This is a genomic window from Arenibacter amylolyticus (assembly GCF_002150785.1).
Lineage (GTDB): Bacteria > Bacteroidota > Bacteroidia > Flavobacteriales > Flavobacteriaceae > Arenibacter > Arenibacter amylolyticus.
The window spans coordinates 1-53331 of sequence record NZ_MTAZ01000053.1 but is presented as its reverse complement, the minus strand read 5'-3'; the positions used below and the strand labels follow the sequence as shown (position 1 = coordinate 53331).

Annotated in this window: 43 protein-coding genes; 15 read left to right on the top strand and 28 right to left on the bottom strand. The window is 40.4% G+C overall.

Features of this window, described 5'->3' with window-relative positions:
* The first annotated feature begins 237 nt into the window (after nt 1-237).
* The gene (locus BV214_RS15210; RefSeq protein ID WP_086478364.1) at nt 238-840 is read left to right on the top strand and encodes a DUF2179 domain-containing protein; all 603 of its coding nucleotides are present in this window, start codon (nt 238-240) and stop codon (nt 838-840) included.
* 42 nt (nt 841-882) lie between these two features.
* Here BV214_RS15210 and BV214_RS15205 read toward each other — a convergent pair whose 3' ends face one another.
* The 9 genes from BV214_RS15205 to BV214_RS15165 form a co-directional block, all read right to left on the bottom strand.
* On the bottom strand, nt 883-1674 hold the full coding sequence (locus BV214_RS15205) for a CPBP family intramembrane glutamic endopeptidase (protein WP_086478363.1): 792 nt from the start codon (nt 1672-1674) through the stop codon (nt 883-885).
* A 333-nt stretch (nt 1675-2007) separates the two neighbouring features.
* The gene (locus tag BV214_RS15200) at nt 2008-3096 is read right to left on the bottom strand and encodes a Gfo/Idh/MocA family protein (RefSeq protein ID WP_086478362.1); all 1089 of its coding nucleotides are present in this window, start codon (nt 3094-3096) and stop codon (nt 2008-2010) included.
* A 146-nt stretch (nt 3097-3242) separates the two neighbouring features.
* Nucleotides 3243-3830 (bottom strand): superoxide dismutase family protein, encoded by a 588-nt coding sequence (locus BV214_RS15195; protein ID WP_086478361.1) that lies wholly within the window; start codon nt 3828-3830, stop codon nt 3243-3245.
* Nucleotides 3831-3935: 105 nt separating this feature from the next.
* Nucleotides 3936-5150, bottom strand: a complete 1215-nt coding sequence (locus BV214_RS15190) for a bifunctional alpha/beta hydrolase/OsmC family protein (protein ID WP_086478360.1) — start codon at nt 5148-5150, stop codon at nt 3936-3938.
* A 13-nt stretch (nt 5151-5163) separates the two neighbouring features.
* Nucleotides 5164-5838 carry a DUF2490 domain-containing protein gene (locus tag BV214_RS15185; RefSeq protein ID WP_086478359.1) on the bottom strand — a complete coding sequence of 225 codons (675 nt, stop codon included), beginning with the start codon at nt 5836-5838 and terminating at the stop codon, nt 5164-5166.
* A gap of 27 nt (nt 5839-5865) precedes the next feature.
* On the bottom strand, nt 5866-6600 hold the full coding sequence (locus tag BV214_RS15180; protein WP_086478358.1) for an NYN domain-containing protein: 735 nt from the start codon (nt 6598-6600) through the stop codon (nt 5866-5868).
* Nucleotides 6601-6753: 153 nt separating this feature from the next.
* Nucleotides 6754-8376: a M1 family metallopeptidase gene (locus BV214_RS15175; protein WP_086478357.1), complete on the bottom strand. Its 1623-nt coding sequence runs from the start codon at nt 8374-8376 to the stop codon at nt 6754-6756.
* A 371-nt stretch (nt 8377-8747) separates the two neighbouring features.
* Nucleotides 8748-10079: a M28 family metallopeptidase gene (locus BV214_RS15170; RefSeq protein WP_086478356.1), complete on the bottom strand. Its 1332-nt coding sequence runs from the start codon at nt 10077-10079 to the stop codon at nt 8748-8750.
* Nucleotides 10080-10186: 107 nt separating this feature from the next.
* Complete coding sequence (locus BV214_RS15165; protein ID WP_086478355.1) at nt 10187-12400, bottom strand: bifunctional alpha,alpha-trehalose-phosphate synthase (UDP-forming)/trehalose-phosphatase; 2214 nt, start codon at nt 12398-12400, stop codon at nt 10187-10189.
* Between the two features lie 103 nt (nt 12401-12503).
* Between BV214_RS15165 and BV214_RS15160 the strand changes: the two genes are divergently transcribed.
* On the top strand, nt 12504-14315 hold the full coding sequence (locus BV214_RS15160; RefSeq protein ID WP_086478368.1) for a glycoside hydrolase family 15 protein: 1812 nt from the start codon (nt 12504-12506) through the stop codon (nt 14313-14315).
* Nucleotides 14316-14436: 121 nt separating this feature from the next.
* Complete coding sequence (locus BV214_RS15155; protein WP_086478354.1) at nt 14437-16482, top strand: dipeptidyl-peptidase 3 family protein; 2046 nt, start codon at nt 14437-14439, stop codon at nt 16480-16482.
* 94 nt (nt 16483-16576) lie between these two features.
* On the opposite strand, the gene BV214_RS15150 is transcribed toward BV214_RS15155, so the two are convergent.
* The 6 genes from BV214_RS15150 to BV214_RS15125 form a co-directional block, all read right to left on the bottom strand.
* A complete protein-coding gene (locus tag BV214_RS15150) occupies nt 16577-18382 on the bottom strand; it encodes an acyl-CoA dehydrogenase family protein (protein ID WP_086478353.1) in 1806 nt (601 codons plus the stop codon).
* Nucleotides 18383-18487: 105 nt separating this feature from the next.
* Entirely contained in the window at nt 18488-19678 is a 1191-nt protein-coding gene (locus BV214_RS15145) for an acetyl-CoA C-acyltransferase (protein ID WP_086478352.1), read from the bottom strand.
* A 74-nt stretch (nt 19679-19752) separates the two neighbouring features.
* Complete coding sequence (locus BV214_RS15140; protein ID WP_086478351.1) at nt 19753-20079, bottom strand: four helix bundle protein; 327 nt, start codon at nt 20077-20079, stop codon at nt 19753-19755.
* 43 nt (nt 20080-20122) lie between these two features.
* Entirely contained in the window at nt 20123-22528 is a 2406-nt protein-coding gene (locus BV214_RS15135; RefSeq protein ID WP_086478350.1) for a 3-hydroxyacyl-CoA dehydrogenase/enoyl-CoA hydratase family protein, read from the bottom strand.
* 11 nt (nt 22529-22539) lie between these two features.
* Nucleotides 22540-22992 (bottom strand): MarR family winged helix-turn-helix transcriptional regulator, encoded by a 453-nt coding sequence (locus BV214_RS15130; RefSeq protein ID WP_086478349.1) that lies wholly within the window; start codon nt 22990-22992, stop codon nt 22540-22542.
* Nucleotides 22993-23126: 134 nt separating this feature from the next.
* On the bottom strand, nt 23127-24899 hold the full coding sequence (locus tag BV214_RS15125) for an AMP-dependent synthetase/ligase (protein ID WP_086478348.1): 1773 nt from the start codon (nt 24897-24899) through the stop codon (nt 23127-23129).
* Nucleotides 24900-25371: 472 nt separating this feature from the next.
* On the opposite strand from BV214_RS15125, the gene BV214_RS15120 reads away from it, so the two are divergent.
* A complete protein-coding gene (locus tag BV214_RS15120) occupies nt 25372-26478 on the top strand; it encodes a glycoside hydrolase family 10 protein (protein ID WP_086478347.1) in 1107 nt (368 codons plus the stop codon).
* A gap of 154 nt (nt 26479-26632) precedes the next feature.
* Here BV214_RS15120 and BV214_RS15115 read toward each other — a convergent pair whose 3' ends face one another.
* From BV214_RS15115 to BV214_RS15100, 4 genes are all read right to left on the bottom strand, one after another.
* Nucleotides 26633-27349, bottom strand: coding sequence for an AAA family ATPase (locus BV214_RS15115; RefSeq protein WP_086478367.1), 717 nt, complete (start codon nt 27347-27349; stop codon nt 26633-26635).
* A gap of 141 nt (nt 27350-27490) precedes the next feature.
* Nucleotides 27491-28306: a class I SAM-dependent methyltransferase gene (locus tag BV214_RS15110; RefSeq protein ID WP_086478346.1), complete on the bottom strand. Its 816-nt coding sequence runs from the start codon at nt 28304-28306 to the stop codon at nt 27491-27493.
* A gap of 267 nt (nt 28307-28573) precedes the next feature.
* Nucleotides 28574-32242 (bottom strand): phosphoribosylformylglycinamidine synthase, encoded by a 3669-nt coding sequence (purL, locus tag BV214_RS15105; protein ID WP_086478345.1) that lies wholly within the window; start codon nt 32240-32242, stop codon nt 28574-28576.
* Between the two features lie 278 nt (nt 32243-32520).
* On the bottom strand, nt 32521-33387 hold the full coding sequence (locus BV214_RS15100; protein WP_086478366.1) for a cation diffusion facilitator family transporter: 867 nt from the start codon (nt 33385-33387) through the stop codon (nt 32521-32523).
* Between the two features lie 155 nt (nt 33388-33542).
* On the opposite strand from BV214_RS15100, the gene BV214_RS15095 reads away from it, so the two are divergent.
* Complete coding sequence (locus BV214_RS15095; protein ID WP_086478344.1) at nt 33543-35351, top strand: acyl-CoA dehydrogenase; 1809 nt, start codon at nt 33543-33545, stop codon at nt 35349-35351.
* Between the two features lie 106 nt (nt 35352-35457).
* Nucleotides 35458-35904, top strand: coding sequence for a hypothetical protein (locus BV214_RS15090; RefSeq protein WP_086478343.1), 447 nt, complete (start codon nt 35458-35460; stop codon nt 35902-35904).
* A 91-nt stretch (nt 35905-35995) separates the two neighbouring features.
* On the opposite strand, the gene BV214_RS15085 is transcribed toward BV214_RS15090, so the two are convergent.
* Nucleotides 35996-37213: an RsmB/NOP family class I SAM-dependent RNA methyltransferase gene (locus BV214_RS15085; RefSeq protein ID WP_086478342.1), complete on the bottom strand. Its 1218-nt coding sequence runs from the start codon at nt 37211-37213 to the stop codon at nt 35996-35998.
* Between the two features lie 72 nt (nt 37214-37285).
* Between BV214_RS15085 and BV214_RS15080 the strand changes: the two genes are divergently transcribed.
* Nucleotides 37286-38317, top strand: a complete 1032-nt coding sequence (locus tag BV214_RS15080) for a WD40/YVTN/BNR-like repeat-containing protein (RefSeq protein WP_086478341.1) — start codon at nt 37286-37288, stop codon at nt 38315-38317.
* Between the two features lie 78 nt (nt 38318-38395).
* On the opposite strand, the gene BV214_RS15075 is transcribed toward BV214_RS15080, so the two are convergent.
* The 3 genes from BV214_RS15075 to BV214_RS15065 are packed head-to-tail and all read right to left on the bottom strand — an operon-like array spanning nt 38396 to nt 39935.
* Complete coding sequence (locus BV214_RS15075) at nt 38396-38863, bottom strand: hypothetical protein (RefSeq protein ID WP_140157775.1); 468 nt, start codon at nt 38861-38863, stop codon at nt 38396-38398.
* A complete protein-coding gene (locus tag BV214_RS15070) occupies nt 38853-39359 on the bottom strand; it encodes a hypothetical protein (RefSeq protein ID WP_086478339.1) in 507 nt (168 codons plus the stop codon). The genes BV214_RS15075 and BV214_RS15070 overlap by 11 nt, the downstream gene beginning before the upstream one ends.
* Before the next feature lie 33 nt (nt 39360-39392).
* Nucleotides 39393-39935 (bottom strand): RNA polymerase sigma factor, encoded by a 543-nt coding sequence (locus BV214_RS15065; protein ID WP_086478365.1) that lies wholly within the window; start codon nt 39933-39935, stop codon nt 39393-39395.
* Nucleotides 39936-40170: 235 nt separating this feature from the next.
* Between BV214_RS15065 and ung the strand changes: the two genes are divergently transcribed.
* Nucleotides 40171-40836 carry a uracil-DNA glycosylase gene (gene ung / locus BV214_RS15060; protein ID WP_086478338.1) on the top strand — a complete coding sequence of 222 codons (666 nt, stop codon included), beginning with the start codon at nt 40171-40173 and terminating at the stop codon, nt 40834-40836.
* A 58-nt stretch (nt 40837-40894) separates the two neighbouring features.
* On the opposite strand, the gene BV214_RS15055 is transcribed toward ung, so the two are convergent.
* The 5 genes from BV214_RS15055 to BV214_RS15035 form a co-directional block, all read right to left on the bottom strand.
* Nucleotides 40895-41743 (bottom strand): substrate-binding domain-containing protein, encoded by an 849-nt coding sequence (locus BV214_RS15055; RefSeq protein WP_086478337.1) that lies wholly within the window; start codon nt 41741-41743, stop codon nt 40895-40897.
* A 101-nt stretch (nt 41744-41844) separates the two neighbouring features.
* Nucleotides 41845-42717, bottom strand: a complete 873-nt coding sequence (locus tag BV214_RS15050) for a nucleoside phosphorylase (RefSeq protein WP_086478336.1) — start codon at nt 42715-42717, stop codon at nt 41845-41847.
* A gap of 1 nt (nt 42718) precedes the next feature.
* Complete coding sequence (locus BV214_RS15045) at nt 42719-43651, bottom strand: DUF1835 domain-containing protein (RefSeq protein WP_086478335.1); 933 nt, start codon at nt 43649-43651, stop codon at nt 42719-42721.
* Nucleotides 43652-43725: 74 nt separating this feature from the next.
* Complete coding sequence (locus tag BV214_RS15040; RefSeq protein WP_086478334.1) at nt 43726-44055, bottom strand: translation initiation factor; 330 nt, start codon at nt 44053-44055, stop codon at nt 43726-43728.
* A gap of 77 nt (nt 44056-44132) precedes the next feature.
* Nucleotides 44133-45083: an isopenicillin N synthase family dioxygenase gene (locus BV214_RS15035; RefSeq protein ID WP_086478333.1), complete on the bottom strand. Its 951-nt coding sequence runs from the start codon at nt 45081-45083 to the stop codon at nt 44133-44135.
* 125 nt (nt 45084-45208) lie between these two features.
* Between BV214_RS15035 and BV214_RS15030 the strand changes: the two genes are divergently transcribed.
* From BV214_RS15030 to BV214_RS15000, 7 genes are all read left to right on the top strand, one after another.
* Nucleotides 45209-47185, top strand: coding sequence for an alpha-ketoacid dehydrogenase subunit alpha/beta (locus BV214_RS15030; protein ID WP_086478332.1), 1977 nt, complete (start codon nt 45209-45211; stop codon nt 47183-47185).
* A gap of 24 nt (nt 47186-47209) precedes the next feature.
* Nucleotides 47210-48307, top strand: coding sequence for a sensor histidine kinase (locus BV214_RS15025; protein WP_086478331.1), 1098 nt, complete (start codon nt 47210-47212; stop codon nt 48305-48307).
* Nucleotides 48308-48310: 3 nt separating this feature from the next.
* Nucleotides 48311-49645: a sigma-54-dependent transcriptional regulator gene (locus BV214_RS15020; protein ID WP_086478330.1), complete on the top strand. Its 1335-nt coding sequence runs from the start codon at nt 48311-48313 to the stop codon at nt 49643-49645.
* A gap of 360 nt (nt 49646-50005) precedes the next feature.
* Entirely contained in the window at nt 50006-51289 is a 1284-nt protein-coding gene (locus BV214_RS15015; RefSeq protein WP_086478329.1) for a Glu/Leu/Phe/Val family dehydrogenase, read from the top strand.
* Nucleotides 51290-51311: 22 nt separating this feature from the next.
* A complete protein-coding gene (locus BV214_RS15010; RefSeq protein WP_086478328.1) occupies nt 51312-51731 on the top strand; it encodes a GreA/GreB family elongation factor in 420 nt (139 codons plus the stop codon).
* A 327-nt stretch (nt 51732-52058) separates the two neighbouring features.
* Nucleotides 52059-52550, top strand: a complete 492-nt coding sequence (locus tag BV214_RS15005; protein ID WP_086478327.1) for a lipocalin-like domain-containing protein — start codon at nt 52059-52061, stop codon at nt 52548-52550.
* Nucleotides 52550-53242: an OmpA family protein gene (locus BV214_RS15000; protein ID WP_086478326.1), complete on the top strand. Its 693-nt coding sequence runs from the start codon at nt 52550-52552 to the stop codon at nt 53240-53242. The genes BV214_RS15005 and BV214_RS15000 overlap by 1 nt, the downstream gene beginning before the upstream one ends.
* The last annotated feature ends 89 nt before the right edge of the window (nt 53243-53331 follow it).

The following is a 53331-nucleotide window of genomic DNA, read 5'->3' as shown; positions in this document are numbered from 1 at the left end:
AGAGGACAGGTAGCCAAATAATGGCTACCTTCCTACTCGATTTTACTAAATTGGATAGGTGACCCTTTTAGAAAACAGAGGTTTATAGAGGTCTAGTAAATAACAATAACGACATATAAGAAGTTTATTGTTTTTTATTATGTCGTGTAAACCGAATCAATATCTTTGCAAATTGGGCCGTTGATAACGAGATTGTTAGGGCGATAAGAGCCCGTTTTAGAATGACTTTTTAAAATTATGGAAGAATTTTTTTACAATACTTTTGGTGTAAGTGAGGGGGTGCTCAACTATGTAATCATTCCTATTTTAATATTTGTGGCAAGAATAGGGGATGTTTCCATTTCTACTATCCGAATCATATTTGTTATGAGTGGAAAAAGAAATATAGCTCCCTTTCTTGGCTTTTTTGAAGCCTTGATATGGCTGTTGGCCATTGGGCAAATTATAAGCAATATAGATAACGTTTTCTCCTATTTAGCCTATGCTAGCGGATTTGCGACAGGCACCTATGTGGGGATGTATTTAGAAGAACGACTAGCCTTAGGGAGGGTAGTTCTTAGGTTAATTACCAAGCAGCCTGTAGATGAGCTATTGGAATACCTTAACCAGAACAAATTGAGGTACTCCATGATAGATGCCAAAGGGAAAACTGGGAAAGTAAACGTGGTATTCCTAGTTGTAAAAAGAGATCTACTCGATAATTTATTAGAGGCTGTCAATAAATTCCATCCCAATGCATTCTATACTATTGAAGGGGTGAAAATGGTAAAAGAAGCGGATATTTCAGAGGAGGTTCCTAAGGGAATAGGCTTTAGGTGGATGCAACTGAAACGAAAGTAAGCGAGGACCACAGAGTGAACCACCTTTCAAATTAGAGAGTAATTAAAGGAGGTTGTCCTCGGGTTTCCACCAAATACTGGATGTATTAACCGCTAATTTTTCATTCTTCCTTTTCTTGTAAAGAATTGTTAGAAGTATGGTGAGGGCTATTGTGACTAGGCGAAATATGTTAGAATAGGTGTCGCCAAAGGCATTATCGCTAACCGAAAACAACTCCCAAGAAAAATTCATGAAGAGGTGTAAAAAGATGGGGACCCATATATTAACCCCCCATTCTACATATACCCATGCAAAAAGGATAGCTCCAAAAAATGTTACTAAAAATATTCCTATGAGTTCCCCAAGCTCATTACTCTGGTACAAATGGATAAGCCCAAACAACAGTGCTCCTAAAAATACGGCAGGTATAAAACCTAATTTACTGTGTCTAAATAACTGCCCAAACAAAAATCCCCTAAAATATAACTCTTCAAATAATGCTGCAGATATCAGTGAAATTAGTATGGTATTGATGGATATATCATGATTAAACTCAAATGCAAAAGCAAAGCCAATAAACATGGGAAGGGTCACTATGATAGCAAAGACCATCCCTTTCCAAAAGGATTTATTAAGGCCTAGATTTTGGATTATGCTCCATCGGGGTTGAATTAGTTGTGTGCCTATAAATATTGGAAGTCCCATGAGGCTATATGCAAGAAAATGACTTATTCCAATCTGGTGAATCTCATTGTTTAACCATGCTCTTAAATCGTGAAACCATAAACTATCGAGTAAATAATAGATCCCGAAAAATAAAAATGTAATTGTAGTTACCTGTAAGGTCCTGCTCATAATTTTTGAATTAATGTTAAGCTGGCAATTCAAAAAAAACTAAACGACTTCGCATCTAAAATCTAAATATTTTTATAAAGCTGAGATAGATAGCGCATTAAAGTGCCGTATCTTGGATGTCATCTTGGGAATCTGGTTACATAAATTTATTAACTATTATTGGAAGTCTATACCTCGCAAGTTGTTATAGGATTAAAGAATCTACTTTAAATCAACTAGTTAAGAAAATATAGGGTAATCTAAAATCTGGTTGTATAGCTGAACTACCCTGATGAAGAACATGGCTATTCAAGACCTGAAATTTTGGAGTAATACGCCCTAAAATCTTAATTACTAAATCTTTATGGCACATTGTTGTTGAGCCGATTTGTAAACAGCTTCCACTACATTAATATCACGCAACCCCTCTTCCCCTGGCACCAACATATCTGTGTTGTTTAAAATAGCAAGTGCATCATTATCCATTTGCTTTGCCTGTTGGTTTGGTATGGGATAGTTTATGAGGGTGCCGTTAGACATACTTCCGTTGTTGCCACGATAACTGGAATGAGGTTCCATTTTTAACCATCCTTTTTCGTAGACCACATGTAAATGGTTCATATTGATTCCAAAGCTGGTTTGGCATGCTGCCAAGGCCCCACTTGGAAATGTAAGTTGAAACATCATGGTTTCTTCCACTTCCTTATAAATTTCAGGTCGGGTAGTGGAAGCTTGTGCTACCACGGATATTGGCTCCTCTCCAGTGGCTAATCTAGCCGCTTGTAAGGCATATACCCCCATATCACCCATGGCACCACCACCCATTTCCTTGCTTTGTTTCCAATGATCCGCTCTCCCATCAAAATAACCCGCAGCTGCGTTAATCATTTTAATTTTTCCAAAGGGACGCTCTTTACCTACCTTCATATATGCCTGAATATTTGGATCGTGCTGGCAACGGTAGCCGATAGCCAATTTCACCTTATTATCCTTACAGGCTTTAATCATGGCCTCGCAGGCTGACACCGTGGGTGCCATTGGTTTTTCGCACCACACATGCTTCCCTGCATTGGCAGCCCTAATAGTGTATTCTGCATGCATGGAAGGGGGAAGTACCACATATACCACATCTATATCCGGATTGTTGGCAATGCTATCAAAATTAGTGTAGTTATAAATATTTTGATCTTTGATGCCGTATTTGGCTTTCCATATTGGAATTTTTTCTGGGCTTCCCGTCACAATACCCCTTAACTCACAGTGCTTGGTAAGTAGAAGGGCAGGGGCCAGGAGATCCCTGCTATAATAACCCAAACCTACCAGGGCAATGCCTAGCTTTTTGTTAGATTTTCTAGTGGCCGATAATAATATGTTTGGGGAGAATGCAGCTGTAGCGGTAATTATTCCCGTATTCTGGATAAAAATGCGTCTTTTATTTTCCATGGTTCCCTGTTTTCTCTAGGAATTTACGATAAGATTTCCAATAAATCAATTCAGGAAATCTTTGTCTAGGCTAAGGGGTCATTAATAATTAACCATAAAAAAAGGCTGCCCGATGGGACAGCCTTCCAATAATCACTTAAAGGAAATTACTTTATTATTCCTGCGCAACTTACTCTTCCTCCTGCAGCGCCGGTAGGTTGAGTCTCAAAATCATCTACACCTTCGTGTACAATTACTGCTTTTCCGATTAGGTTTTTGGTTTCATCCTCACAGCCTAAACACCATTCATCCGTAGAAAAATCCAAGGTAGCCGTTCCATCGGCATCCGCAGTGATATTTCCAATATCCCCACGGTGGTAGCCTTCGGGATCTCCCCATTTTCCGTGTTTTGCATGGGTAGGGTTCCAGTGTCCGCCAGTAGACGTACCGTCCTCGGCAGAGCAGTCTGCTTTCTCGTGAATATGGATGGCATGCTCTCCTGGAGTTAATCCTGTGATAGTAGCCTCCATTCTAACGGTTCCATTTTCTTCGGTAAAAGTTACTTCGCCTTTAACATCGCTTCCGCTTTTTGGCTCCATAGAGAATTTAAGGACCTTCACTTCCTCATTCTCTGTTACTTTTTCCATTTTGGATTCAATTTCATCCATCGCTTCCTTGCCTTCTTTTTTTGTTTCCTTGCAACTATAGCTCGCAAACAATAATAAACTCAAGGATAAGATTTGTATTTTCTTCATAGGTTTTTAGTTTTAAAATTTAAAAACATAAAGTTAAGAATAATTTTAGGGGGCATCAACCTAAAATTAAAAAATGATTTTATTACGTTTTAAGCGCGACTTCCCTTACGAAAGAAGTTTGGTGTTTATATGGACCTTATTTTCCAGGGTTCGATGAACGGGACATTTATCGGCAATCTCCAAGATTTTTGCAATCTGGGGCGCTGCCAAGGTACCCGCTAATCGTATTTCCCTTTCAAAAGTATCTATTTTGGCGTCTTTGGACTCACAGTTTTCACAATCTTCCATATGAACCTTTTTATAAGAGGTATGTACTTCCACATTTTCTAAGGGCCATTTTTTCCTTTTAGCATACATCTGAATGGTCATTGCCGTACAAGCAGATAGTCCAGCCGAAACATATTCGTACGGTGAGGGCCCAAAATTGTTCCCCCCAAAGGAAACAGGTTCATCGGCAGTAAAATAATGGTTGCCAATTTTCATTGCGGTTGTAAATCCGTCTTCCTTATTTAGACTTGCTACCACCTCATGTTTGGTATCTACAGGTTTGGTTTGGGGAATTTCCAAATAGCGTTGGGCCCAGGCTGCAATTAAATTCCCGGTATAATGACCGTCTTCCTCATTGCTCAATAGATGATCGGCTCCGTCTAAGCTTACAAAACTCTTAGGGTGATGAGCTGCTAGGTATATTTCCTCCGCATTTTTAATTCCCACGACTGAATCTTGTGGGGAATGCAATACTAGGAGTGCTGTTCTGTTGCTTTTTATACGCTCTTTTAAGGTGTGGGATTGAATATCTTTTAAAAACTGATTTTTTATGGTAAAACTACGCCCTCCAATATTTACCTCAGCATCACCAGTGTCTTTTATAGTTTCCAATTGGTCTTTAAAGATATGGGTAACATGTTTGGGATCTGAAGGAGATCCTATAGTGGCAATAGCCTTAATAGAACTTATTTCCTGGGATGCTAAAATTGCAGCAGCTCCCCCCAAGGAATGGCCAATAATCACTGATGGGGAAGCGTGATGTTCTTTTAAGTAATTGGTGGCTTCCAACAGATCGGCTACATTACCGGAGAAATTGGTATCGCCAAACTCGCCCTCACTTTCGCCTAAACCAGTAAAATCGAACCGCAGCACTCCAAAACCTTTGGAGGTTAGGGCGCGACTAATATTTCGGATAGCGGAAAAGTTTTTATTACAGGTGAAACAGTGGGCAAAAAGAACAAAATTATGGGGGTGTTGATCGGCCGGCATAGCGAGACGGCCTACCAGTGTTTCCCCATGGATGTTGGTAAAAGAAATTTTCTGAAGATTCATAGCGTTACTTTTTTTAAAATACTCCTATTAGATTGGGACTAAAGGTAACTCCTATCACTAACCTCTCATGGTTATAATTGGAGAAATGGGTCTTTAAAAAACCAGTTTCCAGACTCAGGTTGTGGGTTATATGTATCCCAAGACCTGCGTAGAGTCGGTTCTGATCAAAAATATTCCCTTGTAAATTCAGTAGTACCTCTTCGGATAAGTTCACAAAAAATACATCGGTAAGGGGAAGGGTTAGTTGCAATTGATACCTACCTCGGTGTTGCACCTCTGTGCGATCCCCAAAATCAAAAAACCGTTGTTCAAGTCCGTACCTGTGCTGAAGAAGCACTTCCCAGATCTTATTTTTCAGTATAAACTGCTCCGATATTCGATGTTCCCTAATATTAGATTCTCCTGGAATCTCCTCAAAACTATCGTCTATAACCCGATGTGTGTATCCCACAAAAACATGGGCATTGTCGGAAAATTTGTAATCTATTCCGGACCGCAGTACGCTTTGGTTAAAGTTTTTCCCCTGCTCGTAATAGCGTAGCTGTACTTCGGTAAGTAGGCTAACTTTCTCTGACAGCAGGCTGTTGCCCACATATTTATACCAGGAGCCCAACTTTTGTTCGCCGCCTTCTTGAGCACTAAGGTTTAAAGCTTGGAGCAATAGGCATAGGCCTATAATCTTCCTCATACTTAAATTCATAGTGTTTAGCATCGCCTATTTATTCCGAACATAAATTAGTTTAAATCGCCCCTTTACATTTTCCCGTTGGTCTACCTCAAATTGCTTGATAGATTTAATTAGAGGGGTCAGTTTTTGAAATCCGTAATTCCTAGAGTCGAAATTGGGTTGCTTTTTTTGTAAAAGGCTGCCCACGTCCCCTAAAAATGCCCAACCATCGTCATCAGCCACATCAGAAATGGTAGCGGCAATTAATTTGATTTCTTTGGCGGTGATCTTATCTACGTCAGATTTCTTGCTTTTTCTGCGATCTTCAGATTCAGAACTGCTCTCTTCTGCCTGATTCTTCAGAATCTCAATATAAATGAAACGGTCACAGGCCACAATGAATGGATTAGGGGTTTTTCTCTCCCCAATTCCAATTACATTCATCCCAGCCTCCCTTAATCTAGTTGCCAATCGCGTAAAGTCACTGTCGCTAGAAACAATGCAAAAACCACTTACTTTATTGCTGTAAAGGATGTCCATTGCATCGATGATCATTGCAGAGTCCGTAGCGTTCTTCCCTGTAGTATAGGCATATTGCTGAATAGGGGTAATGGCATTTTCCAACAATAGCTTTTTCCATTTTGATAGTTTGGGATTGGTCCAATCCCCATAAATTCGTTTTATAGTAGGATTGCCGTATTTGGCAATTTCCTCCATCATTTCCTTTACATACGCAGACGGAATATTGTCGCCATCGATTAATACAGCCAGATTTACATCCATATTTTGGGTGATTTTTAAGATACTTGTTAAAGTTAATAAATGATTTCTTGTTTACAGGTGATTTTTACCTTCCTGTCTAATTCAACGCTTTCATTAATTTTAAACAATAAATAGCGAAATTGTTTTGTCTAAGTGGACTTAATCAGTGATTCCTTACATTTTTGTTGACTTAACAAAAAAGTTTGGATCAACCGCTACAGTCATTACTTCCTTGTCAAAGGATTTTGTTTTCCATTCAGCGGTGGGAAAGATCCAGGTTTCTTGGGCATCCACAGTAATTTTTATTGGCATATCAAAACCATCCACTATATCCGTATACCTAAATTGAATGTCCTTAGCTGTTACCTTGTACTGCAGCTGTGGGATTTTTGTGGTTCGCAGGTACTGGTCAAAAAATTTACCTAGGTCTATACCAGTATGGGTGCTAAGATAATTTTCAATTTGCGCCGTGGTCACGGTCTGATGATAAAAATCCCTGTTTAATCCTCTTAAAATGGTCCTCCATTTTTCATCATCCTCCAACAATTGTCGCAGTGTATGTAGCATATTAGCGCCTTTATAGTACATATCCCCAGAACCGCTTTTGTTTACATTGTAAGGGCCTATGATGGGAATATCATTGGCAATACCGCTTCTTGTTCCTACCACATATTCTGCCCCTGCTTTTTTGCCAAAATGGTAGTCTAGATACAAACTCTCAGAATAAGCGGTAAAACTTTCATGGATCCACATATCTGCGATATCCTTATAGGTAATATTGTTGGCAAACCATTCGTGTCCCGACTCGTGGACCAAGATAAAATCGAACTTTAGGCCCCATCCTGTACCAGACAGGTCACGACCTAAATAGCCATTCTTAAATTCGTTTCCATAGGTGACCGAACTCTGGTGTTCCATACCTAAATACGGAGCCTGTACCAGTTTGTACCCATCTTCATAAAAAGGGTAGGGGCCAAACCAATGTTCAAAGGCCCTAAGCGTCATTGGCGCCTGTATAAATTGCTTTTTAGCTTTTTCCAAGTTCCCCGCCAATACATAATAATCCAGGTTTAAAGTGCCATTCTCCCCCTCGTAGGTCTCACCAAAATGCACATAGTCGCCAATATTAACATTTACACCATAATTGTTAATCGGATTCTTCACATACCAATGGTAAGTGGTGGTTTTCTCGTGTTCTTCTACTTGCTTCAATTGCCCGTTAGAAATATTCATCAATCCTTTGGGAACAGTAACGCTGATGGCCATGCTGTCTACCTCATCATACATATGGTCCTTATTAGGCCACCATACGCTAGCACCCAGCCCTTGACAGGAAGACCCTATAAAATGCTTCCCATTGGCGTCTTTTTTCCAAGAGAATCCACCATCCCAAGGGGCATTCTCCGCTTCCTTAGGGTGTCCAGAATAATAAACGGTTAGTTCATTCACCGCCCCCTTATGTTGCCGTTTTTTTAATTGGATAAAATGTGCATTCCCATTGGAACGAACATGTAAGCGTTTCCCATCTTGTTCTACCTTTTCTATTTTTAATGGGGCTTGTAAGTCTATTTGTAGCTCTTGGGATTCGTTTAATACCGTATAACGTACTAGATTGCTTCCCGAAATAAATTTCTCATCTGGTTTCACTTCTAATTTTAAGTGGTAAAAGTCTACATCCCACCACGCCCTTTGCGGGGTAATACTGCCGCGTAGGGTATCTTGTTCGGTAAATACTGGGTCTTGTCCAAAGACATTTAAAAAAACACTTAAAAGTAATAGGGTGAAAAGTTTGTGCATATTGTATTAGATGATTGTACTGTTAGCAGTTGTATTATTAACTCATAATGGACAAAGTAAAGTCCTTTCCCACAAATTTATTGTTTTATTTTTATACAAAAACAATATCTACAAGCTGTTTTGGCTAAAGTCTTCCACAGGGAGCTATTGGTGAATCCCTAGGATTAACCCATTTGGTGGTTAGATTTGTAGTAGGTGGAAGGAATACCTCAGGTATTTTGGAGGCCGATGTACTAGGTAATTGAACTATTGCCCAATGTAAAATCTATTCACATAGTCTTTAGACCGCGCTTGGCAAAGCTTAAACATAACAAGACTTTATCCTAGTTATTACTAACCTATATTACAAACGGTATTTAATGTCCAATTTGTTATCTAATAATCTTGTTCGGAAAAACCACCACACTTTCTAGGTCGTTTTCTCCAACGGCCGACACTCCAAAATAATAATTATCAATAACTACTCCTTCCAGTGTATAATTAGTAACATCGCCTACATATCGGCTATGGTCCCAGGTTGGGGAGGTGGTATCTCTCCAGTAAATTTTATAACCCTTAGCATTTTTCACCGGACTCCATTGTAATATGGCCGAGGGGGCCACTATCCCGCCTATTCCCACTTCTTGAGGGGCGGGAGGGGCCCAAGCCAGAGACGCAAGATTAATGGCGTTTACAGCTGTTAATTTTCTGGCATAATTAAAATTGACGTGTTCTAGGACATCTCCATAGGCAATACCATTCTCTACTCTAATATCCTGATGTTGTTGGGTGTAATTTTCATGGGCCTCCATAATCCGTATACCGGCGTAGCCTTCATCGTTAAAAGGCCTATGGTGTCCGCCGCGTCCAAAACGATCCAGTCTGTAAATCATCATCGGATTCATTTCTGGCATGTAGGTTTGCACATTTTTATGTACATAGCGTGCCAATTGCCTACTTATCCCATCTACCTCGCCTCCATAAAACCTACGTCGCCTGCGTTCCTCTTCTGTTTCTGTGGGTGGGACAGGTTCAGAAAATATCCTAAAATCTGTATTACTGATGATGCCATCTACACCCTTAATATTTCCTATCATGTCGTTGTTAAAGACACCAATGATATTCCACCCCTGCTCTTTGGCATGTTTTGCAAAGCCTTGTCCGCCTAATAAGCCTTGTTCTTCTCCAGAAAGACCTAAGTAAATAATACTACTGTGAAATTGATAGTTTGTAAGGACCCTGGCAGCCTCTAGCGCACCTGCCATTCCACTGGCATTGTCATTGGCACCTGGGGAGTCTGAAGAGAAGTTATTGGGGTCACTAACACGAGAATCTATATCCCCGCTTATAATAATATACCGGTTGGGGAAAGTAGTGCCTCTTTGGATGGCTACCACATTCACCACCCAGGTGTCGTGAACAATACGCTGATTTTCACCTTTCTTAATAAGGTTCTTTTGAAATGATACTTCAAGACACCCATTACAGTTGCTGGAGATGCTTTCAAACTCTTTTTTGATCCACCTTCTGGCAGCACCAATTCCACGAGTATCCGAAACGGTGTCGCTAAGGGTATGCCTGGTACCAAAATTGGCGAGGGTACTTATATCGTTTTCTAACCGCTCAGCAGAGACCGCATCAATGATATCGTACAAGCGTTGATCCGTCTGCGCTTTAGCAAAAGTGATCATCAATAATAAAACGGGGGTAAACAGTAATTTCATGGTTCAATTTTGAGATTTGGTTATTTAATTTTGGTTGAGAATGAAAATTATAGGGAGTCCACTAGGATACCTTCTTTTCCTTTTAGGTGCATCTAGCGATTTCCCAATCAGTTTTCTTCCGTAAACCTTTCAATTAATTCTCTTACTTTGGAAATTCCGTCCACATAAAAATTGGCTTGGGTCTTGTGGCGCCCCACCTTTACTGTAGTAGCCCAATCTGGGAGTTCTTGGAACATAAACTCATCGGTCCAGTCATCCCCTATAGCAAAAACAAAATCGTACTCCTTTTCGGAGAATACCCGCATGGCGGCACGTCCTTTGTTTACATTGCTGCTCTTTATTTCCATGACCTTGTTACCGTTTAGAACACTTAGGTCATCATTGGCAATAAGGCTGGTAAGTACGGTGTTTAGTTCTGTGGCACGTTTCAGGCCAAAATCGGGGTCTGTATTCCGGTAATGCCATGCCAAAGAGTAGTTCTTTTGTTCTATAAAACTACCTGGGGTCCTATCTACAAAAGACTCCAATACGGGAAGAATCTTATCCATCCAGTCTTTTTTAACATTTTCCAGCATTCTAAAATCCTCTCCATTTTGCGAAATCCATACGCCGTGCTCTACTATCATATTGTACTTGTTGGGTAAAAACCATTTGGAGAAAGTTTCTTTGTCTCTCCCGCTTATTAAATACATATCGGTATTTTTCATGGCTGCAAGCTTATCCAGTAGAACATACAACTCCTTGTCCGGACTTGCTTTTTGTGGGTCGTTCTGAAATCCGGCCAGGGTTCCGTCATAATCCAAAAACAATAGTTTCCTGTTAGCAGCGCGGTATTTCTCTACTATTCTATTGGTTCTATTAGTAGATAGCCTTCGCGATTTATGTTGAGATTCATTTTTCTTTTGCTCCATCAGGGAATTCATAAAGTCGTTCGCCCATTTCTCTACGTTGTATCGCTCTAACCTTTTCTGTAATACACTATTTCTTGCTTGCTGTTCTTCCGCGGGCATGGTAATCGCCTGTAGGAGAGCATCTGATATTTCTTCAAAGTTATTTGGGTTGATAAGAAGGGATTCGTTCATTTCGTTGGCAGAGCCTGCCATCTCACTCAGAATAAGCACTCCGGTCTTATCTGTTCTGGTGGCGATATATTCTTTGGCTACCAAGTTCATACCATCCCGGATGGGGGTTAACCAAGCAATATCACTGGAAGTATATAGGTCTATTAGATTGTTAAATGGCATGGAACGATAAAAATACCAGATAGGGGTCCAGCTCACAGTGGAAAATTCCCCATTGATTCGCCCTACCAGCTCGTCTATTTCCTTTTTCAGTAATTGGTATTGAGGCACGTTAGATCTAGAGGGAACAGCCAAGACAATGAGTCTAACCTTTTCTTTGTACTGAGGGTGTTTGTTTAAAAAATATTCGAAAGCCTTTAGACGTTTGGCAATGCCTTTGGAATAATCTAATCGGTCTATAGAAAGGATAAACTTGGCCTCCGGCTGATTTTGTTTGTGCCGATCTAGACGTTTTTGCAGTTCGGACTTATCTTCTTCCTTATTTTCATGATGCTTTTTAGCAGCCTCACTAAACTTTTTATAATCGATGCCCATTGGAAAGGAGTCCACTTTTATAACCCTATCGTCCAAGTGAATGTCATTAAAGCTTACTTCTAGACGCAATAGTCGTCTAACCGAACTTAAAAAATGTCGCTCGTAATCATAGGTGTGAAACCCTATTAGATCTGCTCCTAATAGGCCTTGCAGTACTTCTTTACGCCATGGTAGGGTTCTAAAAATCTCATAAGAAGGAAAGGGAATATGTAGAAAGAAACCTATAGAGATGTTGGGGCGTTGCTCTCTAACCATCTGGGGGACAAGCATCAATTGGTAGTCATGTACCCATATAATATCATCATCCCCGGCTTTATCCAGAATGGCATCGGCAAATTTTTGGTTCACGGACTTATAAATATTCCAGCTATCCAGTTCAAACTCGGAATATTCTAGAAAATAATGATAGAGTGGCCAAATGGTACGATTACTAAACCCATAATAAAATCCGTCTACTTCCTCCTCAGTTAAGCTTACCTTGGAAGATCCGTGCTTCGCTAGGGCTTCATCTATTGCTGGAGACAGACCATCTGGGATTTCCTCATCCGTTAAGCCACTCCACCCAATCCAAAGACTATCTCCCCCAGCATGTACAGATTTCATTCCAGTAGCCAATCCTCCAACACTGGGGGTGGCTGTGATTTGCCGATCATCAATTTTTAATTGAACGGGTAACCTGTTTGAGATTATGATAGTTTTAGACATAAAATGAGTTTTTAGGTTAATTTGCTATTAATTTTTCCTAAATTTCGACAAAATCATGGGTATTTCCTATTTTTTGAACCTTTAGAACTAGTTTTTTATGGTATTGAACAATTTGGATTATGGTATAATAGGTAATTGTAGAAGCGCAGCATTGATTTCCAAGCACGGATCATTGGATTGGTGTTGCTTGCCTGAGTTTGATTCGCCCTCTATTTTCGCCAAGCTTTTGGACGAGAAAAAGGGAGGGAGTTTCGAGATTCTGGTAGATGACAATTACTCTATTAATCAAGAATATATTCCAGACACTGCAATTTTGGTGACCCGATATTCGGACGGAGTGAATATTTTTGAGGTGCTCGATTTTATGCCTCGGTACCACCGATTGGAAGGTGGATACTACGCGCCTCCCGAAATCATTAGGTATATCCGTTATGTCTATGGAAATCCAGTATTTAGGGTGCATTATAATCCAAAATTGGAATATGCTCAAGGCGAGACCACGTCCTTTATAAAAAAGAACTTTATAGCAAGTCTTACCAAAGATGTGAAGTTCGATACGGTTTTTCTTTATACGTCTTTCGATAAGCAAGTGGTGATGGATGGGGGGGAGATACGCCTGGAAGAAGATGGGTACTTTCTTTTGGGATACAATGAAAAAATACTGACCCCTAACCTAGAAAAAGTATACCTAGAATTGGAACGTACCAAGGTATATTGGCTTAATTGGTCGTTTACTACGCCTACCTACAAAAAATACAGAGAACAGATAAAGCGAAGTGCCCTTACCCTTAAAATGCTTTGCTATGATAAATCTGGCGCCGTATTGGCGGCCGCTACCACTTCCTTGCCCGAAACTATAGGGGAGGTAAGAAATTGGGATTACCGTTTTTGCTGGATTCGAGATGCTTCCATGGTGATTAAGGTGGTGTCTAAATTGGGCCACATGAATATTGCCAAGAGATACCTGCAATTTATAATCGATTTAATGCCAGATAAGGACGAGAAGCTGCAAATTATGTATGGCATTAATAAGGAGAAGAAACTCACGGAGCAAACCTTAGATCATTTAAGCGGTTATATGGGGTCTACCCCGGTAAGGGTGGGGAATGCCGCCTATAAGCAGCGACAAAACGATATATATGGCATCTTGATGGATGTTATTTATACGCAGTTGATGGAGTTTAGAACAGATATTGAAAATGGAGAGGAGCTTTGGAGCATCACCAAAGGTATTGTATGGATCGTTGGCAAACACTGGCAGGAGCCAGACAAGGGGATTTGGGAATTTAGGGCAGAAGACCAACATTTTACCTTTTCCAAGGTTTTATGCTGGACGGCTGTAGATAGGGCTATTAAAGTGGCCGAATTCTTTGGGAAGGAAAATAAGCTTGAAAAATGGCGCGCCCTGGAAAAGGAAATTAGGGAGGATATCTATGAGAAGGCCTGGAATGAGGAGAAAAAAGCCTTTACACAGTCTTATGGCTCGCCCCATATGGATGCCTCAGTGTTATTAATGGAGTCTTACGGATTTATAGATGCCAAAGATCCTAAATATGTTAGTACGGTGCATGCCATAGAAAAGGATTTATGTCATGATGGATTGCTATTTCGTTATAAGAACGAAGACGATTTTGGAATCCCATCGTCCTCGTTCACCATTTGTACTTTTTGGTTTATAAATAGCCTGTTCAAAATTGGAGAGGAAGAAAAAGCGATGGCACATTTTGACCAGTTATTAAGCTATAGTAATCATTTAGGTCTGTTTAGTGAAGATATTGATTTTGAGACTAAAAGATTGTTAGGAAACTTTCCGCAGGCCTATTCTCATTTAGCCTTAATAGAATGTGCGATGAACTTTTCTAAAAAGCATAGTGAAGAGGATCTCATGGAGTCTATGGAGCATAAAAACACTTAAATGCTGTCCTTTTTGGTTACATTTCACCGAAAATCACCTTAAATAAATTGGGGGCAACACCTATCCTTAAATGCTGAATCGTTAATTTTACACCAATATAACCAAAATAAATATCGGTGTTATGAATATTAAATTAATGGCAGTTAGCGCCTTATTGCTGGGTGCATTTGTATCCTGCAATGAAAAAAAAGAGGTAGACAAACCCGTTTTGGAAACAGAACAGGCTTTCGATTATTCGGTGGATCAGTTTGCCGATATTAAAATATTAAGGTATCAGATTCCTGGTTTTGACGAATTAAGCCTTAAGGAAAAAAAATTGGTCTATTACCTTACGCAGGCCGGATTATCGGGTAGGGATATCATATGGGATCAGAATTACCGACATAATCTTGCCATCAGAAATGCCTTGGAATCTATTTACACCAACTATACAGGGGATAAAAACACGGCAGATTGGATGGCTTTTGAGGTTTATCTTAAGCGATTGTGGTTTTCTAACGGAATACATCATCACTATTCCAACGATAAGATTAAACCCGAATTCTCTTCTGAGTATTTAAAATTCCTTCTGGCAGAAACCGATACAGAGCTGCAAGGGGAAGCCTTTGACGTAATTTTCAATGATAAGGATAACAAAAAGGTGAACAAGAAGAAAGGAGTGGATATAGTTGCTTCCTCAGCGGTTAATTTTTACGATCCGTCTATCACCGATGCGGAGGTAGAAGCCTTTTATAAAAAAGCCTATAAAGGACCAAAGGGCCAACCAGTAGAGACTGGATTGAATTCTAAATTAGTTAAGGAAAACGGACAATTGGTTGAAAAGGTCTGGAAGTCTGGCGGACTCTATGGAGAGGCGATCGACGAAATTATTAAATGGTTAGAAAAAGCCCAGGAAGTAGCAGAGAACGAAAAGCAGGCAAAGACCCTGGGACTTCTCATTGAGTATTATAAAACCGGAAGTTTGGACACCTGGGATCAGTACTGTATAGAGTGGGCTACTACCACCTCTGGGAATATAGATTGGATTAATGGTTTTATAGAGGTGTATAACGATCCAAAAGGATATAAAGGTTCCTATGAGTCCATTGTGCAGATCAAAGACTTTGAAATGTCTAGACAAATGTCTGTTTTATCCGAAAATGCGCAGTGGTTTGAGGATAATGCCCCCTTGTTGCAAGAGCATAAAAAGAAGGAAGTAGTAGGTGTTTCCTATAAAACTGTAAATGTTGCTGGCGAAGCAGGGGATGCATCCCCTAGTACACCAATAGGGGTAAACCTTCCCAACAACAACTGGATTAGGCAGCAACACGGCAGTAAATCGGTTTCCTTAGGCAATATCATTAATGCCTATAACCATGCTGGTGGTACTGGCAGGTTAAAAGAATTTGCCAATGACGAGGAGGAAGTGGCTTTGGAAAAACAATACGGGGAAATAGCAGATAAGCTGCATACAGCACTACACGAGGTTATAGGTCATGCATCGGGACAGATTAATCCGGGAATTGGTCAGCCAAAAGAGACCCTTAAAAATTACGCTTCTACCATTGAAGAGGGGAGAGCAGACCTAATTGGACTCTACTATTTGATGGATCCTAAATTGCAGGAGCTTGGTTTGGTAGACGATTGGGAGAAAGTGGGGAAAGCAGCCTATGACGGTTATATCCGAAATGGCTTAATGACTCAGTTGATCAGAATTAATCTTGGGGACGACATAGAGGAGGATCATATGGTGAACCGGCAGTGGGTTTCTGCTTGGGCTTACGAGAAAGGAAAAGCCGATAATGTAATTGAAAAGATTACTAGAGATGGGAAGACCTATTTCAATATTAACGACTATCAGAAATTAAGGGAATTGTTTGGTCAGTTATTGCAGGAAACGCAACGAATGAAATCTGAAGGCGATTTTAAAGCTGCCCAAGATTTGGTAGAAGGATACGGGGTAAAAGTAGACCAAGCGATCCATGCAGAAGTGTTGGAAAGGAATTCACAATTTTCATCTGCTCCTTATAGTGGATTTGTAAATCCAGTGTTGGTAGCGGAGGTAGATGATGCTGGCGAAATTACCGATGTTAAGGTAACACAGCCCGATAACTTTGAATCTCAGATGTTGGAATATGCAGATAAGTTTCACTTTTTAAAGGCGCAAGTTCTTGAAGCTGTTAATTAGGTAGGCGCTCATAGTTAACTTTTACTCAGCGCTATATATAAATAATAAAGCCGCTCCAGAAAGGAGCGGCTTTTTACATTTTGTTAAATGTTAATTAGTCGAATTTATAACCATTATCCGCGGCTACCCTTTCGGCAATTTGGTTTCGTAGGGCAACTACATTGGGCTGATTGGTATACTTGGTAAATCGTCTGAGTCCCATAAGCATCATGCGTTGTTCATCGCCTTCGGCAAATGAAACAATTGCCTCTTTACCTTTTCTAATAATAGTATCTACCGCATTGTACAAATACAATCTAGACATGGCAATTTGAGTGGCCTGCGCCTCTTCCCCAAAACGTTTCGCATTTTTCTCCGTTCTCAAGATGGTAGATTCTGCCATATAGATTTCGATTAGGATATCTGCAGCCGATAACATTAATTGCTGATGGTTTTCCAAATCTGGACCGTATTTTTGAACAGCACTTCCTGCAACCATTAAAAACACCTTTTTGAGTCGCGCCACCAAGTCCTTTTCCTCGGCAAACAATTCCGAAAAATCGGGAGCCTCAAAAGATGGGATTCCCATAAGTTCTTCGCCTACCTGGGTTGCTGGCCCCAATAAGTCTACATGGCCTTTCATGGCTTTTTTAACCAGCATTCCTACCACCAACATTCTATTTATTTCATTGGTGCCCTCGTATATCCTAGCAATACGGGCATCCCTCCAGGCAGATTCCATAGGTGTATCGGCAGAAAAGCCCATTCCCCCAAAAATCTGGATCCCTTCGTCCGTGGTGTTTTGTACGTCTTCTGAAACCGCTACTTTTAGGATAGAACATTCAATAGCATATTCTTCCACGCCCTTTAATTCTGCTTCTTGGTGTGTGTTTCCAGCTGCCAGGCGCATAGCTATCCTATCTTCAATATTCTTAGCAGCCCTATAGCTAGCAGCTTCATCTGCGTAGCAATTGGTGGCCATATCGGCGAGTTTTGCTTTTATGGCACCAAAATTTACGATGGGAGTTTTAAACTGAATTCTTTCGTTGGCATATTTCGTAGCCTCACCAATTACACGTCTTTGTGCTTCCAAACAGGCCGCTGCCAATTTAATTCTTCCAATATTTAAAGCGTTCATAGCTATCTTAAAGCCATTGCCGCGCTCCGATAACATATTTTCTACCGGAACCTTGGTTTCGTTAAAAAATACCTGTCGGGTAGAGGAGGAGTGGATTCCTAATTTCTTTTCTTCCTCACCCATGCTAATGCCATTTCTGGGGTCGTTTTCTACTATAAAGCCGGTAATATTCTTATCGTCCTCAATTCGCGCAAAAACAATGAATAAATTACAGAATCCCGCATTGGAAATCCACATTTTTTGTCCGGAGATAAGGTAGTGTTTCCCATCGTCCGTAAGCACAGCTTTTGTTTTTCCGGAATTGGCATCGGAGCCAGCACCTGGTTCCGTAAGGCAGTAAGCGCCAAACCATTCCCCGGAAGCCAATTTGGGAACGTATTTTTGTTTTTGTTCCTCGGTACCATATAGGGTAATTGGCATGGTTCCTATCCCCGTATGGGCGCCAAATGCGGTGCTAAAAGATCCAGTTGCTCCAGAAATATAATCGCACACCAACATGGTGGATACAAAACCCATGCCCATGCCACCATAGGCTTCTGGTACGGCCACACTTAGGAGTCCAAGTTCCCCTGCCTTGCGCATTACTTCTTCCGTATAGGCGTAATCCCTTTTTTCAAAACGCTCCCAATGAGCCCAAAGTTCCCTATCCACAAATTCCTTTGTGCTCTCCCGCATCATCTTTTGCTCCTCGGAGAGATCCTCCAAGGTAAAAACATCTTCACATTTAGTTTCTTTTACAAGGAACTGACCTCCCCGTAAGATTTCTTTATTTGTAGTTTCCATAGGCCATTTTTCCCTACCTGCCTTTTAAATCACAGGTGTTCTGGGGTTTTTATAGTTTAACATTAATTATTGTTTGTTGATATTACTATTATTTAGAAAACCTTTCTAATTAAGGAACTCAAAAATACCAGCTGCTCCTTGTCCGGTTCCCACACACATGGTTACCATACCATATTTACCTTTCATATCCCGCTTTCTCATTTCATCGAACAATTGTACGGATAGCTTTGCTCCAGTACAACCTAGGGGGTGACCAAGGGCGATGGCGCCACCGTTTACATTCACGATGTCTGGATTAAGGTCTAATTCCCTTATTACGGCGATAGATTGGGAGGCAAAAGCCTCGTTGAGTTCAATTAGAGATACATCGTCTTGCTTTAATCCCGCTTGTTTTAATGCTTTTGGAATTGCTTTTACCGGACCAATGCCCATAATCCGCGGTTCTACCCCTGCGGCCGCATAATTTACCAATCTGGCAATCGGCTCTAAGTTTAATTCCTTGACCATCTCCTCACTCATTACCATTACAAAGGCTGCTCCATCACTCATTTGGGACGAGTTCCCGGCGGTAACGCTCCCTCCGGCGGCAAATACTGGGCGGAGCTTTGCTAAGGCCTCCAAATTGGTTCCTTTACGCGGACCTTCATCTTTGGTAACCGTGTAGTTTTTAGTGGCTTTCTTTCCATTCTCGTCTACGTACACCTGCTCTACATCTATGGGTACAATCTGACTCTGGAAGCGATCTTCTGCCTGTGCCCTTAGGGCTTTCATATGAGATTGGTAGGCAAACTCGTCCTGATCCTCCCTAGATACCTTAAACTGCTTGGCAACGGCTTCGGCCGTATTCCCCATTCCCCAGTAATAATCTTCGTGACCAGATTTTGCCAAGTCGTAGTTCAGCTCCGTTTTGTAGCCCGTCATAGGGACCGCACTCATGCTTTCGGCACCTCCTGCAATGATACAATCGGCCATCCCGGCCTGAATCTTGGCGGTGGCTACTCCTATGGTTTCAATCCCAGAGGCACAAAAACGATTGACGGTCACCCCGGGAACATCTACGATGTCTAACCCCATCAAAGATATGAGTCGGGCCATATTTAGACCCTGAGAGCCTTCTGGCATGGCGTTCCCTACAATTACGTCATCAATTCGTTTTTTGTCCAATTGTGGCAGTTCTTTCATCATATATTCGATGGTTTCCGCTGCCAATTCATCGGTTCGTTTAAAACGGAAGACCCCTCTTGGTGCCTTTCCTACCGCTGTTCTATATGCTTTTACTATATATGCTGTTTTCATTTAATAAGTATTAAGTACTTAGTACAAAGTAGTTAGTATTGAGTATTGAGAAGTTAGTATTGAGATATTATGATTTATAGTGTTTTTTGAATTTCGATACATTTATCAATAATTGGTTGCACTTTTTCTTTTGTCACTAAATTTAGCTCTCCTAGGAGTATTAATTGGGTTTGCAATTCATAGGTCGGTCCATTTGCAATTGCCAAAAAATGTTTAAACTCTTTATTAGAATTTCTTCCCGCACCCTCTGCTATATTTGAAGGAATTGAGATAAAACTCCGTTTTATTTGAGAATTAAGCCCATATTTTTCATCGGAGGGTAACTCTGAAACAAGTTGATAGATGGATTTAGATAAATCCATAGACTTTCGCCATATTTTTAAACTCTCAACTTTATGCATTACAATCTAACTACTCAATACTAACTACTCACTACTAAAAAGTTTAATTTCTCAAGGGCTTCCCAGTCTTTAGCATATGCTGAATTCTTTCCAGGGTTTTTCGTTCCGTACATAGGGAAAGAAAGGCCTCCCTTTCCAGATCCAATAAATACTGTTCTGATACCAAGGTAGGTTCGGAAAGATCTCCACCTGCCATAACATAGGCTAGCTTATCGGCTATTTTCTTATCGTGTTCACTAATATAATTGCTATCTTCCATGGCATCGGTTCCCACCAAGAACATTCCAAGTGCTTGCTTTCCCAGTACTTTTATATCCTTTCGCTTAATGGGTTGAGTGTATCCGGCCTCTGCCATTAGCTGGGCATGAGCCTTGGCAGTAGCTATTTGTCGGTCTTTATTAACCACTACGATATCCTTGCCATGCTGTAAAATTCCAAGATCGTAGGCTTCGTAGGCAGAAGTGGAAACTTTAGCCATACCAATGGTTAGGAAATATTCTTGTAGCACGTTGAGTTCCACATCGTTCTTTTTAAAAGTGTCTTGGGCACGGAGGGCAAACTCCTTGGATCCACCACCACCTGGGATAACTCCTACGCCAAATTCTACTAGTCCTATATAGGTCTCTGCGGCGGCTACTACCTTGTCTGCATGTAAGGTGAGCTCACAACCTCCTCCCAAGGTCATTCCATGAGGAGCAGATACCGTAGGAATAGCAGAGTATCGCATCCGCATCATGGTGTCCTGGAACATTTTAATGGCCATATTCAGCTCGTCATACTCCTGTTCTACAGCCATCATAAAAATCATTCCGATATTGGCACCAACCGAAAAATTAGGGGCTTGGTTCCCCACCACCAAACCTTGGAAATCTTTTTCTGCTATGTCAATGGCTTTATTTAATCCGGCCAATACATCGCCGCCAATGGTGTTCATTTTGGATTGGAACTCTACATTTAAGATTCCATCCCCTAGATCTTCCACAACTACTCCGCTGTTTTTGAAAACTTGGTTAGACTTGCGAATGTTGTCTAGGATAATAAAGGCATCTTGACCAGGTACCTTTTCCGATTTTTTAGATTGGATGTTATAATAATAGGTAGCGCCCTCCTTCACCGTATAAAACGATTTAGAATTGGACTCCATCATATCTGTAACCCATGGGGCTGCAGATAATCCTTCGCTTTTAATCATTTCCAAGCCTTCTTGGACCCCAATGGCATCCCAGATTTGAAACGGCCCATGCTCCCAGCCAAATCCGGCCTTCATGGCATCATCTATTTTATAAAGGTCATCGGCTATTTCAGGAATCCTATTGGAAACATAGGCGAAAAGAGCAGCGAAACTTTTTCTATAAAATTCCCCGGCCTTATCTTTTCCACCTACCAATACTTTATAGCGGTCTACTACCTTGTCTATGGTCTTGGTAAGTTCTAAAGTAGCAAAATTGGCCCTTTTCTTGGACCTGTATTCCATGGTATTGAGGTCTAAGGTCTTTATTTCACTAGAACCGTCCTCATTTTTTATTTTCTTGTAGAATCCTTGCCCTGTTTTACTACCCAACCAGTTGTTCTCCATCATAGTATTGATGAAGTCGGGAAGCTGAAACAGCTGGTGCCGTTCATCCTTAGGGCAATTCTCATGGATACCATTGGCTACGTGTACCAAGGTATCCAAGCCTACAACATCTACCGTACGGAAGGTGGCAGACTTAGGTCTACCTATTACAGGGCCTGTTAATTTATCTACCTCTTCTACGGTAAGATCCATTTCCTTTACCATATGGAATAGGCTTTGGATGCCAAAGATGCCGATCCGGTTACCAATAAAGGCGGGGGTGTCCTTAGCTATAACAGAAGTCTTTCCTAAAAACCGTTCCCCATACCCATTTAAAAACTCCAAGACTTCCGGAGAGGTTTTGGGTCCTGGGATAATTTCGAACAATTTTAAGTATCTGGCTGGATTAAAAAAGTGGGTTCCACAGAAGTGTTTTTGGAAATCCTCACTTCTTCCCTCACTCATAAATTTTATGGGAATACCAGAGGTATTACTGGTAATTAAGGTTCCTGGTTTCCTGTGTTTTTCCAGATTCTCGAACACTTTTTTCTTAATATCCAATCGTTCTACCACCACCTCAATAATCCAATCAACATTACCCACTTTAGCAATATCATCTTCTAGGTTTCCTGTAACGATACGCTGGGCAAATTTTTGATGGTAAATAGGGGAGGGCTTGGAACTAAGTGCGGTTTTCAGGGAATTGTTCACCAATCTATTGCGAACTACCTTATCCTCTAAGGTGAGTCCGCTAGCTTTCTCTTTCTCATTGAGTTCCCTAGGAACAATATCCAATAGCAATACTTCTACACCTATATTGGCAAAATGGCATGCAATTCCACTTCCCATAATACCGGAGCCAATTACTGCTACCTTTTTAATATGTCTTTTCATCAATTTTAATATTAATTAGTTATGGTCTTTTTAGGATAAATTTTCTTTTCGGAGACTAAACGGTTAATCAGCTCGGTAACCTCAAAAAAGGCATCTAGCTTTTCTTCGGAAACATGGGAGCGTACCGTTTCATTAAACCGGAGTACCACAGCTTTGGAATCGTCCCTTTTTTCCCTTCCAAAATCTGTTAGGTGAATCAGTACCCCTCTGCCATCATTGGGATTAGGTTTACGTACAATCAATCCCTTTTGCTCCATACTTTTTAGAATTCTGGACAAACTGGTGGCTTCCATACCCATTTTTGGCCCTAAGGCGGTGGAAGGAGTTCCTGTTTTGGGATCTATACTCAATAAGGTAAAACCCACGGCCATGGTGCTTTCAAACTTTTTAGCCTCTTCATTATACATTTTAGTTACTGCTTGCCAAGTGGCCCGTAACGCATAATCTATTGTTATATCTTTCATTTATTTTTTGCCAGTGTCCCAAATATAGGAAAATTTATTATGCATGCATAATAAATGTTGTAAAAAAATAAAGGCATAAAAAAAGCTCCTTATAGATATAAGGAGCTGAGTATTACTGGATAGTAGGAATTCTTTTAATGTCCGTAGATATCGTTGTAAAGAACCTTGTATTTTTCCTTGATTATTTTTCTTTTCAATTTTAGGGTAGGGGTAAGGTGGCCTTCTTCTATACTCCATACATCGGGAGTTAATCTAAACTGCTTGACTTTTTCCCATTTAGCGAATTTTTCATTGGCCAGGTCTATTTCCTCTTGGTAGCGTGCCAAAACTTTTTCATTGGTTATCAAGTCTTCATTGTCACCTAATTCAATTTGATGAATTTTGGCCCAATCCCTAACAAATGCGAAGTCGGGTTGAATTAGGGCGGCGGGCATTTTCTCGCCTTCTCCCACTACCATGATCTGTTCTATAAATCGGGATTGTTTAAAGCGGTTTTCCAATATTTGAGGGGCTACATATTTCCCACCAGAGGTTTTAAACATCTCTTTCTTTCGGTCTGTGATCTTTAAAAATCCTTCAGAATCTATTTCGCCAATATCTCCAGTATGGAAGTACCCGTTTTCTAACACCTGATCGGTTTTCTCCTTATCCTTATAATAGCCTAGCATTACTTGCGGACCTTTTACACAAATTTCCCCATCTTCGGCTATTTTTACCTCAGTGCGATCCAATAATTTACCAACGGTGCCTATTTTAAATCCGCCGTTGCGCATATCGTTAACGGCAATCACCGGGGAGGTCTCTGTAAGTCCATACCCTTCCATGACTCCCATCTCGGCTGCATTGAATATTCTCGCCAAGCGGGGTTGTAAGGCTGCACTTCCGGAAGCTACCAGCATTAGGTTGCCTCCAAGGCCTTCTTTCCACTTGCTAAAAATCAATTTTCTCGCCAGCTTTAATTGCCACTCGTACCACCATCCGTTTTGTCCGTATGGTTTATATTTTAATCCGACATCGACGGCCCAGAAAAACAGCATTTTTTTAATCCCGGTTAATGCGGTTCCTTTGGCAATGATAGAGTTGTATACCTTTTCCAAAACCCTAGGAACAGCAGTCATAACATGTGGAGCCACTTCCTTGATATTATCGGCAATTTTATCCATGGACTCTGCGTAATGAATGGAGACTCCCATATATTGGTAGAGATAGATTACCATGCGCTCATAGATATGGCATAGGGGTAAAAAACTAAGTCCCGTTGTATTTCCAGGGGTAATGGGAAATCTTTTGGAGCTTTCTATCGCATTACTTACCACATTATCATGGGTTAGCATCACACCTTTAGGCTTTCCTGTGGTTCCTGAGGTGTAGATTAAGGTTGCCAGATCATGTGGCTGTACCGAGTTTTTATGTTCCTCTACCGCTGGCTGATTGGAAGTATCTTCCCCCAATGTTAAAAGTTCGTCCCAGTTTTTACATTCATCCAATTTATCAAAGGAATACACCTCTTTTAAATGGGGCGTATTACCTCTAACAGATGCCAACTTATCGTATACCTCCTTACAAGAAACAAAGCAGTGGCTGGCCTCGGAATGATTAAGAACATATTCGTAATCGTTTTCGGAAACGGTAGGGTAGATTGGGACAGTTTGTGCGCCCAATTGCAGAATAGCGATATCCATGATATTCCATTCCGTTCTGTTGTTCATGGATATCAAGGCAATCTTATCATTTGCTTTAATTCCCAATCGGAGCAAAGCTCTACTCATTTGATTTGCCTTGTCCACATACTCTTGGGAAGAAGTGGCAATCCATGTTCCCTGGTATTTGGTTACTAAAGATTTTTTTAGGTTATATTTCTCCAATTGATAATAGGGGAAATCAAAAAGACGGGTAATTTCTTGCATATTTTATAAACTAATGGTTTGGCAAATTAAGGGAATGGACCCATATAATAAAATCACATTCGTAAAAATGGTTATTTATAACTGCTGAATTTACATTATTATTATCAAACCAACCAATATCTGAATCGATAAAAATGGTTATGCTTACCTTAATAATGGCTGATTTTTGACATGGTAATGGGTTTCTTTGACTAATTATATGGGGTTACCTTAAACAAGTTATGAAGTACATTATTCCCTAAATTACAATTATGTATGATAAATCTTTAGGAGTACACGCCCACATCTATAGATTGGTAATTATAAAGAGTAATTAAGGTAACAAGGGCCTATTATAAACGAATGAAAAATTAATGGATTTTATTTAGAGGACCTATAAAATATAGCGGATTCCACTTTCATTATAGTGGGATTTTTGATTATTTTGAAAACGCATACTTAAATGACATATTTTAACCTTTAAATTACGTATATGAAAAAATTATTTGCCGCCTTGATGGTAGTTTTTACGCTGTATTCTTGCGCGGAGAAATCAAAAATTCCGGTCTATGCATGGACTGGAGGGCCTGGTGAGGCCACCGATCAGGAGTTGCTGAATACCTTTAAGGATTATAAGCAAAAGGGAATTGACGGATTAATGTACAATGGGGGGCAAGATCCAGAAACCTACAAAAGGGTGGGGAAATTGGTAAAGGAAGCCGGATTGGAATTCCATACCTGGGTGCCCACTATGGTACAGGGTGAAAACCCAAAACTAGCCCCGGAACTATATGCAATCAATAGGAATGGTGAATCTGCCTTTGAGAAACCTGCTTATGTTCCCTATTATAAATTTCTCTGCCCTAATAAGGAGGGAACGCATCAATTTTTGGCCGAATTATATGGGAGTATTGCGGATGTAGCGGAAGTAGACGGAATTCATTTAGATTATATCCGCTTTCCTGATGTTATTCTTGCCGAAGGGCTTTGGGACAAGTACGGCTTGGTGATGAATGAAGAGTATCCCGTGGCTGATTATTGCTATTGTGACGACTGTGTTGCAGATTTTAAAGAAGAATCCAGAATAGATATTAAGGAGGTGGAAGATCCTTCCCAAGTTGCCGAATGGAAGCAGTTTAGGTATAATTTGATTACCAATGTGGTAAACAATATCGCCGAAGTAGTTCATGGAAAAGGGAAAAAATTAAATGCTGCTGTTTTTCCAGGTCCCAGTATTTCCAAAAAGCTGGTTAGACAAGAATGGGATAAATGGAATTTGGACGCTGTATATCCTATGAACTATAACGACTTTTACCTAAAAGGTCCAGAATGGGTAGGGGAGGTTACCAAAGAGGAAGTGGCTGCTGTAAACAATCAAAAACCTATTTATAGCGGATTGTTTATATGTCCTACTCCAGAAACTAAAACAGAGGAAAATGATCCTGAAAATCACGGATTACTACCTTCCGAGATAGGCACTGCCATAAGAGCGTCTATGGAAAATGGAGCTACAGGGATTTGCCTATTTACTCCAGAACGTATGACTGCCGAACATTGGGAGGCCCTGGAGAAGGCGATCTATACAAGCTATTCAAAATAAGAATAGGATATAAGCCAACCAAACTGAACTATAGGATTGGGAGGCAAGAACATTAAGTTGATACCAAAAAAGCCCATTGAATCTGGAAAAGAGGACTGCGGGTTTTTTTATTTTTATAGATAAAGGGGTAATGTTTGCAAAAAAACTAAGAACCTTATTTTTGCTCTTTGCTTTCTTCCCTTTCTATAATTAGTTTTTTCACTTCCCTATGGATAATGTCCTGTGCTTCGGCATAGGAAATGTCATATTTCCTTGTAATTTTTCGGAATGCTGTTGGATAGTTGATTAGCAATTCGTCGTAATAACTATCTAGCTCGCTTTTGGAGGGAAGGGTAAACTTTAGCCTTAATTGAAATCGCCGTAAGATGGCCTTATCTATTACCTCCAAATGGTTGGTTGCTGCTATAAGTAGGGTGTCATTGGAAAGATAATCGATTAACTGAATAACCGTATTTACCAAGCGCTTCATTTCTCCAGAATCCTTTTCATCATAGTCTCTTAGTTTTCCCAAAAAATCGAATTCATCTATAAAAAGTACTGCTTTTTCCCTTCGGGCCCGTTGGAAAATATTGGTAACATTCTTAGCTGTTTCTCCTAAGCGGGAAGATACTATTCCCCCTAAATTAAGGATAATGATATCCTTATTTAATTGCTTGGCTATTGCCTTTGCGGTGGCCGTTTTTCCGCATCCTGTATGGCCGTGCAATAATATCTTATTATCGATGGGCAAATCGTACTCCTTTAAAGCTTCAAAATGCTTAAACTCGTTTAATAACTGATTTAAACTTTTCTTGTTCTCTTGGCTAAAATGGATATCATCCAAGGAAAGCTTTATTTCCGTGGATTTGATCAATAAGTCATAAATTCCCATAGAGTCTTTTTGAATATGATTTGATGGATTATACGCCCCAAAGATATTTAAAACCAAGCGTTTTATGGGATATCAGTAACAGGTAGTAAAAAAAAGGGCATTAATGTATTAGAGGGAAAACTATGTGCGACTAACCTTTTATTATTCTGAGGAAGTATTTTTTTTAGTTGCGACTAAGGAATAGACCATTGGAATCTTATTTTCCAGGTGTTTTATTCTGAATTTCCCAGGTGCTATTTCTACGGTATGATTGAAACAATTATAAGGTGAGTAATCAAATTCCTCAAATGCTTTAATTTCTAGTCCCGCCATAAGTAGGTTATGGATCACTTCGCTTAAGCTGTGGTTCCACATTACATACTCCTGTTCAATTCCTGCATTTTTATCGGCATAAGTTCCTTGTTCTGTTTCTACAATTGCTCCTGAGTTGAAGTAATTATAGCCAATTTTTTCAAAATTGTCATCAAACATCCATACTACAGGATGAAATTCTACGAATACAAACTTTCCACCCGGTTTTAGAAATCGAGAAATAATTTCCGACCATTCACTTAAATCGGGTAACCATCCAATGGTTCCATAGCTTGTAAAAACAATATCAAATCGTTTTTTTAAATGTTTTGGTAAATCATATATATCGCAACAAATAAAAGTTGTTTTGGAGTTTGTATCAGCGGCAATTTTCTTGGCAGCCTCAATTGCTTTGTCAGACAGATCTATACCTGTAGCATGTGCTCCTAAACGGCTAAGAGAGATGGTATCTTGACCAAAGTGACACTGCAAATGAAGTATACTTTTACCCTTCACATTGCCCAACAAGTCTAGTTCTATTGATTTTAAGGACGATTTTCCATTTAGAAAACCATTAAGGTCATAGAATGCCGAACTTAAATGTGTTTCTACCCGGTTATTCCAAGAGGCTCTATTTATGGCTTTATAGTTGGTGGTTTTCTTCAATTTATAAGCTGTTTAGAATTCAAATTCCTGAAATATGGATAATTAAGAACTAGGCGTATATATGATCAATCAACGTTCATAAAACCTAGAAATGAAAAATCAGGAACTTTTAAAAGTAATGATTTTTCGGTCATAAACTATTTAAGAAATATGGTAAATATTCGGTAAAACTAATTTTACTGAACAACATCAACTAGGCTCTAAAAATAAATTACCCCGAAGGAAATGTCCAACGGGGTAATTTGTATTAAAATTGATAAATGAGAATTACTTAGCGTTCTTCTCCAACCATTTTCTAGCGTTTACAAATGCTTCTAACCAAGGAGAAACTTCATCTTTTCTATCCTTGGGGTAGTAAGGCCAGTTCCATTGGAATATAGACCGTTCTATATGGGGCATGGTAACTAAATGTCTCCCAGTCTTATCACACATCATGGCAGTATTGTAATCACTGCCATTGGGATTTGCCGGATATCCTTCATAGCCGTATTGGGCTACAATCTGATAGTTTTCCTGCGATAGGGGTAGGCTAAATTTCCCTTCCCCATGAGATATCCAAACTCCTAGTTTGGCACCTTCTAAGGTAGAAAGCATCACAGAGTTATTTTTCTGGATGGTCACGGAACTAAATCCGCTCTCGTGCTTCTTAGAATCGTTATAGGTCATTTTACCATGGGTTTCATGATCTGGGTTGATCAACTCCAATTCCATGAATAATTGACAGCCATTACAGATCCCAACAGATAAGGTGTCTGGCCTATCAAAGAATGCCTTCAATGCTTTGTTGGCTTTTTCGTTGTACTTAAACGCTCCGGCCCAACCTTTGGCACTTCCCAATACATCGGAGTTAGAGAATCCGCCTACAGCGCCAATAAATTGAATATCCTCCAAGGTTTCTCTACCTGATATTAAGTCGGTCATATGAACGTCCTTAACATCAAATCCGGCCAAATACATAGCGTTGGCCATTTCTCGTTCAGAATTACTTCCTTTTTCCCTCAAAATAGCTGCTTTTGGTCTATTTCCAGCGGCAGGTATTTGTGGTGCTTTTCCATCAAAATGAGATGGGAAGCTATATTTTAAAGGCTGCTTCTTATAGTTGTCATAACGATCTTTCGCCAAATTATTGGCTGTTTGTCGTTGATCTAACAAGTAGGAGGTTTTAAACCAAGTATCCCTTAATGATTCGATATTCAGCCCTAATTCCACCTCATTATTCTTAATGGTTAGCGTGGCTTCTTCGGTAACAGAACCAATATTATAAAAGGTGATTCCGGCTTCCTTAAGTACCGCTTCTACGGAGGCGTCCTTTGCCTGGAAAACGATTCCTGAATTTTCGGCAAATAACACCTTAATGGTATCGGCTTCCGAGATAGGGCTTAGATCTAAATTAGCACCTAGTTGTTGATCTGCAAAACAGAGTTCTAAGAGCGTAGTAATTAAACCGCCTGAGGCCACGTCATGCCCAGCAAGGATTTTCCCATCCCCAATTAAGGTTTGTATAGTGTTAAAGGTGTTTTTAAAGTTCTGGGCGTTCAGTACGGAAGGTGCTTCGTTGCCAATAGTATTGAAAACTTGAGCAAAAGAAGATCCGCCTAATTTGTGACTATCTTCCGATAAGTTGATATAATAAATATCTCCTCCATTTTTTTGTAAAACGGGCTCCACTACCTTATTAATATCGTTACAGTTGGCAGCAGCGGAGATGATTACTGTTCCGGGTGCAATTACCTCATCGTTCTTATAACGCTGTTTCATAGAAAGCGAATCTTTCCCGGTAGGTACATTAATGCCCAATGCGATAGAAAAATCGGAAACCGCAGATACCGCTTCATACAATCTGGCATCTTCCCCTTCATTGTTACACGGCCACATCCAGTTTGCGGATAATGAAACAGAAGAGAGTCCGTCTTTTAACGGCGCCCAAACAATATTGGTTAAGGCTTCTGCTATACTGTTTTTGCTTCCAGCGGTAGGGTCTATTAATCCGGAAATGGGGGAGTGCCCAATAGAGGTTGCAATTCCTTCCTTTCCTTTAAAATCTAAGGCCATTACTCCGCAATTGTTCAAGGGTAGTTGAAGAGGTCCTACACATTGTTGCTTGGCAACTCTTCCTCCCACACAACGGTCTACCTTGTTGGTAAGCCAATCCTTGGAGGCAACTGCTTCTAACTGAAGTACGTTTTCCAAGTACTCGTGGAAATGCTCCAAAGAATAAGAAGGAGCAGCGTACTCCCTATTAATGGTAGTATCTGTCATAATGGTCTTTGGAGAGCTTCCAAACATGTCGGAAAGGTCCAAGTCCATTGGTTTTTCACCTGTAGTGCTAGATTCGAAGGTAAAACGTTTATCGCCAGTGACCTCTCCTACTTTATACATGGGGGATCTTTCCCTATCTGCAATACGTTGCAGCATGTCTATGTCTTGCTTCCCGATTACCAATCCCATTCTCTCTTGGGATTCGTTCCCAATGGTTTCCTTAGCCGATAAGGTAGGATCTCCAACAGGGAGTTTATCCAAATCTATCTGTCCGCCTGTGTCTTCCACTAATTCGGAAAGACAGTTTAAATGCCCTCCAGCACCGTGATCGTGAATGGAAACAATAGGGTTGTTTTTTGCCTCTACCATACCCCTAATAGCATTGGCGGCCCTTTTTTGCATTTCAGGGTTAGAACGCTGAATGGCGTTTAGTTCAATCGTTGAACCAAATTCTCCGGTATTGGCACTGGAAACTGCAGCACCACCCATCCCAATTCGGTAGTTGTCACCACCAAGGATAACTATCTTATCCCCAGATTTTGGTTCGTCCTTCAACGCTTGCTCTGCTTTTCCATATCCTATTCCACCAGCCTGCATTATTACTTTGTCGAAACCTAATTTACGAGCGTCCTCTTCATGTTCAAATGTGAGTACCGAACCGGCAATTAAAGGCTGACCAAATTTATTTCCGAAATCTGAAGCTCCGTTAGAGGCTTTTATCAGGATGTCCATAGGGGTTTGGTACAACCATTCCCTTTCTTCCATAGCCTTCTCCCAAGGTCTGTTTTCTTCCAACCTGGAGTAAGCGGTCATGTACACTGCCGTACCTGCCAAGGGAAGTGATCCTTTACCACCAGCAAGACGGTCGCGTATTTCACCCCCTGCACCAGTAGCTGCCCCGTTAAAGGGTTCTACCGTTGTAGGGAAGTTATGGGTTTCCGCTTTTAGCGAAATCACAGAATCGAATTCGCTTTCTTCATAGAAGTCGGGCTTGTCTGCAGATTTCGGGGCAAATTGTACCGCTTTAGGCCCTTTAATAAAGGCCACATTATCTTTATAGGCCGATACAATATCCCCTGGATTCTCCTTGGAGGTCTTTTTAATTAGCTGGAATAGGGAGGACGGCTTTTCTTCACCATCTATAATAAAGGTGCCGTTAAATATCTTATGTCTACAGTGTTCGGAGTTAACCTGACTAAATCCAAAAACTTCGGAATCGGTTAGTTTACGTCCAATCTTCTGAGACATTTGCTCTAGGTATTCCACTTCCTCCTCGTTTAAGGCCAAGCCTTCCTGCTCATTGTAGGCAGCAATGTCCTCTATCTCCAAGATAGGGGCAGGCTGAACGTCTACCTTAAAAATATCCTGATCTAAGGAACTGTATTTTTGAGACAGCATGGGGTCGTAGTCTTTAAACTCCTTGGTAGAAGCTACAAACTCCTCAATTCTTATTATCCCGGATATCCCCATGTTTTGGGTGATTTCCGTGGCATTGGTACTCCATGGAGTAATCATGGCTGCCCTAGGACCAACAAAAAAGGCGTCTAAGGACGCCGCTATTATTTTGGGCTGATTACCAAACAACCAGCTAAGTTTTAAAATATCTTCCTGTAACAGATCTTGCTTGGTTTGTACCGCAAATACTTTGGTGTCGAGGTCTCCGAAGAAATGAATCATCTAGTTTATAAATTGTATGATTAAGAAAGGCACAAATTTACGGTTTTAAACTGTAATTTTTAAGGGGATTGATCAACAGTTTTTTAGGGTAGTTGGTAATAAATGGAAAAGTGGGGTGAAAAGGGGGATTTTGATGACGTTCTTTATACCAAATCGGCTTGGAATTCTTCTCTCAGTTTCTACAATTTATTGGTTTCCTCATTTTGGAGGGATGCCTAGGATTTAGGACTCAGGAAGAACCTTTCAGTATACAATCAAAAGGGAGGCAACTTTAGGTATTATTTAGGTTCAATATGGATTAATACGTTATCTAGATTCGGTATTTTACTCATCAGGGTGTCTTTTAGTAGGTGGGATATAGCGTGACCTTCCGTTACGCTTATTTTCCCATCAACCAAGGCATGAAGATCTACATGGTATCTAGTGCCTGTCTTTCTTACAAAGCATTTTTCGGTTCCCAGAACCCCTTTTACACCTGCCGAAACTACTCTTATCTCCTCAATCAGGTCGTCGTACCTATGTTCGTCCATCACCTCACCTAATGCAGGACGGAATATCAAATAGCTATTGTAAATAATGAAGCCGGCCGCAAATAAGGCTGCCCAATCATCGGCAGTTTCAAAGCCATCCCCTAATAAGAGGGCAATGGAGATACCTATAAACGCCATTATCGAGGTGATGGCATCACTTCTATGGTGCCAAGCATCCGCTTTTAGGGAGGAGCTGTTGGTAGCAATACTTTTTTTGAGCACAAGTCTAAAGGATACTTCCTTCCATACAATGATACCCGCTAGGACTGCCAAGGTCCACGGCTTAGGGGGTAAGTGAGGGGTTTGTATATTCTGTATACTGGTGTAGGCGATTAAACCTGCTGATAATAGTAAAAAACCAACTACCATAAAGGTAATAAGGGGTTCTATTTTACCATGGCCATAAGGGTGGTTTTCGTCTGCTGGTCTTTTGGCATACTTTAAGCCAAAAAGCACCAAGAGGGAAGAGAATATATCGGTGGTAGACTCTATAGCATCCGCTATTAACGCATAAGAGTTTCCAAAAAAGCCTGCCAAGGCCTTTATAATTGCCAATAATAAACTCCCGGCAATACTAAAATAAATGGTCTTTATGGCTTTATTTTCGTTCTTCAATCCTGAATAGTGAGTTTTAATCCCCAAAGATAGCGGACTTAATTGATATAGTACCTTAGATTTTTATGCTTGCAAGGGAATGATAGGAGAAGGGATGGGATTTGGATCGATTATATTTTATCTTAGTAAGGATATTAACCAAACCAATCTATACTATGGCAGCGCAATACATCGATTTTCTGACCCTAAAATATTTATTGGACAAGGTACACGGACTTCCCTCCTTGTTACAATTGGAGCGGTATCAGGATCACAATATGGAATCCATGGAGTTGTTTTTGGATGCGGTAAAGGAATTTTCCGATCGTGAACTGTTTCCGTTTTTTAGAGAGATGGACCAATTTCCTGCCGAGTTTAGGGAGGGGGAAGTGATGGTGCATAAGCAGGTGGGGGTGATAATGAAGAAGGGGGGAGAAATGGGTTTAATCTGTGGTCCTTTCGATTATGAGATAGGCGGATTGCAGCTACCATTTATAGTACATACAGCAGCTATGTACGTGATGGATGCGGCTAATAATCACCTCCCCGGACACCTCACCCTAACCTTGGGAGCTGCGGAGCTAATCACCCATTTTGGTAATAGCGATCTAAAGGAAACCTATATCTCAAAAATGCTGTCGGGCGAGTGGGGAGGTACTATGTGCCTCACAGAACCCGATGCTGGCAGCTCCTTGTCGGATATTACTACCAAGGCCATACCCCAGCAGAAGGGGTATCATCTGATAAAGGGGCAAAAAATATTTATTTCAGGGGGCGATTACCCCTATGTGGAAAATATTGTTCACCTGGTATTGGCCCGTATAGAGGGAGCACCCGCAGGTACCAAGGGAATTTCTTTATTTGTAGTGCCAAAATTACGGCTAGAGGGCGGCGAGCTTGTAAAAAACGATGTAAGCACTTTGGCCGATTTTGAGAAAATGGGGCAACGTGGTTTTGCTACCACGCATTTGGGGTTTGGGGACCATAATAACTGTAGGGGATGGTTGGTAGGAGAAGCACACCAGGGATTAAAATATATGTTCCAAATGATGAACGACGCTCGGATTGGGGTAGGTAGGGGAGCTGGAGCAATAGCGATGGCGGCTTACCAGGCCTCACTCGCCTACGCAAGAGAACGTACACAAGGCAGAAAACTCCGTAGTTCTGGCAAAAAAGACCCTATGGAGAAACCGTGTTTAATAATAGAACACCCAGATGTAAGGCGCATGTTGTTACTGCAAAAGACAATTGCCGAAGGTTCCTTAGGTCTCATATTGTTGGCCGCAAAGTATCACGATCTAGCGCTTGCCAAAAAAGATTCCGAGACTAAAAAGAAGTACGAATACCTTTTGGAAATTATAACGCCCATTGTAAAAACATATCCCTCCGAGGCAGGAGCAAGGGCAGTAAGTAACGGACTTCAGGTGCTGGGGGGCTATGGTTTCTGCTCAGATTATATACTGCAACAATATTACAGGGATATTCGGATTTATAGTATTTACGAGGGAACAACGGGAATACAGTCTCAGGACCTCTTGGGGCGCAAGGTACTTATGGATAATGGGAAAGCTTTGGAGTTTTTGCTAAATGAAATACATACTACCATTACCGAGGCAATTGCCATGGATTCGTTAATTCCCTATGCTAAAATATTAGGTGATAAAATTAAGTTGATACAAGAGGTAACCGCCTATTTAATGCCTATTGCCAAACAAGGAGATTATGAACGTTTTCTAGCGGATGCCACGGTGTTTATGGAATTTATGGGGAATTTAGTGCTTGGTTGGGTATGGCTAGATATCGCGTTAAAAGCCGAATCCGACCTGCGAGCTAAGGACAAAACCTATTCTACCCCATTCTATCAAAGTAAAATTCACGCTATGAAGTTTTACTTTAAGTACAAGTTGATAAAAACCAATGCACTAGCTGATATCATAATGCATAAAGATGGGTTAACCCTAAAAGCTGGGGGAGATTATTTTTAAAGTACATAGTTTGTTGAGGAAGTAGGTAGGGTTTTTTCTCTTTTAGTTGTTTCAAATACAAATCAACGCTTCGAACGGGAAGGTTCGAAAAATAATAATTACAATTATGAAGAGAATTAATTTTTTATCATTGTTGAGTCTGTTATTCATAACAGTTGGTGCTTTTGCCCAAGAAAAAGATACGGATGAAAAAGATAGCCCATCTTACTATGAGCAGCGTGGTATGGAAGATGCAGAGTATGAACAATCCCTACAATTGGCTGAAGCAGAGGAAGAGGAGTTTTGGGAAGAGCAGAAGGCATATGAGCGGAAACTTAAGAAGCGCAACAGAAAAGCCTATAAAGCTTATCTAAAAGGTAAAAGAGACGCTTATGCGGAGCACAGGCAGCATTGTAACGCTCACTGTCACCACAGTAGCCATTACCACAGTCATGCTTCTTTCTACTATTACCATAATGCGCACTACCGCCCTCATAGGCCTTATAGAGGAACTACTATAAGAACAGGGGTTGGGGTGAGAATGCCCAATGCTATTATACGAGTTGGAATTTAATAGGTGTATAACCTGAGAAGGTTTTTACATAGCCTTATAAACAAACGATCCCCGATGTTTGCATCGGGGATCGTTTGTTTTAGTGGCATCCTTATGCGGGATTCTTCTCTAATTGCGCCATATAGAATCCGTCGTAGCCTGTTTTGGAGGCATAGATTTTGGTATCCTTAATTAGGCTAAAATCTTTTCCAGCCTCAGACCTAAGGAATTTCTTTACCTGCAGGATGTTTTCCTGCGGTAGGATAGAACAGGTGGCATAAACTAGCTTACCGCCAGGTTTAACGATGCGACTGTAATCTTGTAGAATATCTTGCTGGGTACCCATAATTTTTTCAAGAAATTCTGGTTGCAATTTCCATTTTGCATCTGGGTTTCTCTTAAGAACACCAAGTCCGGTACAAGGAGCGTCTATAAGTACGCGATCTGCGGTATTGGTTAACTTCTTAATTACCTTGGTGGTTTCAATAAGTCTGGTTTCCACATTGTGTGCCCCAGCTCTCTTGGCTCTTCTTTTAAGCTCTTTTAGCTTATTTCCATAGATGTCCAAGGAAATCAATTGCCCCTTATTCTCCATTAAGGCAGCTAGGTGGAGGGTTTTGCCTCCTGCACCAGCACAAGTATCCACAACTCGCTGTCCGGGTTGTATATCCAAAAACGGAGCTACCAATTGTGACGATGCATCCTGTACTTCAAACCAGCCCATTTTAAAGGGTTCGGTGATAAATACATTGCTTCGCTCAACCAGTTTTAAGGCATCTGGGTATCCTCGTAAACTTTCCGTTTCTATCCCAGCTTCACGAAGTGAATTCTTTAGGGTTTCCTTATCGGTTTTTAAAGTGTTTACGCGAAGGATAACGTCGGCTTGCTGATTTAGAGCTGCAATTTCCTTGGTCCACAGGTCTTCTCCTAGGGCTTTAACGGCCATCTCGTCCATCCAGTCTGGAACGGATTCCCTAAATTTTCTGATTTTGGAAAGTTCATCAAACTTACCTTTAATCCTTCTTTCAGGGGTTGGTTCTATTTGCTTCCAATCTGGAAGTCGAATTCCTTTTAGAACTGCCCAAACAGCAAACATTCTAAATAGGTTGGGCCTACTGTATGGCGCCTTTACCTCGGCAATTTCTGCATAAAGCCTTTTCCAACGCACCATATCATAGGTGGTTTCGGCAATAAAACCTCTATCCCGTGCGCCCCAGCGCTTATCGTATTTTAGTACTTTTTCTACTACCTTATCTGCATATTCGCCCTCATTAAATATAAGATTAAGGGCATCAACAACTGCAAATACTAGATTTCTGTGTAATCGCATTTATAAAAAATTAAGATTGCAAAGGTATTGTATTAGAAGCTATTCCTATTATTTTTACTAAAAATTATGAGCATGACCAGATTTATCCCTGTTTTGTTACTATTGCTGATGGTTTCCTGTGCGCAAAAGGAAGAGTCAAAGGTTTTTACTTCAGTAGATATTAAAACTGTTTTAACCGATTCATTAAGCATCAGAGCTATAGAATTGATGGATGGTAAAAGCTTGGCCTTTGCTGCCAATAAAGGTGCCTTTGGTTTATTAGACCTTGAAAGTGAACATGCAAGGGTAAATACCCAGTTGTACGATTCCGTTGCTCCAGAGTTTAGAGCAGTGGCACATACCGCTACGGACTTTTTTATGCTTTCTGTTGGCAATCCGGCCCTGTTATATAAAACAGGTGATACGGGCACTATGGAGTTGGTGTATAAGGAGGAGGACGATAAGGTGTTCTACAATGCCATGACTTTTTGGAATAATAGGGAGGGGATTGCAGTTGGGGATAGTATGGAGGGGTGTCTTTCAATAATAATTACGCGAGACGGAGGTATTAGCTGGAAAAAATTAGCCTGCTCGTCTCTTCCAAAAGCCAAAGAAGGTGAAGGAGCCTTTGCAGCTAGTAATACCAACATAAAGGTGATGGGAGACAAAACCTGGATTGCTACAACTACTGGGAATATTTATTATTCAGGAGATAAAGGAAGGTCTTGGGAAATTATTTCTACTCCCATTCTTAGTGAGAAATCAACCCAAGGAATCTTTTCCGTTGATTTTTATGACGAAAAAACAGGGTTTATAATAGGTGGGGACTATACGGATCCAGAGAGCAATCTAAAAAATAAGGCAGTTACTTTTGATGGGGGGAAAACGTGGAATTTGGTTGCTAGTGGTAACTTACCGGATTATAGAAGTTGTGTGCAATATATTCCCAACTCTGAGGGAAAAGAATTAGTGGCAATCGGATTTAAGGGGATTGCCTATTCCCATGATAGTGGAGAAAACTGGAAGCAGCTATCCGATGAGTCATTTTATACCCTACGTTTTTTAAATGATTCCGTAGCCTATGCAGCTGGGGCAAATAGAATTGCTAAATTAACCTTTAAGTAAGTGGGCAAGTTTTATGGATAAAACATAAATAGCAATTATTTACAAAAATCCTTCTTGATTTCTGAGGGTTGAGACTGATTAGTTATCTGCTCCCGAATCTTCCCCGCGTTTCTTTCTATATTGCCTTATCAACTGTCGTTTAAAGGCTTCTTCCGACTGCAAAAGAATGATGGTCTTTTTTGCAGAGATAGTGTTAGAGACCCGCTCTACATACGCCTTGTGTGCACGGTGTTTTTCTTCCTCTAATTTTTTCATCTGATTTAAGAGCGCATCTGCCTCCTTTGAAGAAAGTGCATCCAAATTCTTTATTTTGTCTTTAATTTCCTGATGCTCCTTTTTATGAAATTCAATTTTTTGGGCCTCATATTCGTTATAGAGGGGCCAAAAGTCTTGTGCTTCCTTCGGGCTAAGGGTTAGGCGCTCTGTGATAAAAGCAATCTTATAGGATTTTATCTTATCCCAATCATGCTTTCCTTGGGCATTTGAAGCCACAAGGGTCATCAACCAAAAAACGGGTAGTACTATGCGTATTTTTTTAATCATCATTGTTCCAATTTAATTCTTCCAAATCCACTATGTTGGCACTTAAATATTCTATTACACTTTCCTGGTCTAGTTGGTTATCCGGTAGGGCACTTAACTCCAAATCGTTGTCTAGGAACATTTCTGTGAGCTCATAGGATGAACCACCCCAACCATCTAATTCCAAGTAGTTTTCTATATCGGTAATAGCCAAGATATTCTCATTATTGTTGGCTGTTTTATTCCATGGGAAACTAAGCATTATAAGGAGTATTGCTGCAATAGAGGCGGCTGCATAATACCATCTTTTTAATGATCTAACGGGAACCTCCTTCTCTGTTTCTATCTTAAGAAGGATTTTGTCAGTGAGCGTATTAAAATACCCTTCTGGTAATTTAAAGTCCTCGTTTTCGGTACTATTTACCTTCTCCATTTGCATTTTGGAGAATACCCTATCGGTGAGGGTGTCAAAATAGCCTTCGGGAACGTTAAAACCACTATGTTCATTAACTTGTTTCATGCTTTTATTTAGACCTTATTTTGGGCAGAAGGTTTAATGCTCCCTTAAATATGCCTCAATCTTCTTTGTTGCCAAATGATAGGATGCCTTTAATCCACCTACGGAGGTTTCCAATATCTCTGAAATTTCTTCGTATTTAAGTTCCTGGAAATACTTCATATTGAATACTAGCTTCTGTTTTTCGGGAAGTTTGGCAATTGCCTGTTGCAATCTCAATTGTATTTCGTCGCCATCAAAATACACGTCAGCCTTTAAATTCCCTAAGGTGTAATCCATTAACTCCTCATTGCTAATTTTTAATTTCTGGGCTTCCAACTTTAAAAATCGCAAGGCCTCATTAGTGGCAATTCTATACATCCAAGTATACAATTTGCTCTCACCTTTAAAGCCCTCAATGTTCCTAAAAACTTTAATGAAAGTGTTTTGTAACACATCGTCTGTATGGTCATGATCTAGTACAATCCTTCTAATGTGCCAATACAATTGTTCTTTATAGGTGTTCACCAAGATTTCAAAAGCCTTTGAGCGTGTGCCTTCTTGCTTTAATTGCAATACCAAAACTTCTTCTGCAATCACCATGTATTAACTTGAGTTCTATTGTTGGACTCCAAAAAAGCAAAAAGGTTTATTCTGCTTCCTAATTATTATTTATTCCAAGTACAACAAGATAAGATAGTTTTCCTTAGCTTCCTAAACTTCGGGTACGCCATAAATTTGTCATTGGTCAAATTTTGTTAGATTAGCGGATTCATATTTTAAGGGGTTACTGCCTAAAGCCCTTCTTAATTTTAAAAAACATATTTGACTGCTTATGTATGGTAACCTAGATCCTAATTGGCATCAGCTATTGAATAGCGAGTTTAACCAACTTTATTTTAGGGAGCTTCAATCATTTGTTAGGAAGGAGTACACGGAGCACCAGTGCTTTCCGCCAGAGTCGCAGATCTTCGCGGCCTTTAATCACTGCTTGTTAAAAGATACCAAAGTGGTATTAATAGGGCAGGACCCTTATCACGGACAAGGTTTGGCTAACGGACTTTGTTTTTCCGTAAATGATGGAATGCCACACCCACCTTCATTGGTGAATATATTTAAGGAACTCAAAGAAGACCAGCAAAAACCAATTCCGGAAAGCGGTAATTTGGAAAAATGGGCAAAACAGGGTGTATTATTACTAAATGCTACGCTAACGGTAAGGGCCCATCATGCCGGAAGCCATCAGGGAAAGGGATGGGAAACCTTTACAGATGCCGTCATTTCTAAATTATCGCAGGAGAAAACTGGTTTGGTGTTTTTATTATGGGGTGGGTATGCAAAGAAAAAAATAAAATTAATAGACGCCCAAAAGCACCATGTATTAACCTCGGGACATCCTTCACCACTTAGTGCTAATAGGGGGTATTGGTTTGGAAACAAGCATTTTGGGAAAACCAATGAGCTTTTAGTGAAAAGTGGTTTGCAGCCTATAGATTGGTAGAAAAATCCTGATAAAAACAGTCCATAGCGCTACTAAGCGTTATGGACTGGTGTTTTCTTTAACTGTGTATCACTGAGCTATGCGGTAAGACTCCTTCTATAAGTTTTAGATTTAACAAGGTGTCCTGAACCGATTTCAAAGTGGTTTCATCCAATTTTTTCTGACTCCATCTAGTAAGGGAAAGCCAGTGCTGAATATCCTCTAGCTGCTGCCCATAGTTGTTGGATAGGGTTTTGTCTATGCTCGGAATATTTTTAAAATCTTCCGTGTAGGTGTTTATTACCTCGAGTATGTGTTGTAAAATGCCAGAATTATCGGTTATAAATGCATCTGTAGCTGCTACCACAAAACACGGCCATGGGGTAGGACAGTCTGTAATTCTTTTAAATATCTGTTGATCTACCAATGGCTTTGTGGTAAAACGTTCCCACATAAAATAGTCGGCCGTTCCTTGGGTAAGAGCAGCTACTGCTCCTTCTAGATTATCTACCACCTTAAACTTAAGATCCTCGGTGTTCCAGCCAATATTTTGTGCGTTTACATAAGCCATTAAATGACTGCCACTGCCAAACCTGCTAATAGCAGCTGTTTTCCCTTGCAGATCTTCCAAGCTGTTAAATGCACTGCCATGGGCAACGTGAATGCCCCATAATAGGGGACTGGCAATATATTCTTGAACAATTTTCACGGGATTGCCTTCAGAAATACTTTTCACTACCCCTTCGGTTAGAATAATGGCTAAATCTGCAGTTCCCTCCTGTAGCATTTGAGCCATTTTTCCTGTTCCTTCCGGAATATCTGTCCACTCTAAGTCGATTCCCCTAGATTTAAATGCGCCTTCCTCAATGGCCAAATGCCAAGGGAAATTAAAATGTTCAGGAACACCTATTATGTTTATCTTTTTCAAAATGATGTGTGTTTTGGAAGTTTGTACTAAATTAAAGTACTACAAAGATACCAATGCTTTCTTAAATAAATCCATTAAATCCCTAGTAGCGATGCGGGATATCAATTTTCTAAAATGCGCTCTAGAGCATAGGTAACAAGATTTTGGGTTGCTTTTTGGGGATCCTTGGAAAACTCTCCGGTAGTTCTATTGGCTAGAATGCAATTAAGTGAAACGGCTCTATGGCCTAATAGCTTAGCAAGTCCGTAAATACCGGCAGTTTCCATTTCCATATTGGTTATCTGCATGCCTTGGTAGTCAAAACTACCTATTTTCTGATTCATCTCGGCGTCTTGTAAGGGCAAGCGCAATACCCTACCTTGGGGACCGTAGAAGCCCACATTAGTGGCTGTGAAACCAGAAATCATCTGCTTGCCGGTAAACTTTTTCGCTAATTCCTCATCACAACGAACCACATAGGGGGTAGATTTATCCTTTAACCAATTGCAATGCGCTAAAAACGCCTGTTGAATAGCGGGATGCTGTACATGTTCACTATCATAAAAATGAAGGAGACTATCCAAGCCTATTGCATAATCGCTCATTATAAAGGAATGTAGTGGAATATTTGGTTGTATAGCACCTGAAGTCCCAATACGAATGATATCTAATTGGGTTTTTTCCTTTTTAACCATTCTGCTGTTGAAATCTATATTTACCAACGCATCCAATTCGTTAAGGACAATATCAATATTATCGGTTCCGATGCCCGTGGAAATTACGGTTATCCATTTTTTGCCGATCCTCCCGGTGTGGGTACAGAATTCCCTTTTAATTTTACTGACCTCCAAGGTGTCAAAATATCGGGATATTAACGGAACGCGTTCGGGGTCACCCACCGTAATAATGGTGGTAGCAAGTTCTTCGGGATGTAGGTTAAGGTGGTAAACACTATTATCGGCGTTTAGCACAAGCTCTGAGGCAGTAAGTTGCATGCTATAACTTTAGAATTCTGTTTGTTTTGGAGTTGTACAGAAAACCATATTTTAAAGCTCCCCCCAAGAATACATCGTTGTCCTGTATGCAGGAATAATAACTGGTATTGCCCAAGAGTATTTCATTTCCAGTCTTAGATAATGTAACTGGCTTAAAGGATAGGAATAGGGGTTTTAATTTATCAATGAGTCGGGTATATTGGGTATCCCCAAAACCATAGAGTCCTTGGTTGTTAAGTACTGTGGTCAATAATTCGGATTTTGATTTAGGCTTAGTGCTGTTGGCCAATCGAAGGATGTTATTTTCCACTTCGTTCAATCCGTTTTCTATGGTAGGAAAACGCATCAAATGCGCTCTAATGGCCGATTCCAAATAGGTAAATTGGAAATTGCTGAAATCCTTTAAGTTCTCCAAACGAATTGGATTATCGCTACAATAGAGCTGCCAAACATAATCTGCATACTCCACATCGTCCTGGGTTAGGAAGGTACGCTTTTCGTATAACTTCAAAACTTCCTCATCGCTCAGCTCATTTAAGCTATAAAGCTTGTCCGATGCATCTTCTTTTCCACTACACACCAAGGAGATCTCAGCAAAAGGCCTATTGGTCTTTAACCAAGAGATAACAGCTAGCATATTGATTTGGCAAAATAGATCGTATTCAAACCACAGCACAATTTGATCTTGATATTTATGGTTGCACAGGGAGCGATATTCCTTTAGGGTTTTTTCAATAAACCAGGATTTGGTTACCTTATAATTTTTGTTTAAAAACTCAAATCTGGTTTTCCAAAAGGATTCACTGCCTACATTGGATTCGGTCTTGCCTTCGCACAACATTTCGCGCCAGGTAATAATTTCCCCGCCAAGTTTAAGGCCTTGCAGTTTTTTGGTGAAATTATCACCGTTTGTGATGTGTAATTGGGAACTCATTTTCATTGGTAGTTTAGGTTGTAACTATTAAATGTAACATAATATCTTAATATCATGAAATAATTAACAAAATTCTAACCTCCCACACGCTTTACCTTAAACCCCTTATTTTTAAGCAATTCCATGATTTTATCCCTGAAATCCCCCTGTATGATTATGGTGTCGCCCTTTACGGAACCACCCACACTAAGTTTGGTTTTTAATTCCTTAGCGAGCTTTTTAAAATCACTGTCTGCTCCGTTATACCCTTCTAATATAGTGATGGGTTTTCCCTTTCGCTTTTCATATTTACAGATAATGGGGTCGTCCTGCAACCAAATCCCATTTTCTTCCTGCTTTTCGTCCTCACTTTCTTCGACCTGATGATCGGGAAATAAATTTTTAAGTTGGTCTTTTAAGTCCATCTTCTACTGACTACGTTATATGATAATAATAATTCTTGGTATGCTGGTTATTTGTTGTGTTCTACACCTCCTTGCCGCTAGGCTTTGATCAATCCAAGTTCTATTAAGCGTTGGTGTAAAAACTCGCCTGCAGTAATATCCTCATAAAGTTTGGGATGGGATTCATCTATACAATTCTCTAGGCAGTTTAGGGGCATTTCACTTATTGGATGCATAAAGAACGGAACGGAATACCTAGAAGTACCCCATAATTCTTTTGGCGGATTCACTACTTGGTGGATGGTAGACTTCAATTTATTGTTGCTAAGTCGCGAAAGCATATCCCCTACATTAATCATTAATTGGTCTGGCTTGGCAATGGCATCTACCCATTCTCCTTCATGGTTTTTTACCTGCAGGCCTTTTCCATGAGCTCCCATTAATAGGGTGATTAGATTAATGTCTCCATGTGCTGCTGCCCTTACCGCATTTTTTGGTTCATCTGTAATGGGAGGGTAATGAATGGGTCTTAAAATGGAGTTTCCATTCTTAATATAATTGTCAAAATACGTTTCTTCCAGGTCCAAGTGAAGAGCCAAGGCCCTGAGTACGTATTTAGCTGTTTTTTCCAGCATTTTATAGGTTTCCTTGCCTACTTCATTAAATTTATCCAGTTCTGTCACCCTAACATTGCTAGGATACTCCTTTTCCAATTTTGGGTCATCTTCCACATATTGGCCAAAATGCCAAAATTCTTTAAGGTCGCCTTCCTTTCTCCCCTTGGCATGTTCCTTACCAAAAGAGGTGTAGCCTCTTTGTCCTCCAATGCCCTCTATTTCATATTTGTTTTTGACTTCTTGTGGTAGGTTAAAAAACTTTTTGATCTCGTCATATAGGTCTTCCACCAATTTGTCCGATAAAAAGTGTCCGCTTAAAGCAACAAATCCAATATCTTCAAAGGCGCTGCCAATCTCTTTTATAAATTTCTCCTTCCGGGCAGGATCTCCCGAAATAAAATCTTCTAAGTTTACGCTTGGTATAGTACTCATTTCTTTTATTTAGATAAATCAAAGTTAATAAATAATAAGACAATCTTCTTCATATATTGTTGGTCTTTGTTTTAGGCTTTCGTTACATTTATAAATTATTATCCATAAAACAGTAAATATATAACATGCAGTTTAATAAGTTAGGTATTGATAAGGATACGCAAGTAGCACTGTATCAACGTATGCTGAAGCCCCGGTTGATTGAGGAAAAGATGTTGCTCTTACTGCGGCAGGGAAAAATTTCAAAATGGTTTAGCGGTATGGGTCAGGAGGCTATCAATATTGGTGTAGCCAGTGCCTTGACTGCGGAAGAGTTTATCCTTCCTATGCACCGTAATCTAGGAGTCTTTACCACAAGGGATATACCCTTGCACCGACTTTTTGCTCAATGGCAGGGAAAGGCAGGCGGATTTACAAAAGGAAGGGATAGAAGCTTTCATTTTGGCTCTCAAGAGTTCAAAGTAGTGGGGATGATCTCGCATTTAGGACCACAAATGGGAGTTGCCAATGGAATTGCCTTGGCGGAGTTGATCCAGGGAGAAAAGAAGGTAACTGCGGTGTTTACCGGTGAAGGGGGAACTAGTGAAGGGGATTTTCACGAAGCCTTAAATCTTGCTTCCGTATGGAGTCTGCCTGTGTTGTTCTGTATAGAAAATAATGGTTATGCCTTGTCTACCCCTACTAAGGAGCAATACAACTGTGAGCACTTGGCAGATAGGGCGGTAGGATACGGAATGGAATCGCATATCCTGGATGGAAATAATGTAGAGGAAGTATACACTAAGGTTTCTGAATTGTGTAAGAGCATTAGGGAGAACCCCAGGCCAGTAATGATAGAGTTTAAAACCTTTAGGATGCGGGGCCATGAAGAAGCTAGTGGCACAAAATATGTCCCCGAGGAGTTGTTGAATACTTGGGAAAAGAAAGACCCCTTGGTGACGTATGAGAACTATCTCTTAAAAGAAAAAATATTGAATAATGAGATGATCAATTCCTTTAAGGAGGAATACCAAGCTGAAATAGATCAACATTTAAAAATAGCTTTTGATCAACCCCCTATAGTATCGGATGCAAACACAGAAATTAATGACTTGTATAAAGAGTCTAATTATGAAGAGGTGGCGCCAAATTCTGAAACTGCCAATATAAGGCTTGTCGATGCTATTTCGGAGGGTTTAAGGCAATCCATGGAGAAACATGGGGATTTGGTGATAATGGGGCAGGATATTGCAGATTACGGAGGTGTTTTTAAAGTTACCGAAGGATTTCTGGATCAATTTGGAAAAGATCGGGTAAGAAACACCCCTATCTGTGAATCTATTATAGTATCTATGGCTATGGGGCTTTCCATAAGACAAACCAAGGCGGTTGTAGAAATGCAATTTGCCGATTTTGTAAGTACTGGTTTTAATCCAATTGTTAACTACTTGGCCAAGGTTCACTATCGTTGGGGACAAAATGCGGACGTAGTTATTCGCATGCCTTGTGGGGCCGGAGTAGGGGCTGGACCCTTTCACTCCCAGACCAATGAGGCTTGGTTTACCAAAACCCCGGGGCTTAAGGTGGTGTACCCTGCATTCCCTTATGACGCCAAAGGGCTTTTAGCAACCGCCATAAACGATCCCAATCCAGTGTTGTTTTTTGAACATAAGGCACTTTATAGAAGTAAGTATCAAGAGGTGCCCACAGCCTATTACACCCTTCCTTTTGGGGAGGCCGCCCTTTTACGGCAGGGAGAGGAAATTACCATAGTTACCTATGGTATGGGGGTACATTGGGCCTTGGAGGTTTTGGACAGTCATCCCAATGTAAAAGCAGACCTATTAGATCTACGTACCTTACAACCTTTGGATATGAAGGCTGTATACCAATCGGTAAAAAAAACAGGGAAAGTAATTATCTTGCAGGAAGACAGTCTCTTTGGTGGTGTGGCGAGCGACATTTCTGCAATGGTTATGGAAAACTGTTTTGAATACTTAGATGCTCCCGTTAAGAGGGTGGCTAGTTTGGATACGCCCATTCCATTTGCCAAAAACTTGGAAGATACCTACCTTCCTAAATCGCGATTTGCATCAGAACTCCTAACTTTGTTGAAATATTAAAGAAATCTATTAATCACAAAAAAAATGGCTGTAAATCCCGCAGAGGAGAAGCTAAAGGAGCGTATTAAGGAATTGACCTGTATGTACGAGGTTACCTCTATCATCGTTAATTGCGATTATGATCAGATGGAAGATGCCTTAAAAGGGATTATGAGGTGTTTGCAAAAGGCTTTTAGACATAATAAGGATGCCCATATAGCATTGGTTACTGATCAATACTCCATGAAAACCGATCATTTTCCACAGCGCAACGTGGCCCTAAAATCGAACGTAGAAGTTTTTAACAAGAAGGTGGGGTATATCCAAGTAGCCTATCCTTCCCCTTCGTATGCTGTTTCCAACTTTTTATTAGAAGAGAAGAAGCTCTTGCAGAACATTTGTATGGAAGTGGGCAATCTGTTGGAGCGGAAACAGATTAAAGACAAGGAAGACTTGGTTAAACGAAAAATGGAGCATACAGATCGGTTAAGTATTTTGGGAGAGATCACAGCGGGAATGGCTCATGAGCTAAATACTCCACTTGCCAATATCCTAGGGTTTTCCGAGCTACTAAAAGCAAGGATAAAAGAGGATTCGGAGGCGAACAGGGATTTAGACAAGATTATCAACAGCGCCATATTTTCACGAGAAGTGGTGAAAAAATTAATGTTTTTTGCCTGTGAAATGCCCCAGCAGATGGACTTGGTAAATATAGTGCCTATTGTATCCGATGCGTTTAATCTTATGCAGCCCAGCTTAAAAAGTAAAAAAATAAAAGGGGAGCTTAGTTTTAGTGGGGAGTCTATTTTCCTAAGGGTAGATGCCATACAGCTGACCCAGGTGGTCTTTAATTTAATGCTGAATGCCATTTACTTTGCCCCACAAAGAAGTGTAATCCGCCTATTTATTACAGAGAAGGAGGATGGTGTAGAGATGCTTATTGAGGATCAAGGTCCGGGAATAGCGCCAAGCATCCGTGAAAAGGTTTTTGAACCCTTTTATAGCACCAAGCCAACTGGGGAAGGATCAGGGCTTGGATTAAGCGTGGTGCACGGTATTGTAAAAAGCCACAGAGGAACTATTGAGTACCGTCCCAATATACCCAAAGGGACTATATTTGTGATTCAATTTCCTAAAAAGTAGCAGATGGGCTTTAAAAAAGAAAACGTACTAATTGTTGATGATGACATAGACATACTAGAACTCCTACACAGGCATCTACAATCGTTTAACTACCATGCTTTTAAAGCCGTATCCGTAAAGGAAGCACTCGCTATTTTAAAGGATTCCAAAATAGATTTATTAATTACAGACCTACGGATGCCCGATGTAGATGGGATGCAATTAATAAACTATGTGTCCGAGCATTACCCCAAGCTTCCAAAATTGGTGGTAACGGGCTACCCTTCGGTAGATGATGCCCTCACGGTCTTAAAGTCGGGCGCCATGGATTATCTAGTTAAACCATTTACCAAGGAAGAGCTGCGGCAGGCCGTCACAAAAAGCTTTGCGGCAAAGGGAAGTGATACAGGAAATATAGTAAGGTCTGCCTCCATAGATAGGCCGGAAATTGAAAGTTATGGCGAGCTCATTGGGAGGTCCAAGGCCATTAAGACAGTCACCTCTATTATAGATAGGGTAAAGGATAACAAGGCCACCGTGCTGATTAATGGGGAAAGTGGTACCGGGAAGGAATTGGTGGCGCGTTCCGTTCATTATATGGGGAAATTCTCTAGGGCACCATTTATTGCGGTGAACTGTGGCGCAATCCCGGAAAGCTTGTTAGAATCCGAGTTGTTTGGATATGCAAAAGGCGCTTTTACCGGGGCACAAGAACAACGTCAGGGGTTGTTTCAAGCCGCAGATAAGGGTACGCTCTTTTTGGATGAAGTGGGGAATGCCTCACCAGCAGTACAATCCAAATTACTGCGGGTACTCCAAGAAAAGGAGGTGATAAAGGTGGGGTCTCAAAAATCGGAGAAAATTAATCTACGCGTAATAGCAGCCACTAATAGCGACCTTAAGGCTATGGTAAAAAAAGGAAGCTTTAGGGAAGATTTGTATTATCGATTAACCGTGGTAGAGATAAATGTACCGCCGTTAAGGGATCGCAAGGAAGATATTGCCCTTTTGGTAGATAAGTTTCTTTTTAAATATGGGGTAGAGTATAAGGATAGGATAGTAAGCATTTCTCAAGATGCATTAGACCTGCTTGTGCGATACAATTGGCCAGGGAATATTAGGGAATTGGAAAATGTGGTGCAACGGGCGGTAATTATGTGCGATAAGAAGATTGAGTTGGGGGATCTTCCCGATTCCATTAAGTATAAAATCCATTTTCCCGATGACAAGCTGCTTCCTTTACGGGAAGTGGAAAAAAACTACATACTAAAAGTTCTGGAAGCCACGGGGAACAACAAATCCAAGGCGGCCGAAATTTTAGAGATAGACCGAAAGACACTGCGTCAAAAAATTCGTTAAACCCTAAATTTCATACTGGGTATTTTTTCCCCATCGGGGGATATCTCCCTAGCTACACCATGGTAGCGTTGTCACCGTCGCTACGCGCAACCGGCTGTAAAATAAGGGATTGAAGGTTATTAATTAAATCAACATAATCATTGGCATTATACTTGCCCTTGCTATTTCTCTAAATTAGTGAAATATGGGAAAGAGTAACGGAATATGCCCTAGTTGTAAGTTTTACCACACTTGCGTGCTTACCAAAAACAAAAACCATATTTGGATTTGCAATGAATTTCAATTTTCCAATTCGGAATCATTGTCCATGGATCCACACTTCATTTTAAGGAAGGAAGTAAGAACGTATTAAAATTTTTTATGATAACGAATGTAAAGGAACAGCCTAGGCAGGGTATGTTAGAGAACGTAATGCGTCAATTTAACCATGCTGCGGATATTATAGAGTTAAATAGTAATATTAGAAAGATTCTAAGTATTACCAATAATGAGCTCATCATCCACTTCCCGGTTAAGATGGATAATGGGGAAATAGAAGTATTCACAGGTTATCGGGTACAACATAATAACGCACTAGGACCGTATAAGGGTGGATTGCGCTATCATCCGACTGTAGATATAGAGACTGCTAAGGCCTTAGCGATGTGGATGACATGGAAAACCTCTTTGGCCGGCTTGCCTTATGGGGGCGCCAAGGGGGGACTTAAGATAGATCCCTCCAAGTATTCTACTTCAGAATTAGAGCGAATCACCAGAAGATTCACGTATGCCTTAGGAGATAATATTGGTCCCGAACACGATATTCCCGCGCCTGATGTAAATACCAATGCCCAAACCATGGCGTGGATATTGGATACTTATATGTCTACAAAACCCCCAACAGAAAGATCTAAGAACCAGCACGTGGTTACTGGAAAACCAATAGGAACTGGTGGATCGGAAGGAAGGGACAGGGCCACAGGCTATGGCGTCTTTTTAAACATTAAGTTCTGGGCCGAAAGGAAAAAGATTAGTCTTGCAGACAAAAGATTTATTCTGCAAGGTTTTGGAAATGTAGGGTATTGGGCTGCCTACTTTTTAGAGAATGAGGGTGCCAAACTAGTTGGTGTACAAGATGCCTTTGGTAGTATAACCAATAAGAATGGTATAAAGGTAGCTGCGTTGGCTGCGTATATGGAGCAAAATAATGGGAGCATATTAAATTTCCCAGAGGCTTCCGCATTGGACAAAGACCACTTTTTTGAGTTGGATTGCGATATATGTATCCCAGCAGCCCTAGGGAATCAAATAACCGCGGACAACGCTGGTAAAATAAAAGCATTTCTTATTGCAGAAGGTGCTAATGGACCTACCGATGTAGAAGGCGAAGAAATTTTGTTGAATAGGGGGATTGGCGTTTTACCAGACATTTTATGTAATTGTGGGGGAGTGATGGCCAGTTATTATGAATGGCTTCAAAATAGAAACGGAGAGTATTGGCAATTGGAAGATGTGATGACCAGGCTCGACAAAAAAATGAAAGAGGTCTTTGATAAGGTCTACGATAAAGGCCAGGAAAGGCAGGGAGATATGCGTACCGCTGCCTTTATGATAGCTATAGAAAGATTGGAAAAAGCATACCTGCAAAGAGGGATTTTTCCATAAATAATTTAAAAACATATGTAACATGAAGTACGGAAATCTAGTTTTGGAAAAAAAAGAATTCGTTTTATTGAAGCGTTTGGTAAATGTCTCAGGGTACTATCCGGACAATACCTATAAAAGCAGCATTCAAAAATTAACCGATGAACTAAAATCGGCTATTGTATACAGTGAGGAAAATATGCCCACTGATGTCATTCGCTTTAATTCTTTGGTTACTATTGAAGGGCAAAATGGCTTTACCAATAAATTTCAATTGGTAATACCCTCGGAAGGGGACTTTAAAAATAGTAAAATTTCAATTTTAACTCCCATGGGGGCAGCGGTTATGGGGTATGCCAAAGGGGACGATATTGTTTGGGAGTTTAGAAATGGTCTTCAAACCCTAAAGGTTGCAGAGGTGAAACAGCAACCAAATTCAATTAATTCCGATGTGCTACTCTAGGCATAATTAACTTTTACTAGAACTACCTATTAGGCATAAATGGTTTTTAAAATAGAGGGAAGCAGCGCTTCCCTTTATTAATTTTAAGGAATCTCATAGTTTCAAGGGTGTTTAGAGCACTAATTTCTATGTTTTCAGTCAATTTTACAGGGGAAATGTCCTTAAGTTTGCTTACCAAATTGTTGTATCTATAATTATTTTAGGCGTTAATACTTTCCTATAGAAGCTGTTAGCTTGGATTTAGTTTCATTTAGGATTTTTAGGTATACTTTTTGTCTGTTTGCTGCGTATATACGTAACATTAATCATTTAAATACTAAAAGAATTATGCATTTTAAAAAGTCATTTTTTGTACTGTTCTTGGCCGTAGGATTAGTATCGTCCTGTTCGGTATCCAAATCCGCGATGAAGGATAGGAAAACCATTAATGGTTATTGGATCTTGAACAGTGTTTCTTATACAGGAGCCCCAGGTAATTTTAAGTCCCAATTGTTTAACCATGCATCTGATGATTGTTTTGAGGGCAGTAGTTGGTTCTTTAGAAACAACAATAGTACGGGTAGCTATGTTTTAGCCAATCGTGCGGAATGCGGTCAGGAAGAGCAATTTATTAGATGGTCTATTTATGAGCGTGAAGGAATGAATGCTCAACTTCAGTTTAAATTTATCGATGATAGATACAAGGATATTTCCGGTGGAAAGGGATATAGATTAGATATTGTTTCCTTAAGCGAGAGTTATATGAGGCTAGAGTCTAAAGTAATGGTAGATGGAACTCCAGTTACCGTAGTTTATGAATTTATTAAAAACGATGAATAATGAGAAAAATAGTAGTTAGTAGTTTGTCCTTAATAATGATTATGGCAACCCTTGGTAGTTGTACTGCCCTTAAAAATACAAATCACAAACAAAGAGGTGCTGCTGGCGGTGCTGCAGGTGGAGCTGTAATCGGAGGAGTAATCGGGAATAATGTAGGGAAAGGTAACAACACTGCTTTGGGTGCTATTATTGGTGCTGTAGTAGGTGGAGTTGCCGGTGGATATATTGGGGATAGGATGGACCGACAGGCAGAACGAATCGAAGAAGAGATTCCAGGAGCCGATGTTACCCGTGTTGGTGAGGGTATAAATGTAACCTTCAGTGAGGATGGAGGGGTGTATTTTGATACCAATAAGTCTGCTGTTAATACTGCTTCTGCCGTTACTTTAGATAAATTAGTTAAAGTATTGTTGGAGTATCCAGACACTAATATTTTGGTGGAAGGGCATACAGATAGTACAGGTAGCGCAGCATATAACCTCAACTTGTCCAAGCTGCGCGCCCAAGCTGTTACCAATTATTTGGTAGCCAATGGGGTTTCGGGTAGCAGACTAACTACCAAGTGGTACGGATTAACTCAACCCAAGGCAGATAATTCAACTGCAGAAGGAAGAGCTAAGAACCGCAGGGTAGAGTTGGCAATTGTGGCCAATGAGGCTTTAAAAGAAGAGGCTCGTAGGCAAACTAACTAGTAACTTACCAGTATTTAAGTATAAACCCGACAAGGAATTGTCGGGTTTTTTTGTAGTGTGCCGTGCATGGTAATTCGCTAGGTGGTGAA

Excerpts from the sequence above, each read along its gene's own strand:
- BV214_RS15210 (WP_086478364.1), top strand. The coding sequence starts at position 238 with ATGGAAGAATTTTTTTACAATACTTTTGGTGTAAGTGAGGGGGTGCTC.
- BV214_RS15205 (WP_086478363.1), bottom strand. The coding sequence starts at position 1,674 with ATGAGCAGGACCTTACAGGTAACTACAATTACATTTTTATTTTTCGGG.
- BV214_RS15200 (WP_086478362.1), bottom strand. The coding sequence starts at position 3,096 with ATGGAAAATAAAAGACGCATTTTTATCCAGAATACGGGAATAATTACC.
- BV214_RS15195 (WP_086478361.1), bottom strand. The coding sequence starts at position 3,830 with ATGAAGAAAATACAAATCTTATCCTTGAGTTTATTATTGTTTGCGAGC.
- BV214_RS15190 (WP_086478360.1), bottom strand. The coding sequence starts at position 5,150 with ATGAATCTTCAGAAAATTTCTTTTACCAACATCCATGGGGAAACACTG.
- BV214_RS15185 (WP_086478359.1), bottom strand. The coding sequence starts at position 5,838 with ATGAGGAAGATTATAGGCCTATGCCTATTGCTCCAAGCTTTAAACCTT.
- BV214_RS15180 (WP_086478358.1), bottom strand. The coding sequence starts at position 6,600 with ATGGATGTAAATCTGGCTGTATTAATCGATGGCGACAATATTCCGTCT.
- BV214_RS15175 (WP_086478357.1), bottom strand. The coding sequence starts at position 8,376 with ATGCACAAACTTTTCACCCTATTACTTTTAAGTGTTTTTTTAAATGTC.
- BV214_RS15170 (WP_086478356.1), bottom strand. The coding sequence starts at position 10,079 with ATGAAATTACTGTTTACCCCCGTTTTATTATTGATGATCACTTTTGCT.
- BV214_RS15165 (WP_086478355.1), bottom strand. The coding sequence starts at position 12,400 with ATGTCTAAAACTATCATAATCTCAAACAGGTTACCCGTTCAATTAAAA.
- BV214_RS15155 (WP_086478354.1), top strand. The coding sequence starts at position 14,437 with ATGAATATTAAATTAATGGCAGTTAGCGCCTTATTGCTGGGTGCATTT.
- BV214_RS15150 (WP_086478353.1), bottom strand. The coding sequence starts at position 18,382 with ATGGAAACTACAAATAAAGAAATCTTACGGGGAGGTCAGTTCCTTGTA.
- BV214_RS15145 (WP_086478352.1), bottom strand. The coding sequence starts at position 19,678 with ATGAAAACAGCATATATAGTAAAAGCATATAGAACAGCGGTAGGAAAG.
- BV214_RS15140 (WP_086478351.1), bottom strand. The coding sequence starts at position 20,079 with ATGCATAAAGTTGAGAGTTTAAAAATATGGCGAAAGTCTATGGATTTA.
- BV214_RS15135 (WP_086478350.1), bottom strand. The coding sequence starts at position 22,528 with ATGAAAAGACATATTAAAAAGGTAGCAGTAATTGGCTCCGGTATTATG.
- BV214_RS15130 (WP_086478349.1), bottom strand. The coding sequence starts at position 22,992 with ATGAAAGATATAACAATAGATTATGCGTTACGGGCCACTTGGCAAGCA.
- BV214_RS15125 (WP_086478348.1), bottom strand. The coding sequence starts at position 24,899 with ATGCAAGAAATTACCCGTCTTTTTGATTTCCCCTATTATCAATTGGAG.
- BV214_RS15120 (WP_086478347.1), top strand. The coding sequence starts at position 25,372 with ATGAAAAAATTATTTGCCGCCTTGATGGTAGTTTTTACGCTGTATTCT.
- BV214_RS15115 (WP_086478367.1), bottom strand. The coding sequence starts at position 27,349 with ATGGGAATTTATGACTTATTGATCAAATCCACGGAAATAAAGCTTTCC.
- purL (WP_086478345.1), bottom strand. The coding sequence starts at position 32,242 with ATGATTCATTTCTTCGGAGACCTCGACACCAAAGTATTTGCGGTACAA.
- BV214_RS15095 (WP_086478344.1), top strand. The coding sequence starts at position 33,543 with ATGGCAGCGCAATACATCGATTTTCTGACCCTAAAATATTTATTGGAC.
- BV214_RS15090 (WP_086478343.1), top strand. The coding sequence starts at position 35,458 with ATGAAGAGAATTAATTTTTTATCATTGTTGAGTCTGTTATTCATAACA.
- BV214_RS15085 (WP_086478342.1), bottom strand. The coding sequence starts at position 37,213 with ATGCGATTACACAGAAATCTAGTATTTGCAGTTGTTGATGCCCTTAAT.
- BV214_RS15080 (WP_086478341.1), top strand. The coding sequence starts at position 37,286 with ATGACCAGATTTATCCCTGTTTTGTTACTATTGCTGATGGTTTCCTGT.
- BV214_RS15075 (WP_140157775.1), bottom strand. The coding sequence starts at position 38,863 with ATGATGATTAAAAAAATACGCATAGTACTACCCGTTTTTTGGTTGATG.
- BV214_RS15070 (WP_086478339.1), bottom strand. The coding sequence starts at position 39,359 with ATGAAACAAGTTAATGAACATAGTGGTTTTAACGTTCCCGAAGGCTAT.
- ung (WP_086478338.1), top strand. The coding sequence starts at position 40,171 with ATGTATGGTAACCTAGATCCTAATTGGCATCAGCTATTGAATAGCGAG.
- BV214_RS15050 (WP_086478336.1), bottom strand. The coding sequence starts at position 42,717 with ATGCAACTTACTGCCTCAGAGCTTGTGCTAAACGCCGATAATAGTGTT.
- BV214_RS15045 (WP_086478335.1), bottom strand. The coding sequence starts at position 43,651 with ATGAGTTCCCAATTACACATCACAAACGGTGATAATTTCACCAAAAAA.
- BV214_RS15040 (WP_086478334.1), bottom strand. The coding sequence starts at position 44,055 with ATGGACTTAAAAGACCAACTTAAAAATTTATTTCCCGATCATCAGGTC.
- BV214_RS15035 (WP_086478333.1), bottom strand. The coding sequence starts at position 45,083 with ATGAGTACTATACCAAGCGTAAACTTAGAAGATTTTATTTCGGGAGAT.
- BV214_RS15030 (WP_086478332.1), top strand. The coding sequence starts at position 45,209 with ATGCAGTTTAATAAGTTAGGTATTGATAAGGATACGCAAGTAGCACTG.
- BV214_RS15025 (WP_086478331.1), top strand. The coding sequence starts at position 47,210 with ATGGCTGTAAATCCCGCAGAGGAGAAGCTAAAGGAGCGTATTAAGGAA.
- BV214_RS15020 (WP_086478330.1), top strand. The coding sequence starts at position 48,311 with ATGGGCTTTAAAAAAGAAAACGTACTAATTGTTGATGATGACATAGAC.
- BV214_RS15015 (WP_086478329.1), top strand. The coding sequence starts at position 50,006 with ATGATAACGAATGTAAAGGAACAGCCTAGGCAGGGTATGTTAGAGAAC.
- BV214_RS15010 (WP_086478328.1), top strand. The coding sequence starts at position 51,312 with ATGAAGTACGGAAATCTAGTTTTGGAAAAAAAAGAATTCGTTTTATTG.
- BV214_RS15005 (WP_086478327.1), top strand. The coding sequence starts at position 52,059 with ATGCATTTTAAAAAGTCATTTTTTGTACTGTTCTTGGCCGTAGGATTA.
- BV214_RS15000 (WP_086478326.1), top strand. The coding sequence starts at position 52,550 with ATGAGAAAAATAGTAGTTAGTAGTTTGTCCTTAATAATGATTATGGCA.